This is a genomic window from Acinetobacter sp. KB005 (assembly GCF_049949095.1).
GTDB lineage: Bacteria > Pseudomonadota > Gammaproteobacteria > Pseudomonadales > Moraxellaceae > Acinetobacter > Acinetobacter calcoaceticus.
This window is the reverse complement of sequence record NZ_CP188191.1, coordinates 2,479,088-2,536,144: the sequence shown is the minus strand read 5'-3', so window position 1 is coordinate 2,536,144 and position 57,057 is coordinate 2,479,088. Positions and strand designations below refer to the sequence as shown.

At 36.8% G+C, this 57,057-nt stretch carries 58 protein-coding genes and 1 tRNA gene (2 of these 59 only partly in view); 38 read left to right on the top strand and 21 right to left on the bottom strand.

Going from position 1 to position 57,057, the window contains the following annotated elements:
- On the bottom strand, positions 1-26 hold the beginning of the coding sequence (locus ACPF64_RS12195) for an FxsA family protein (protein ID WP_151744081.1). The gene continues 538 nt to the left of window position 1, outside the view; the window shows 26 of its 564 coding nt (coding positions 1-26); its start codon is at positions 24-26; its stop codon lies off the left edge, out of view.
- Positions 27-526: 500 nt separating this feature from the next.
- Here ACPF64_RS12195 and blaOXA point away from each other — a divergent pair, with 500 nt between their 5' ends.
- The gene (gene blaOXA / locus ACPF64_RS12190) at positions 527-1,348 is read left to right on the top strand and encodes an OXA-213 family carbapenem-hydrolyzing class D beta-lactamase (protein WP_426453528.1); all 822 of its coding nucleotides are present in this window, start codon (positions 527-529) and stop codon (positions 1,346-1,348) included.
- Positions 1,349-1,414: 66 nt separating this feature from the next.
- On the opposite strand, the gene ACPF64_RS12185 is transcribed toward blaOXA, so the two are convergent.
- Complete coding sequence (locus ACPF64_RS12185) at positions 1,415-1,960, bottom strand: N-acetyltransferase family protein (RefSeq protein ID WP_426453526.1); 546 nt, start codon at positions 1,958-1,960, stop codon at positions 1,415-1,417.
- Entirely contained in the window at positions 1,957-2,550 is a 594-nt protein-coding gene (locus tag ACPF64_RS12180; protein ID WP_426453524.1) for a helix-turn-helix domain-containing protein, read from the bottom strand. The genes ACPF64_RS12185 and ACPF64_RS12180 overlap by 4 nt, the downstream gene beginning before the upstream one ends.
- Positions 2,551-2,788: 238 nt before the next feature.
- Here ACPF64_RS12180 and ruvC point away from each other — a divergent pair, with 238 nt between their 5' ends.
- A complete protein-coding gene (gene ruvC, locus ACPF64_RS12175) occupies positions 2,789-3,334 on the top strand; it encodes a crossover junction endodeoxyribonuclease RuvC (protein WP_003651385.1) in 546 nt (181 codons plus the stop codon).
- Between the two features lie 7 nt (positions 3,335-3,341).
- Here ruvC and ACPF64_RS12170 read toward each other — a convergent pair whose 3' ends face one another.
- Positions 3,342-4,799 carry an NAD(P)H-hydrate dehydratase gene (locus tag ACPF64_RS12170; protein WP_426453521.1) on the bottom strand — a complete coding sequence of 486 codons (1,458 nt, stop codon included), beginning with the start codon at positions 4,797-4,799 and terminating at the stop codon, positions 3,342-3,344.
- Positions 4,800-4,825: 26 nt separating this feature from the next.
- Between ACPF64_RS12170 and queG the strand changes: the two genes are divergently transcribed.
- Complete coding sequence (queG, locus tag ACPF64_RS12165) at positions 4,826-5,920, top strand: tRNA epoxyqueuosine(34) reductase QueG (protein WP_426456144.1); 1,095 nt, start codon at positions 4,826-4,828, stop codon at positions 5,918-5,920.
- A 93-nt stretch (positions 5,921-6,013) separates the two neighbouring features.
- On the top strand, positions 6,014-7,003 hold the full coding sequence (gene bioB / locus ACPF64_RS12160) for a biotin synthase BioB (RefSeq protein WP_004642579.1): 990 nt from the start codon (positions 6,014-6,016) through the stop codon (positions 7,001-7,003).
- 48 nt (positions 7,004-7,051) lie between these two features.
- Here bioB and ACPF64_RS12155 read toward each other — a convergent pair whose 3' ends face one another.
- Together ACPF64_RS12155 and ACPF64_RS12150 are read right to left on the bottom strand one after the other, a co-directional pair.
- Positions 7,052-7,264, bottom strand: coding sequence for a hypothetical protein (locus ACPF64_RS12155; RefSeq protein WP_426453519.1), 213 nt, complete (start codon positions 7,262-7,264; stop codon positions 7,052-7,054).
- 63 nt (positions 7,265-7,327) lie between these two features.
- Positions 7,328-7,678, bottom strand: a complete 351-nt coding sequence (locus ACPF64_RS12150) for a hypothetical protein (RefSeq protein WP_133746198.1) — start codon at positions 7,676-7,678, stop codon at positions 7,328-7,330.
- 445 nt (positions 7,679-8,123) lie between these two features.
- On the opposite strand from ACPF64_RS12150, the gene ACPF64_RS12145 reads away from it, so the two are divergent.
- From ACPF64_RS12145 to ACPF64_RS12115, 7 genes are all read left to right on the top strand, one after another.
- Positions 8,124-8,660 carry a fimbrial protein gene (locus ACPF64_RS12145; RefSeq protein WP_426453516.1) on the top strand — a complete coding sequence of 179 codons (537 nt, stop codon included), beginning with the start codon at positions 8,124-8,126 and terminating at the stop codon, positions 8,658-8,660.
- Positions 8,661-8,733: 73 nt separating this feature from the next.
- Positions 8,734-9,477: a fimbrial biogenesis chaperone gene (locus tag ACPF64_RS12140; RefSeq protein WP_017390529.1), complete on the top strand. Its 744-nt coding sequence runs from the start codon at positions 8,734-8,736 to the stop codon at positions 9,475-9,477.
- 140 nt (positions 9,478-9,617) lie between these two features.
- Complete coding sequence (locus ACPF64_RS12135) at positions 9,618-12,074, top strand: fimbria/pilus outer membrane usher protein (protein ID WP_426456142.1); 2,457 nt, start codon at positions 9,618-9,620, stop codon at positions 12,072-12,074.
- The gene (locus tag ACPF64_RS12130; protein ID WP_348949513.1) at positions 12,071-13,090 is read left to right on the top strand and encodes a fimbrial protein; all 1,020 of its coding nucleotides are present in this window, start codon (positions 12,071-12,073) and stop codon (positions 13,088-13,090) included. The genes ACPF64_RS12135 and ACPF64_RS12130 overlap by 4 nt, the downstream gene beginning before the upstream one ends.
- Positions 13,091-13,649: 559 nt before the next feature.
- Positions 13,650-13,829, top strand: coding sequence for a hypothetical protein (locus tag ACPF64_RS12125; RefSeq protein ID WP_003651366.1), 180 nt, complete (start codon positions 13,650-13,652; stop codon positions 13,827-13,829).
- Positions 13,830-13,913: 84 nt separating this feature from the next.
- Complete coding sequence (locus ACPF64_RS12120) at positions 13,914-14,918, top strand: AraC family transcriptional regulator (RefSeq protein ID WP_426453513.1); 1,005 nt, start codon at positions 13,914-13,916, stop codon at positions 14,916-14,918.
- Between the two features lie 95 nt (positions 14,919-15,013).
- Positions 15,014-15,640: a hypothetical protein gene (locus ACPF64_RS12115; protein WP_426453511.1), complete on the top strand. Its 627-nt coding sequence runs from the start codon at positions 15,014-15,016 to the stop codon at positions 15,638-15,640.
- A 91-nt stretch (positions 15,641-15,731) separates the two neighbouring features.
- Here the strand turns inward: ACPF64_RS12115 and ACPF64_RS12110 are convergent, their stop codons facing one another.
- Positions 15,732-16,583 (bottom strand): LysR family transcriptional regulator, encoded by an 852-nt coding sequence (locus ACPF64_RS12110; protein ID WP_426453508.1) that lies wholly within the window; start codon positions 16,581-16,583, stop codon positions 15,732-15,734.
- 94 nt (positions 16,584-16,677) lie between these two features.
- Here ACPF64_RS12110 and ACPF64_RS12105 point away from each other — a divergent pair, with 94 nt between their 5' ends.
- The 3 genes from ACPF64_RS12105 (at position 16,678) to ACPF64_RS12095 (ending at position 19,987) form a co-directional block, all read left to right on the top strand.
- Positions 16,678-17,607, top strand: coding sequence for a DMT family transporter (locus tag ACPF64_RS12105; protein WP_426453506.1), 930 nt, complete (start codon positions 16,678-16,680; stop codon positions 17,605-17,607).
- A gap of 254 nt (positions 17,608-17,861) precedes the next feature.
- Entirely contained in the window at positions 17,862-18,326 is a 465-nt protein-coding gene (locus tag ACPF64_RS12100) for a hypothetical protein (RefSeq protein WP_003651360.1), read from the top strand.
- A 245-nt stretch (positions 18,327-18,571) separates the two neighbouring features.
- Positions 18,572-19,987, top strand: coding sequence for a purine-cytosine permease family protein (locus tag ACPF64_RS12095; protein WP_416657663.1), 1,416 nt, complete (start codon positions 18,572-18,574; stop codon positions 19,985-19,987).
- A 58-nt stretch (positions 19,988-20,045) separates the two neighbouring features.
- Here the strand turns inward: ACPF64_RS12095 and ACPF64_RS12090 are convergent, their stop codons facing one another.
- Positions 20,046-20,483 (bottom strand): PACE efflux transporter, encoded by a 438-nt coding sequence (locus ACPF64_RS12090; protein ID WP_426453504.1) that lies wholly within the window; start codon positions 20,481-20,483, stop codon positions 20,046-20,048.
- An 89-nt stretch (positions 20,484-20,572) separates the two neighbouring features.
- Between ACPF64_RS12090 and ACPF64_RS12085 the strand changes: the two genes are divergently transcribed.
- Both ACPF64_RS12085 and ACPF64_RS12080 read left to right on the top strand, forming a co-directional pair.
- On the top strand, positions 20,573-21,457 hold the full coding sequence (locus ACPF64_RS12085; protein WP_416657661.1) for a LysR family transcriptional regulator: 885 nt from the start codon (positions 20,573-20,575) through the stop codon (positions 21,455-21,457).
- Positions 21,458-22,746: 1,289 nt separating this feature from the next.
- Positions 22,747-22,823, top strand: a tRNA-Ile gene (locus tag ACPF64_RS12080).
- Positions 22,824-23,010: 187 nt separating this feature from the next.
- Here the strand turns inward: ACPF64_RS12080 and ACPF64_RS12075 are convergent.
- Positions 23,011-23,874, bottom strand: a complete 864-nt coding sequence (locus ACPF64_RS12075) for a hypothetical protein (RefSeq protein ID WP_426453501.1) — start codon at positions 23,872-23,874, stop codon at positions 23,011-23,013.
- 279 nt (positions 23,875-24,153) lie between these two features.
- On the opposite strand from ACPF64_RS12075, the gene ACPF64_RS12070 reads away from it, so the two are divergent.
- The 3 genes from ACPF64_RS12070 (at position 24,154) to ACPF64_RS12060 (ending at position 26,357) form a co-directional block, all read left to right on the top strand.
- Positions 24,154-24,726 (top strand): TetR/AcrR family transcriptional regulator, encoded by a 573-nt coding sequence (locus ACPF64_RS12070; RefSeq protein WP_426453499.1) that lies wholly within the window; start codon positions 24,154-24,156, stop codon positions 24,724-24,726.
- 175 nt (positions 24,727-24,901) lie between these two features.
- The gene (locus ACPF64_RS12065; protein ID WP_005047522.1) at positions 24,902-25,447 is read left to right on the top strand and encodes a 1-acyl-sn-glycerol-3-phosphate acyltransferase; all 546 of its coding nucleotides are present in this window, start codon (positions 24,902-24,904) and stop codon (positions 25,445-25,447) included.
- Positions 25,448-25,607: 160 nt separating this feature from the next.
- The gene (locus ACPF64_RS12060; RefSeq protein ID WP_426453497.1) at positions 25,608-26,357 is read left to right on the top strand and encodes a YebC/PmpR family DNA-binding transcriptional regulator; all 750 of its coding nucleotides are present in this window, start codon (positions 25,608-25,610) and stop codon (positions 26,355-26,357) included.
- A 43-nt stretch (positions 26,358-26,400) separates the two neighbouring features.
- On the opposite strand, the gene ACPF64_RS12055 is transcribed toward ACPF64_RS12060, so the two are convergent.
- Positions 26,401-26,871: an Lrp/AsnC family transcriptional regulator gene (locus tag ACPF64_RS12055; protein WP_004642558.1), complete on the bottom strand. Its 471-nt coding sequence runs from the start codon at positions 26,869-26,871 to the stop codon at positions 26,401-26,403.
- Positions 26,872-27,215: 344 nt separating this feature from the next.
- Between ACPF64_RS12055 and ACPF64_RS12050 the strand changes: the two genes are divergently transcribed.
- Positions 27,216-28,529 carry a DcaP family trimeric outer membrane transporter gene (locus tag ACPF64_RS12050; RefSeq protein ID WP_426453494.1) on the top strand — a complete coding sequence of 438 codons (1,314 nt, stop codon included), beginning with the start codon at positions 27,216-27,218 and terminating at the stop codon, positions 28,527-28,529.
- A gap of 53 nt (positions 28,530-28,582) precedes the next feature.
- Here the strand turns inward: ACPF64_RS12050 and ACPF64_RS12045 are convergent, their stop codons facing one another.
- From ACPF64_RS12045 to ACPF64_RS12025, 5 genes are all read right to left on the bottom strand, one after another.
- Positions 28,583-29,326 carry an amino acid ABC transporter ATP-binding protein gene (locus ACPF64_RS12045; RefSeq protein ID WP_426453492.1) on the bottom strand — a complete coding sequence of 248 codons (744 nt, stop codon included), beginning with the start codon at positions 29,324-29,326 and terminating at the stop codon, positions 28,583-28,585.
- Positions 29,327-29,339: 13 nt separating this feature from the next.
- Positions 29,340-30,017 (bottom strand): amino acid ABC transporter permease, encoded by a 678-nt coding sequence (locus ACPF64_RS12040; protein ID WP_004642556.1) that lies wholly within the window; start codon positions 30,015-30,017, stop codon positions 29,340-29,342.
- A 2-nt stretch (positions 30,018-30,019) separates the two neighbouring features.
- Positions 30,020-30,862: an amino acid ABC transporter permease gene (locus ACPF64_RS12035; protein WP_004642555.1), complete on the bottom strand. Its 843-nt coding sequence runs from the start codon at positions 30,860-30,862 to the stop codon at positions 30,020-30,022.
- A gap of 93 nt (positions 30,863-30,955) precedes the next feature.
- Complete coding sequence (locus tag ACPF64_RS12030; RefSeq protein WP_004642554.1) at positions 30,956-31,849, bottom strand: amino acid ABC transporter substrate-binding protein; 894 nt, start codon at positions 31,847-31,849, stop codon at positions 30,956-30,958.
- 536 nt (positions 31,850-32,385) lie between these two features.
- Complete coding sequence (locus ACPF64_RS12025) at positions 32,386-33,150, bottom strand: glutathione S-transferase family protein (RefSeq protein ID WP_426453489.1); 765 nt, start codon at positions 33,148-33,150, stop codon at positions 32,386-32,388.
- A 344-nt stretch (positions 33,151-33,494) separates the two neighbouring features.
- Between ACPF64_RS12025 and ACPF64_RS12020 the strand changes: the two genes are divergently transcribed.
- The 8 genes from ACPF64_RS12020 (at position 33,495) to ychF (ending at position 41,977) form a co-directional block, all read left to right on the top strand.
- Entirely contained in the window at positions 33,495-34,730 is a 1,236-nt protein-coding gene (locus tag ACPF64_RS12020; RefSeq protein WP_419296936.1) for an SfnB family sulfur acquisition oxidoreductase, read from the top strand.
- A gap of 12 nt (positions 34,731-34,742) precedes the next feature.
- Complete coding sequence (locus ACPF64_RS12015; RefSeq protein WP_426453486.1) at positions 34,743-35,966, top strand: SfnB family sulfur acquisition oxidoreductase; 1,224 nt, start codon at positions 34,743-34,745, stop codon at positions 35,964-35,966.
- On the top strand, positions 35,966-37,378 hold the full coding sequence (locus tag ACPF64_RS12010; RefSeq protein WP_426453484.1) for an LLM class flavin-dependent oxidoreductase: 1,413 nt from the start codon (positions 35,966-35,968) through the stop codon (positions 37,376-37,378). The genes ACPF64_RS12015 and ACPF64_RS12010 overlap by 1 nt, the downstream gene beginning before the upstream one ends.
- A 14-nt stretch (positions 37,379-37,392) precedes the next feature.
- Complete coding sequence (locus tag ACPF64_RS12005) at positions 37,393-38,223, top strand: MetQ/NlpA family ABC transporter substrate-binding protein (RefSeq protein ID WP_005041242.1); 831 nt, start codon at positions 37,393-37,395, stop codon at positions 38,221-38,223.
- A gap of 13 nt (positions 38,224-38,236) precedes the next feature.
- Positions 38,237-39,070 carry a MetQ/NlpA family ABC transporter substrate-binding protein gene (locus ACPF64_RS12000; RefSeq protein ID WP_426453481.1) on the top strand — a complete coding sequence of 278 codons (834 nt, stop codon included), beginning with the start codon at positions 38,237-38,239 and terminating at the stop codon, positions 39,068-39,070.
- Between the two features lie 5 nt (positions 39,071-39,075).
- Entirely contained in the window at positions 39,076-40,152 is a 1,077-nt protein-coding gene (locus ACPF64_RS11995) for a methionine ABC transporter ATP-binding protein (RefSeq protein ID WP_426453479.1), read from the top strand.
- The gene (locus tag ACPF64_RS11990) at positions 40,133-40,792 is read left to right on the top strand and encodes a methionine ABC transporter permease (protein WP_426453476.1); all 660 of its coding nucleotides are present in this window, start codon (positions 40,133-40,135) and stop codon (positions 40,790-40,792) included. Before ACPF64_RS11995 ends, ACPF64_RS11990 begins: the two co-directional genes overlap by 20 nt.
- Positions 40,793-40,885: 93 nt before the next feature.
- Positions 40,886-41,977 (top strand): redox-regulated ATPase YchF, encoded by a 1,092-nt coding sequence (ychF, locus tag ACPF64_RS11985; RefSeq protein WP_004642544.1) that lies wholly within the window; start codon positions 40,886-40,888, stop codon positions 41,975-41,977.
- Positions 41,978-42,022: 45 nt separating this feature from the next.
- On the opposite strand, the gene ACPF64_RS11980 is transcribed toward ychF, so the two are convergent.
- Positions 42,023-42,550, bottom strand: a complete 528-nt coding sequence (locus tag ACPF64_RS11980; protein ID WP_132070199.1) for a DUF962 domain-containing protein — start codon at positions 42,548-42,550, stop codon at positions 42,023-42,025.
- A 92-nt stretch (positions 42,551-42,642) separates the two neighbouring features.
- Between ACPF64_RS11980 and ACPF64_RS11975 the strand changes: the two genes are divergently transcribed.
- Positions 42,643-43,350, top strand: coding sequence for a Crp/Fnr family transcriptional regulator (locus tag ACPF64_RS11975; protein WP_426453473.1), 708 nt, complete (start codon positions 42,643-42,645; stop codon positions 43,348-43,350).
- Positions 43,351-43,521: 171 nt separating this feature from the next.
- Complete coding sequence (locus tag ACPF64_RS11970) at positions 43,522-43,818, top strand: hypothetical protein (protein ID WP_003651320.1); 297 nt, start codon at positions 43,522-43,524, stop codon at positions 43,816-43,818.
- A gap of 72 nt (positions 43,819-43,890) precedes the next feature.
- On the opposite strand, the gene ACPF64_RS11965 is transcribed toward ACPF64_RS11970, so the two are convergent.
- A complete protein-coding gene (locus ACPF64_RS11965) occupies positions 43,891-44,361 on the bottom strand; it encodes a hypothetical protein (RefSeq protein ID WP_199987316.1) in 471 nt (156 codons plus the stop codon).
- 121 nt (positions 44,362-44,482) lie between these two features.
- On the opposite strand from ACPF64_RS11965, the gene ACPF64_RS11960 reads away from it, so the two are divergent.
- The 6 genes from ACPF64_RS11960 to dapC all read left to right on the top strand — a co-directional run bounded on the left by ACPF64_RS11960 (position 44,483) and on the right by dapC (position 51,277).
- On the top strand, positions 44,483-45,205 hold the full coding sequence (locus ACPF64_RS11960) for an AzlC family ABC transporter permease (RefSeq protein ID WP_426456141.1): 723 nt from the start codon (positions 44,483-44,485) through the stop codon (positions 45,203-45,205).
- Position 45,206: 1 nt separating this feature from the next.
- Positions 45,207-45,548 carry an L-valine transporter subunit YgaH gene (gene ygaH, locus ACPF64_RS11955; protein WP_042896596.1) on the top strand — a complete coding sequence of 114 codons (342 nt, stop codon included), beginning with the start codon at positions 45,207-45,209 and terminating at the stop codon, positions 45,546-45,548.
- Positions 45,549-45,680: 132 nt separating this feature from the next.
- The gene (locus ACPF64_RS11950; protein ID WP_005041253.1) at positions 45,681-46,070 is read left to right on the top strand and encodes a tautomerase family protein; all 390 of its coding nucleotides are present in this window, start codon (positions 45,681-45,683) and stop codon (positions 46,068-46,070) included.
- A gap of 103 nt (positions 46,071-46,173) precedes the next feature.
- Positions 46,174-47,391 (top strand): formate-dependent phosphoribosylglycinamide formyltransferase, encoded by a 1,218-nt coding sequence (gene purT / locus ACPF64_RS11945; RefSeq protein ID WP_426453470.1) that lies wholly within the window; start codon positions 46,174-46,176, stop codon positions 47,389-47,391.
- Positions 47,392-47,418: 27 nt separating this feature from the next.
- A complete protein-coding gene (gene glnD, locus ACPF64_RS11940) occupies positions 47,419-50,082 on the top strand; it encodes a [protein-PII] uridylyltransferase (RefSeq protein WP_003651309.1) in 2,664 nt (887 codons plus the stop codon).
- A gap of 25 nt (positions 50,083-50,107) precedes the next feature.
- Positions 50,108-51,277 (top strand): succinyldiaminopimelate transaminase, encoded by a 1,170-nt coding sequence (gene dapC / locus ACPF64_RS11935; RefSeq protein ID WP_426456140.1) that lies wholly within the window; start codon positions 50,108-50,110, stop codon positions 51,275-51,277.
- 50 nt (positions 51,278-51,327) lie between these two features.
- On the opposite strand, the gene ACPF64_RS11930 is transcribed toward dapC, so the two are convergent.
- The 4 genes from ACPF64_RS11930 to msrB all read right to left on the bottom strand — a co-directional run bounded on the left by ACPF64_RS11930 (position 51,328) and on the right by msrB (position 53,771).
- Positions 51,328-51,960 (bottom strand): LysE family translocator, encoded by a 633-nt coding sequence (locus ACPF64_RS11930; protein ID WP_426453467.1) that lies wholly within the window; start codon positions 51,958-51,960, stop codon positions 51,328-51,330.
- 64 nt (positions 51,961-52,024) lie between these two features.
- The gene (locus tag ACPF64_RS11925; protein WP_426453465.1) at positions 52,025-52,870 is read right to left on the bottom strand and encodes an AraC family transcriptional regulator; all 846 of its coding nucleotides are present in this window, start codon (positions 52,868-52,870) and stop codon (positions 52,025-52,027) included.
- The gene (locus ACPF64_RS11920) at positions 52,870-53,355 is read right to left on the bottom strand and encodes a glutathione peroxidase (RefSeq protein ID WP_003651303.1); all 486 of its coding nucleotides are present in this window, start codon (positions 53,353-53,355) and stop codon (positions 52,870-52,872) included. The genes ACPF64_RS11925 and ACPF64_RS11920 overlap by 1 nt, the downstream gene beginning before the upstream one ends.
- Entirely contained in the window at positions 53,352-53,771 is a 420-nt protein-coding gene (gene msrB / locus ACPF64_RS11915; RefSeq protein ID WP_003651302.1) for a peptide-methionine (R)-S-oxide reductase MsrB, read from the bottom strand. The genes ACPF64_RS11920 and msrB overlap by 4 nt, the downstream gene beginning before the upstream one ends.
- A gap of 239 nt (positions 53,772-54,010) precedes the next feature.
- Between msrB and ACPF64_RS11910 the strand changes: the two genes are divergently transcribed.
- The gene (locus tag ACPF64_RS11910) at positions 54,011-55,441 is read left to right on the top strand and encodes a pyridoxal phosphate-dependent aminotransferase (protein WP_004642531.1); all 1,431 of its coding nucleotides are present in this window, start codon (positions 54,011-54,013) and stop codon (positions 55,439-55,441) included.
- Positions 55,442-55,915: 474 nt separating this feature from the next.
- Positions 55,916-57,057 carry the 5' portion of a dicarboxylate/amino acid:cation symporter gene (locus tag ACPF64_RS11905; protein ID WP_017390497.1) on the top strand. Its footprint extends 166 nt past the window's final position, so the window shows 1,142 of its 1,308 coding nt (coding positions 1-1,142); it begins with the start codon at positions 55,916-55,918; the stop codon falls past the right edge of the window.

Genomic DNA, 57,057 nt, shown 5'->3' with positions numbered 1-57,057 from the left:
AGAACTACAATAAGAAGTAAATTCATGTAAAACTTTATCTATCTCAAAAAGAAAATTCATTGCAGTTTTATTTGACCTAACCTTATCTAAGTTGCAAATAAGGATTAAGCATTCCTCTTAGCTCTGATTGTTCTGCCTAATTTCTAAAAATTAACAAAAACTATCGCATCAGCAAGAGTCTGCAATACTGGAGTACATTTGATTTTAACTCGATAAAAACAAACATGCTTTATTATTAATGAGTGCTGTATCAACTTTATCAAGTGTCACTTCAATCAGATTTTAATTTTTTACTCTATTTAACTGAGAATTCGTTCAAAAAAGAACTTTTTTAGTCAAATAAAGTCTTATTTGCTTAGCAAATTTAGGAGCATTCCTTTGTTTATGCTTTCCTTTTAGAAGTAGAGGACTTTAAAAGCAATACCTACAATAAACCTTCCTAGATAGCTTACATTTTAGCTATCTAAAGACAGTTCTATTCAAGTTAAATTAATTAGCAATACTTCAAATTAAACTTAGTCAGATTATGTATAAAAAAGCCCTTATCGTTGCAACAGCTACTCTATTTTTATCCGCCTGTTCTTCTAATTCAGTAAAACAACATCAAATATATTCTATTTCTGCCAATAAAAATTCAGAAGAAATTAAATCACTGTTTGATCAAGCACAGACCACGGGTGTTTTGGTGATTAAGCGAGGGCAAACAGAAGAAATTTATGGAAATGATCTTAAAAGAGCATCAACCAACTATGTTCCCGCCTCTACCTTTAAAATGTTAAATGCTTTAATTGGACTTGAACATCATAAGGCAACTACAACTGAAGTATTTAAATGGAATGGACAAAAACGCTTATTTCCTGACTGGGAAAAGGACATGACACTGGGCGATGCTATGAAAGCTTCTGCAATTCCAGTTTACCAAGAATTAGCTCGACGAATTGGACTTGACCTTATGTCCAAAGAGGTAAAACGAGTTGGTTTTGGTAATGCTAACATTGGTTCAAAAGTAGATAATTTTTGGCTCGTTGGCCCTCTAAAAATTACACCTCAACAAGAAACCCAATTTGTTTATCAATTAGCCCATAAAACGCTTCCATTTAGCCAAGATGTGCAAGAACAAGTTCAATCAATGGTGTTCATAGAAGAAAAAAATGGAACTAAAATTTATGCCAAAAGTGGTTGGGGATGGGATGTTGAACCACAAGTTGGTTGGTTAACAGGCTGGGTCGTTCAACCACAAGGAGAAATTGTGGCATTCTCACTTAATTTAGAAATGAAAAAAGGAACTCCTAGCTCTATTCGCAAAGAAATTGCTTATAAAGGCTTAGAACAACTGGGTATCTTATAAGTTGAACTTTATAGCCCAAGCATAGACTGGGCTATTATTCTGTTTTTTAGAATGTGATGTTTTTATTTATCCATCGATTGGATGAAATGGTGTGCTCAAATTTAACTGATAAAAAGCAGCATCAAGCCATTCACCAAACTTAAAACCGACTTGTTTAAAAGTGCCTGCGTGAGTAAAGCCCATTTTTTCATGTAAACCTATGCTTGCCTGATTGGTCGCATCAATACAACCAATCAATACATGTAACTCGGCCTCTTGAGCTCGTTGAATCAACTCTTGCATTAAAATTTTGCTTAGTCCGCTACCACGATGTTCATGATGAATATAAATACTATGTTCAACGGTATATTTATAGGCGGGAAAAGCCCTAAAGGTTCCCCAGCTCGCAAAACCCAATAACTTGTCAGTCTCATCAACAATACCAATTACGGGAAAACCATTTTGTCTTTTAACCGAGAACCAATTTTTCATCGACTCTTCAGAGCGCGGTAAATAGTCATATAGAGCGGTAGAATTGATAATTGCTTCATTCAAAATCTCTAAAATAGCCACTGAATGTTCTGCTTCATTACAATCAATTAAACTAAAATTGGAATTGAGGGAAAAAGTCATAAAGATTCCTTAATGGCAGAGACGAGTTGACTAGAGACGACTAAAATATAGCGAGCGACTTGAGATGAATTATTACTGTATATAACGGGCTGGTTTAGTTGCATTGCCAAACAATCCCCTGTGCTTAAAGCATAAGAAGATTCACCTAATTGAATATCAATTTTCCCTTCAACTACCCAAAGTTGCTGTTGTACCACCTTAGAGGTTTCACTAATTTCATAAGTAATTCGTGAGTGAGGGGGAAATTCAATTTCAACAATTTGAAATGAAGACTTCCAATTTGGAGGTGAAATTTGACGGCGAAGATAGCCAGTTTCCGGGTCTTTCCATTCTGATTGTTGACTACGCCGAACAATAGGCTGAGGTGATTGATTAACTTGTTGATTAGCGAAGAGTTGAGTCAAAGGTACATCTAAACCATTTGCTAGCTTTTCAAGGACAACCGCAGTTGGGCTGGCCTCACCTCTTTCAATTAATGAAATAGCAGAACGGCTCACCTGACATCGTGTAGCAAGAACATCCAGGGTATATCCACGAGCTAAACGCAGTTCACGTACTTGCTGTGCAATGCGAATATTAATATCTTCCATACACCCACAAACTTCGCTTCCAAAATTATAGATAAATATTCCACTAAACTAGAATATTGTCAATTATCAAAGAATTTTATCTTTTTAGAAATTTTGAAAAATCTTCTTTGTAGTAACCAAAATAGAATCTATTAAAAAAACGAAAAATAACCATTCATAAGTGACTTGCTTAAATAACTCATGCAGATCATATTTTGGTATGTAACAATAGCTTTAAATTATTTATGTAAGCCTTCGCATGTCTTTGATTATTGGGATTGACCCTGGTTCACGCTTAACAGGTTATGGAATCATAGAAAAAGATGGTAGCAAACTACGTTTCATCGATGCAGGTACTATTCGAACAGAAACTAAGGAAATGCCCGAACGCTTAAAACGTATCTTTGCTGGTATTGAACGTATTGTTAAATTTCATGGCCCAACTGAAGCTGCCGTTGAGCAAGTGTTTATGGCCCAAAACCCCGATTCGGCTCTAAAACTTGGACAAGCACGTGGTGCAGCAATAGCCGCTTTGGTCAATTTAGATTTACAAGTTGCAGAATATACTGCGCGCCAAATTAAACAATCTGTTGTAGGTTATGGTGCCGCGGATAAAGAACAAGTACAAATGATGGTCATGCGATTACTTAACCTCACCATCAAACCTCAAGCAGATGCCGCAGATGCACTAGCAGCAGCAATTTGCCATGCTCATGCATCTGGAAGTATGAGTAAACTGTCGGTCCTTAATGCCTTAGGTGGTATGGCACGTGGACGAAGCCGCTCTAGCAGTCGCAGACGTTAAAGCTTTATTAGTTCACGACTTGTGTAATTGCCTGATTCATCTCAAAAGCCTGTAAACCACGCATACCTTGTTTTGCAAGTTGGTCACCAGCCTGAGCATGAAGGGTAACAATTTCATGTAATGCAATTGCCTTATGGAATTGTGCTTTTAGACTTGCAATCATTCCTGCTAGTACATCGCCCATCCCTCCAGTTCCCATACCAGCATTCCCTTGGGTACAAATATAAAGAGTATCTTCCAAAATCAGACTACCCGCTCCTTTAAGCACCCACTGCCCTGCATATTTTTGTTGTAAGGCATAAATTGCAGAGATTCGATCATTCTCAATCTGAGTAGTAGAACACTCAAGCAATGTTGCAGCTTCTCCAGAGTGAGGTGTTAAATAAATATGTGCATTCAATTTTTGAGGTTGCTTTGCTAGAAACCATAAAGCATCTGCATCTAAAACAATTTCCAGATGTTCACTTTGATTTAATAAATTAAACCATTGTAGGTAGATCTGCTTTGCCCAATCATCACGCCCCAACCCCATTCCAAAACACACTGCATCAACCTGAGATAAAATGTCTTTAATAGAATTTTCATTTAAGGCATTAATATCACGGAGCATAATATTTGGTGAACGTGACAGAATAGCCTGATGATGGTTTTGATGACAAACCACCGTGACTTTACCTGCTCCTGCATGAAAAGCAGCCTCGGCAGCCATAATTACAGCACCGCCCATTTGTTCATGCCCGCCAACGACTAAAACATGCCCATAACTCCCTTTATGACCAAATGCTAATCGCTTAGGAAGTTTAATATTTGTTGATGTTAAATAAGCTAACGGTTTCAGCTCTTGGTCTATAGGAATTAAATCAATTAAATGAAGCTCGCCTACGTATTCTTTGCCTTGACCTGTAAATAATCCGGCTTTAAGTCCTAAAACTGTAAATGTATGATCAGCCCTTATTGCACAAGGTAAAGTACATCCTGTATTTGCCTGCAAACCGCTGGGTATATCAACAGAAATTTTTAGGCCAGTTTGTTCATTAAATTGTTGAATAGCCTGTTGCCAATTAGTGTTTAATTCTCGATTTAAACCAATACCAAATAAAGCATCAATATGACAATCAAAATGCTTTGCAAGTTCAAAACCTTGATGAATTTCCACCAGTTGATCTTTTGCAAATTGCACAGCTTGATGTAAATCTGCTGAAGCCCCTACTTCTGATGCAAAGATTTCAACACTCCAGCCTGCTTGCTTTAAATAAGCTGCTATAAAATAACCATCACCAGCATTGTTGCCTTGCCCACACCAAACAGCAATATTTTTAACAGACTGCTCGTTAAAAAGTTCAATTAGCTGTTGAGCAATTGACCAAGCCGCTTGTTGCATTAAACCTAATGATGAGTTTTGCGCAGCAAACCAGCGTTGCTCCCATGCTTGAATATCATCGCTATGGTAAACTACCGTCTGCATATTATTATCCTCTTCTGTTTTGGTTTATGACATCTTCCGATACATCACGCATTGCGTTGCAACAACTTGATCTTCATGAATTAAAAGCATGGATCAAGGCTCAAGCTTTAGACTTGGGTTTTGCTGATTGTGTCATTGCAAAACCAGATGCTCAAGAGCAAATGCCACGTTTTTTAGAGTATCTTGAACGTGGCTATCATGCAGATATGACCTATTTAGAAGAAAATCTAGAAAAGCGGGCTGATCCAACATTATTAGTTCCTGACACAAAAAGTATTATCTGCGTTCGCATGAACTATCTGGTTGAGTCACCAAAACCTCGATATGTACCTTACGAACCAAATTCTGCGATTATCGCCCGTTATGCACGTGGTCGAGACTACCATAAGGTCATGCGTGGTAGATTGAAAACTTTAGCCACACGAATTCGTGAAAAAGTTGGTGATTTTGAATCACGTCCTTTCGCTGATTCAGCCCCTATTTTTGAAAAATCATTGGCTGAAAGTGCTGGAATGGGTTGGACGGGTAAACATACTTTGCTCATTCACAAAAAGTCAGGTTCTTTTTTTGTATTGGGTGAACTATTTACATCACTCGATTTACCTTTTGATGGTCCAACGACCTCTCACTGTGGTTCGTGTAGTGCTTGTATTGATATTTGTCCGACGCAAGCGATTGTTGAACCTTATATGCTCGATGCAAGGCGTTGTATCGCATATTTAACTATCGAATATAAAGGAATTATTGCTGAAGAATTACGTGCCGGTATTGGTAACCGAGTTTTTGGTTGTGATGACTGTCAATTAATTTGCCCTTGGAACAGTTTTGCCAAAACTGCGTCCATTAGTGATTTCAATCCTAGAAATGGTTTAGACAGCATCAGCCTACTCGATATCTGGCAATGGGATGAAGCTACGTTTTTGGCTAATACAGAAGGCAGCCCAATCCGCCGGACAGGTTATCAATCTTTTAAACGTAATATTGCTATCGGTTTAGGAAATGCTCCTTATTCAAAGGAAATTGTAGCTCAACTACAAAATGGCAAGATTTTGCATGATGATATTGTCAACGTGCATATTGATTGGGCAATTGAACAACAACTTAATCAACTTCAGTCATGAAATTAAAAAAATGATGTTTTTTGCCCTATAGCTTTAATACGAATTCTGTATGATTATGTATAGTGAATTAATGCCATCATCATGGATATGACAATGACTCTACGTAATGATTGGAATCGTGAAGAAATCCAAGCTTTATATGAACAACCCTTTTTGGATTTAGTTTTCAAGGCTCAGCAAGTACATCGCGAGCACTTCACTGCCAATGCGATTCAGGTCAGCACCCTTTTATCGATTAAAACTGGTAAATGCCCCGAAGATTGCAAGTACTGCTCACAATCAGCACATTACGAATCAAAACTAGAAGCAGAAAAACGTATTGCTGTAGAAAAAGTGATTAGCGAAGCAAAAGCTGCAAAAGATTCAGGTTCTTCTCGTTTTTGTATGGGTGCAGCTTGGCGTAACCCACATGAACGCGATATGCCTTATGTTTTAGAAATGGTACGTGAAGTAAAAGCTTTAGGTTTAGAAACCTGTATGACTTTAGGCATGCTTAACCAATCTCAAGCAGAGCGCCTACAAGTTGCTGGTTTAGATTATTATAATCACAATCTAGATACATCTCGTGAGTACTACTCACACATCATTAGCACTCGTACTTTTGATGATCGTTTAAATACATTAGATTATGTTCGCCAAGCTGGAATGAAAGTTTGTAGTGGCGGCATTGTAGGTTTAGGCGAAAGCCGTGATGACCGTGTTGGTTTATTACATGAATTAGCTACTCTACCAATTCATCCTGAATCTGTGCCAATTAACATGCTTGTTCCAATTGAAGGAACGCCGTTAGCTGATGTTGAAAAGCTTGATGTAATTGAATGGATCCGCACTATTGCTGTTGCGCGCATTATTATGCCGCATAGCTATATTCGTTTATCCGCTGGTCGTGAGTCATTAAGTGATTCAGATCAAGCATTAGCATTTATGGCAGGCGCAAACTCCCTATTCTCTGGTGATAAGTTACTCACCACACCAAATGCAGGTGAAGGTAAAGACCAAGCGTTGTTTAACAAACTCGGCTTAACCGCAGAAAAACCAAAACCAACAGTTGCTGACTTATCAGTAAATGCTATGAGCGCATAACTCAAGGCAGTAAAATAAAAAAGCCCTGATTCTTCAGGGCTTTTTTATTTAAACAGAAGTAACTAAAATTCCATAAGTGGCATTAAGAAATGTCCCGACTCGAACAATGTCTTTTCCTGCTGCATGCGTTACAGACAGCTCTTGGCTCAACACATCAAAATTAAAAGCATCAAAAACATCTTGATGGTGTAAGAGCCAAGTCACTGTATCTGCTATATTATCATCTACAATATAAGTTAAGGCCTTAAAGTCTTTACTCATAAATAACTCTTAAAAATAAATTTTATGAATTTTATATGAGTTAACTCTACCTTAAAAGAGAATCTAAGCTGCTTTAGGGTTCACTAAAGAACGACCCGACAATAAGCTTGTCAAAGCTTGTGGTGAAAACTCCAATGAAAGCACATGATTCTTGAGATTAACAGAGTGCTTGCTGATCAATGGAAGTAAACCTTCTTCTGTTTCAAAGACGTATTCATCTGCAATATTTAAGATACCCTCAAGATTAGTTGTACTCGAAGCAAGATCATGACTAAAGATGTCATAAATCGTTTGCAAGTTAAACGTTGTCTGCTGCTCCGTTGGGTGCTTAATGAGATAATCCTTTAAAAACAAAACTAGCTTATGAGCAAAGAAAAAGTAATTAGGTTTATAGCTATACTTCATACTATTCATGGAACGGAACTCCAGATTATCTTTTATTAAATTACAACTAAAACAGTAGGAATTGAATCTTAAAAAATTCTTAAAAAATAAATATATTCACAAGATAAATTAAAAAATAATTTTATTATTAAAAAACAATAATTTACATCATATATATGGGCAATTTTTATCTTAAATGTCTTAAAGTTAGATTAATTTAATAAAATACAATTACTTAAATATTACGAATTTTTTTATTTTATTTTAAATAATGAATCACACATTATTTTACCAAATGATAAAAAATATATTCCCAAATTTTTTATTAATAAAACAACTGATCAAAATACATATAAATATAATGTTTTTCTTGTTTTTTGGTTGAAAAGTGATATATTTCCTTCGCCTTACTTAAGCAGAATAAACTTGCTAAAAAGTAATGGATTTTATTTTAAAAGGCTATTCTGGGGATTTTATGAAAAGATTTATTTTTATGGCGGCGGTTTCTCTCTTAAATATAACAAATGCACAAGCTGCAGATGGCACAATTACTATTAATGGTCTTGTCACGGATAATACTTGTACGATTGATACTGGAGATAAAAATCTAACAATTAACCTACCTACAGTTTCATCTCAAACCTTAAAAAATGCAGGTGATGTAGCTGGTCGCACCCCATTTCAAATTAATTTAACGAACTGTGCTTCGGCTGGTAAAGTAGCCACCTATTTTGAGCCGGGTGCTACCGTTGATTTTAATACTGGTCGGTTATTAAACCAAGCAACTTCAGGCGGCGCAACAAATGTGAATATCCAGTTGCTAGGCAGTAATAATGCTGTAATTCCTGTACTCGCTACAGGCACGAATGCGACTCAGACCAACTCACAATGGGTGAATGTTTCGGCAGGTGGTGATGCTGACCTTAACTATTATGCTGAATACTATGCTACAGGTGCTTCAACTGCGGGTACGGTAACATCGCAAGTAAAATACACCATTATTTATCAATAAAATTAAAATTGAAGCTTCTATTTAAAGATAGAAGCTATCTCCTATCTATTATTCATTATTGAGAATATGACTCATGCTTTTTCGTGGTCGTAAGTTTTTCTGGGGATTAGTTTGTCTACAGGTAGCACTGACTACCACAGGCCATACTGAAATTGTTTTACATGGAACTCGTGTCATTTATCCTTCAAATGCACGTGAGATCACTTTGCAACTGAGTAATAACGGTACAGCTCCCTCTCTTGTTCAAGCTTGGATCGATGATGGAAATGCAAAGTCGACTCCCGATGAAGCAAATGTGCCCTTCATTATTACTCCCCCGATTTCACGAGTAGAAGCGACTAAAGGCCAGACCTTAAGAATTACAGCTCTACCTAATACGTCTCAATTAAATCAGCAACAAGAATCTATTTTTTGGCTTAATGTTTTAGATATACCTCCTAAACCGGAAGGAAAAACTCAACAAGACCAAAACACCTCTATTTCTAATAATTTTTTACAGCTTGCTGTTCGTTCGCGCATTAAATTTTTTTATCGCCCTATAAATCTAAACGAAAATATTGAGCAACTAAGTGAGAAAGTTCAATGGAAAATGAATGATCAATATCTAATAGTGAAGAACCCGACACCCTTTTTCCTGACTATTAGCTCCATTTTTCAAGGAAGTGAAGGCCATAAAACAGACTTATTACAGCAAGGATTAATGGTTGCCCCTTTTTCCGAAGATAAAATAAAACTAAAAACTAAAAATTTAGCAGACATGAGCTTTGTATATATCAATGATTATGGTGGAAGAGTTGAGCACCCAATAAAGTTCTAACCTTACTGTATTACTTAAGAAAACCTAAATACCTATCATGAATAGGCTCTAAAACTATGTCTAAATGGTTTATACCTTATATATGTTTAAAAAGCTCTTTTACTTGTTATGTGGCCTCAAGTATTGCGGTATTTATGCCTTTGGCTGCATATGCCGAAAATAGTACCGATGTTTCAGGTTTCTCAAAAGCAGAGTTTGATAGTAATTTTTTAGTAGGTAATGCGCAAAAAATTGATATTGGTCGTTTCAAATATGGAAACCCCATCTTAGCTGGTGAATATAGCTTAGATGTCTATATTAATGGTCAATGGCTGGGTAAACGACGTATGCGCTTTAACGCACACACTCCCAATGCAAATGCCGAAACCTGTTTCACAGAAGCCATGTTACTAGAATATGGCGTAAAAGCTGAGGTGCTTAGCCAACATTCTCATACATCATCTCTTTCTTGTGACACACTTGGGACTTGGATAGATAATGCTTTTTATTTATTTGACAGCTCTCGTTTAAGAATTGATATTTCTATCCCCCAAGCCACATTAGAAAAAAATGCACAAGGCTATATCGACCCACATTTTTGGGATCGAGGTATTAATGCAGCTTTTTTGACATATAACGCAACTGCTTATCGGATAGTTAACGAACAACATGAAAGTACATATGCTTTTATGGGGACTAATCTTGGAGCAAATTTAGCGAGTTGGCAATTTCGCCATAATGGACAATGGAAATGGCAAGACCATACTGATTTTCAAACTGATAATTCTTCTTATACTTCAACGAATACATATATACAAAAAGCGTTTCCGAAAATTCATGGCGTTGTGACTTTAGGCGATTATTTTACTAATAGTGATTTTATCGACTCTTTACCGTATCGGGGCGTAAATATTTCAAGTGATGACCGAATGCTTCCAAACAGTATGCTCGGTTACGCTCCCAGAGTGAGAGGTTATGCAAAAACCAATGCGAAAGTCGAGGTTAGGCAACAAGGCAATTTAATTTATCAGACAACGGTACCACCCGGAAACTTTGAAATTAATGATCTTTACCCAACGGGGTTTGGAGGTGAGCTACAAGTTTCGGTAATTGAATCTAATGGAATAGTTCAAAAATTCTCTATTCCCTATGCTTCTGTCGTCGAAATGCTACGCCCTCAAATGAGTCGATACTCTTTTACTTTAGGGCAGTTTCGAGATTCAAACCTTAGCCTAACTCCATGGCTGATACAGGGTAAGTATCAACGGGGAATTAATAATTACCTCACAACTTACAGTGCGGTTCAAGCGACCCAGCAATATCTCTCGTTATTACTAGGTACAGCTTTTTCAACACCAATTGGAGCTGTCTCTTTTGATGCCACTCAATCAAAAGCTGAGTTTGATCATCAATCTAAAATGACAGGGCAAAGTTATCGTTTAAGTTACAGTAGACTATTTTCTCCAACAAATACTAATTTAACATTAGCTACTTATCGCTATTCAACAGAGAACTACCTCAAATTGCGTGATGCAATTTTAATTCAAGATTTACAACAACAAAATATTGATAGCTTTTCCGTAGGAAAACAAAAAAGTGAATTCCAGATTACTTTAAATCAAGTTCTTCCAAAGCAATGGGGAAATTTTTATTTAGTGGGTTCATGGACAAACTATTGGAATCAACCCACGACCAATAAACAGTTCCAATTAGGTTATAGCAATCAATTTAAAGATTTAACTTATAGTTTATCCGCAATTAGCAGCGAGATTAATGAAGGCAGCAATCGTACAGGTCAAGATACGCAGTACCTTGCTTCTTTATCTTTTCCATTAGATTTTAAGAAAAATTCTCTGACTTTTAATAGTGTTATTGGTGAGGACAGCCAGACTTTAAGTTTCAGTGGCTTTACAGGAAGTCGCTTAAACTACGGCGCATCAATTTCTAATCAGGATCATGGTCAAACCAACCTGAATATTAATGGTACCTATAAAACAAACTATACAACACTTGGTGCTTCATTAAGTCACGCAGATTCATACCAACAAGAAATGCTTAACTTCAGTGGCAATGTTGTTGCACATTCCCAAGGAATTCTGTTTGGGCCAGATCAGGCTCAAACCATGGTGCTGGTGTATGCACCGGATGCTACGGGAGCACAAGTCGGTAATACACCAGGGCTCAGTATTAACAAAAATGGATATGCCGTTATTCCGTATGTTACGCCTTACCGTATGAATGACATCAGTCTTGATCCACAAGATATGTCCACACAAGTTGAACTTGGTGAGAGCAGTTTACGGATTGCCCCTTATGCAGGTTCGATCACTAAAGTTCAATTCTCAACAAAAAAAGGTTATGCACTTTTTATTAGTACAACAACATTAGATGGCTCACATCTACCTTTTGCCGCACAAGTGTACAACCAGAATAACGAAGTAATAGGTATTGTCGCGCAAGGCAGTCGCATTTATTTACGAACCCCCTTAACCCATGACCGTTTATATGTGAAATGGGGAAATACGAGTACTGAAAAATGTGAAATTGAATACGATATAGCGGATCAAATAAAGCATAACAACCAACCAATTATTATGACAAAGGCAGTCTGTAAATGAATAATATTTTAAAAAAAATTGGATTTTTGGCAGTGAGTATATTTGCTTATAGCCATACAAATGCAAATTGTAATTTAAGTAAAGGATTTACTACCGTCGATATTCCGATGAATATAGGTAAAATCGTAGTAAAACCAAATGATCCTATAGGAACGATCTTACAAAAGAATACTTTTACAGTATCTCCTAATAATTCGACTGCAACTTGTAATCGAGCGAGTGATCAAATTATTGCAGCTCTCCCCTTAAATTATCCAATTAGTCCTATAGGGAATAATGTTTATGCTACCAATATTCCAGGTATTGGTATTCGACTTTATCGCGAAGCTGCCGATGCTTCAGATTTTTCAGGATATTATCCCTATAGACGTACATTAACACCCAATCAAACATATACACTTTCCCCTGGGTATTTTGTTATGGAAGTTATTAAAACTGCCATGACAACAGGCTCCGGAGCACTAGTCGCAGGCCGTTACAGTACCTATTACGTATCAGGACAACAGAACCGCCCATTTTTAACTACTACCGTATTAAGTAATACCCCTATTCTTATTGCGTCTTCATCTTGTGAAATTCAAAATGGTGTAGATTCACCCGTTCAACTTCCAACCGTGATGAAATCAGGCTTTAGAGCGATCGGGTCAACCCAAGGGGAACAGAATTTTAATTTATCGATCTTATGTAATGGTGGCGAAAACAACTCTGGTATCGCTACGAGCAATACGATCAGCTTAAGTTTTGATTATAATTCTGATACCTCCAATAATCAGGTGATTAACAACAGTGCCGCGAATTCAATCAAAGCCAACGGTGTGGGTGTCGAACTGTTATGGAATATGAATGGAGCAAATCAGCCGATTCAAAAAGCAAGCAAACTAAATATAGGTATGGTGAGTTCCAACCAAACTGTTGAATATGATATACCTTTAACTGCTCGTTACTATCAGACTGCCACCAATGTAACCGCAGGTGAGGTTAAAGCCACAGCGACGGTGACGATTCAATATGATTAACTATTCTCTATAAAATTACTAAAAACAAATAAGCTCAATGCTACCAAGAGAACTCAAAAAACTAATTTTTCAAACTTTGTAGTTCTATTAAAAAATCACATAAAAAAATGCTCATAAGCAAAAATAGCAAATGAGCATTAGTGATAACCACTTAACCTGAAATACAAATTGTGGGAAATAGATCACAATTTGCATGGGTATAATTTCAAAATTCGGCTTAAAGATCAAGTCTTTTTTTTAACAAAAATTTAAAAAATCATCATAACATATTGTTTTAAATAAATTAAAAAATAAATTTAATTTATAATCGCTATTTTATAGTGTTTCTAAAGAATTATCATTCTATTAATTAATAAAAACTTAATTTTAAGAATAATTAAAAAGACACCCGTCAAGTCGAATAAATTAAAAATCAATTTAATTTCATGTAGTTATATTAAAATCATCAAAAAATTAAATTTTACAGAATTACATAATTTATAATAAAAAAAACATAAATAAATTTAGAAATCTCCTTCAATTGCCAATAATATCTTTAGACTTTTTATCAGAACGTAACATGCTCATTTTTTGGAAAATATTATGTATCTTATTACTAAGTCTAGGCGCTACGAGTATAGGTTTTGCGATTAGTAACATCGATCTTTTTCTTTTTTTTATAGGTTTGCTTTTATTAACCTCTTTTATCTTAGCTTTAAAACAAGCACGTGAAGATGCGGGTTTCTTTCCTGATCATTAAACTAATATAAGTTTCTGAGATATAGAATCAGCAATAAAATCATGATTGAATATGCGCTATAGTTTATAGGGTTGTCATCAAATTATGTCTAAAAATTCTTCAGACGCTGGAATTTTTTTATGGATGACTTACGAGACTATGCAAAAGATGGGCTTAGATGCAGCATCTATTTTTGCAAGTGTAAATTTGCCTAATCAACCACCCGATAAAAATATTCGTAGAGATAATTCTACCCAACATCGTTTTTGGACAGCTGCTGAAGAAATCAGCCAAGATCCTGATATTGGCTTACACGTAGGTAAGCAAATGCTGCCTTTCCGGGGTTTGGTCATTGAATATCTATTTTTGAGCAGCTCTACATTTGGTGAAGGATTGCAGCGCGCTATAAGATATCAAGCCCTACTTACAGATGTATTTAGCCTTTCCTTAACCATTAATGAAGATCAAGCAATATTATCGGGTTTTGAGCATCCCGTAAGACATTATCTAGAATGTGGGATTGGTATTTTCCTTAATTTTTTTAAATATATTACTAATAATGAGTTCAGACCTAGTCATATTACTCTACCTTACCAACAAGGTGCCTCGGCTGAAACTTATCAAGAGATGTGGGAATGCCCTGTCATTTTAGGCCAAATAAAAGGTGCTATAGTTTTTCCTAGTGTACTATTAAATAAAACCTCGCCAGCTGCTGAGCCAGAATTATTAAAAATCCATGAAACTCTTGCGGAACAACAGCTATTAACATTAGAAAAGCATCAACTCATTCATGCAATTGAACGTTTGCTTAGTAATGGATTATTTGAATCTGGGCAATTTGATCAAAAATTGATTGCAGAACAATTAAACCGCAACCCTCGTACTCTTCGCGCTGATTTGCAAGCTATTAATACAAATTATGAAAAGATTCTAAATCAACATCGAGAAAAACTTGCCAGACGTTTGCTTGCTAATACACAAGAAACTATTGATCAAATTGTTTATTTAACCGGTTTTTCAGAGCCCTCTGCGTTCACACGTGCATTCAAACGGTGGACCAATGAAACTCCCAGTGCTTATCGACAACGCAAACAAAAACAATCAAATTGATTTTAAAGGCAATTGGTCTACTGCCTATTAGGTCAAAGGGATAAAACATTCTTCTTTTAAAATGGCTTTAAATTGTAAAAGAAGAAGTGACCAATATGCTTGGATTCCCTATAGGTGTTTTTGTAGCCAATGGCTTGGAATGGTACTTTCATAAAATTTGGCTGCATGAGTTTCCAAGCCAGTATCGTAATAGTCCATTTTTCACCCATATCGCACATCATAAACGTGCCCGTTTAAATGGCTTCCATGATGAAGGCTATGCCGAGTCTATGCTTAAAAATGCTGAAATTTATAATGAAAAAACAGCCTTAATTGGATTAGCAGGTGCTGCTACCATTTTTTTACCTGTAGCTCCTTCTTTTACAGCTGGACTCTATTATGGTTTATGGAATTATTGGCGTGTACATGCTAAATCTCATTTAGATCCAGAATATGCAAAAAAACGTATTCCTTGGCATTATGATCACCATATGACAAGTAATCAGAATGCTAATTGGTGCGTTACCAGACCTTGGTTTGACTATATTATGGGAACAAGAGTAACCACCGAAGTATCTAAAACCGAAACTAATCCTTTAGGGATAAAATTACCTAAATGGGTAGAAAAACCTATTAATTCAGCTGCTAGACGTTTACTTGCTAAGTCTTTTGCCAAAATTGATTTAAACTCTCGTCAAGATCAATCTAATTTACGTGAAGGCATAGAAGTTAGTCTAACCTAGCGTATTGATCTAACCAAACTCAAAAGAAGCTGCGGAAAAATGGCAGCTTCTTTAAACAGACGTCTAAAAGTTAGTATTTAACTAACTAAGTTTAAGTTCTAAAAGACTCGAAACAACTCACCAGAAAATCCATTACTACACGTATTGCAGGACTATGTCGTAGATCTTCATGGGTTACCAACCAGATTTCAGCACTCATAGGATGATCATCTTGCAATCTTACCAAATTACTCAATGTGCCTAAAAAATCAGGTAACACAGCTAACCCAGCTTCTCCACATGCGGCTCTCCACTGAAGCTCAGGATGATTTGTAACCATTATAGGTTCTTTATTCCCTAATCTTTCTTTTAACTTCTGCTGTTTTTGACCATGTACACCTCCGACTTCTACGCTGATCCATTCATAACTTTCAGAATCAGTTGAAGCTAAATAATTTGGAGCAGCGTATATCCCAAAAGGAATTTCGCCGACTTTACGAGCAACTAAGTTTTCATCTTTAGGACGTCCAAATCGTACAGCAATATCAGCCTCACTATGCTGTAAAGAAACATAATGAACATCACCGAGTACACGTAATTTTAATTGGGGATAATGTCGATAAAATCTCCCCAGATGAGGCATGATGAGATGCGCAGCCGTTAAAGGAGGCATACTAATAGAAACACTACCCATCACTTCTTGCTGACCAGCTTGAGTTAAACGTTCAATAGAAAACGTTTCTTCCATCATACGAGCAACTGCTTGTGCAAGACGTTCCCCATCTGGGGTAAGTATGTATGTGCGTGGTCTACGATCAACTAATTTGAGTTTTAAATTTTGTTCTAGTTGAGCAATTCTTCTGGATACAGTTGCATGGTCTACCCCCAACTTTCTTGCGGCAGCTGACAGTGACTTCTCTTCGGTAAAAACTGAAAAGTAATGTAAATTTTCCCAATCAATCATTGTGCAAATTTTCACATTAGAAGTGTATTAATACGGAATTGTACACCTTTATATAATTGCCCAGAATAAAACCTTTCTTAGTGGGAGCCTGTCGATGAACAGAACGGTGGCTTATGCCTATGCTGGTGTTGTATTAACGATGTTTTTTTGGGGATCAGCATTTAATGCAATGTCTTATATTATTCAACATATGTCTCCGCTATCTGCCGCATCTGAACGGTTTTCAATTGCAAGCCTAGGCTTACTTCTGATCTTTTCAATAACAGGCAAACTAAGATGGGCAGCCTTAAGTCAAAATTTATTTATCTATCTTATTATTGGGGTTGTCGGCATTGCAGGATTCAACATAGGTTGTTTTTATGGCTTACAGACTACATCTGCCGTGAATGGTGCTTTAATTATGGCAACCACACCGTTGATGACCTTATTAATGACAATTATTTTGGACGGTGAAAAACTTACCCCTAGTAAATTTTTAGGTGTTTTATTCGGCTTAAGTGGTGTGTTACTCGTCATTAGTCAGGGGCATATAACAACTTTACTTCACCTGAAAATAGACATTGGAGATCTATTTATATTATTAGGGGCTTTTGGATTTTGCTTAGCAAACGTTCTATCTCGCCGCTATGTAAAAAATGCCACGCCTTTAGAAACAACGACTTTTTCTATGATGTTCGGGGCAATAACACTTGGCGTGTTAAGTATGATATTTGAAGATCCTCTTACAGCCATCACTTCTGCGCCTGTGAATGCACATCTGGCCATGGGTTATGTCATTATCTGCTCTACAATGATTGCTTATTTATTCTGGTTTAATGGAATACAAAAGTTAGGAGCCGGGCGTGCTTCCGTCTTTTTTAACTTTGTACCAGTATTTAGTATGCTCATCGCCCTACTTACAGGGCAGTCTCTCAATATCTGGCAATTGATAGGAACAGCTTTAGTGATGTTTGGTGTAATGAGTAGCGGAGGTTTTTTTAAAATTAAAGGCACGCCACTTATAGTAAAACATTGTACAAAATAGGAAATATGCTGCTACATTAAAAATCATATGTTTATCATGTAGCAGCATTTTCAAATAAAAAATAGAAAAAATATTTACTTAATAAACTCTTTAATTTTATAAGTTTTATTTTTAAAAATATATTTTTACATTTTCAATTATTTATCACAAAAGCTCATCTTAATTATTGCGTTGTAACAAATAATATATGTTTCTTTAAAACTTAATAAAAGATTGCCATATATAGTTTTAAAACAACCTAAGGAGATATTAAAATGAAGCTGGATTTCACCACCATTGAAAAGCAAGCCCAATTGCTGCAAGAAGAGCAAGAAAAAATTGGACAACAAGATCATGATTTTCAGATTGCTTTAGATAAGCATAGAGAATCTTTAAAGAATTTATTTAAAGAGCTTTTTCATGATCAAGAAATTAAAACAGAAAATGGAGGCCACTGTTGTGTAACATTCGGAAATTTTAAAATTTCTTTATTAATTGAAACTGCTAAATTTGAGAATGGTGTACCGGTAAAATTAAATTCAGTAAATCCTATTATTGTGAAATTTAAAAAAGATAAACCAGTTGCAAAAGCACAATTTACCGATGCAACTCAATATCTAGATAATCATTCAGAAGCTCCAAACTATCAGTATTATTATAAACAAGAAGATAAAACTCAACTCGTCCAATTTTCTGAACTTCCAACTTTTTTTCAAGCTATCTTAGACACTAATGTATAAAGTCAGGCCCTCAATAGAGGGCTTTTTTATATATTATTTTTCTATCATTTAAATCTATTAAAAATAATATCAGTCTAATTATTTTTCTATTTATCTATGAAATATTTAAGCCACTTTTAGGTTCTACACCCTTAAAAAGTATTTGATTCTTTTTAAAATTGCTTGTATATACATGTTTGTATTTGTTTATACAAATGCAGACTTAATAAAAATAGAGTGGACTCTTAAAGGACAAGGAGAGTGTAATGGACTCATCGGCTGAGACACCAAATAACAGTTTTATTGAAAACCGAAGCATTGATTTTATTCCAGAGAATGAAAGACATGGCGGAGTATTTGCTCAATTCACCCTCTGGTTTGGTGCCAATTTACAAATCACGGCCATTGTGACGGGTGCTCTAGCAGTTGTATTAGGTGGTGATGTTTTTTGGTCTATTATTGGTTTATTCGTGGGACAATGTTTTGGTGCTGCCGTTATGGCACTACATGCTGCCCAAGGTCCAAAACTTGGGCTTCCCCAAATGATTTCAAGTCGTGTCCAATTTGGGGTATATGGTGCATGTATTCCAATCATACTCGTTTGTCTGATGTATCTGGGGTTTACTGCAACTGGTGAGGTACTCGCAGGTAAAGCAATTGCACATCTAGCACATGTCAGCAATACAACTGGCATCTTAATTTATGCTTGCTTTATTATCTTATTTGCAACAATTGGATATCGCTTAATTCATGTGGTAGGCAAAGTAGCCAGTATTATTGGCTTGATTGCTTTTGTTATTATTCTGACTCAAATTTTAGCTCTTTCTGATTTTTCTGAACTCTTAGCAGTGCGTCATTTTAGTTGGTCTTCATTTTTGTTAGCAGTTTCACTTTCTGCTTCTTGGCAAATCTCTTTTGGACCTTATGTTGCAGACTACTCTCGTTATCTTCCAACTAAAACGTCTTCATCTCGCGTTTTCTGGGCCGTTGGCTTAGGTTCTTTAGTGGGTTCACAAATTTCCATGAGCTTAGGTGTTTTGATTGCTCAGGTTGCAAACGGGAATTTTGTTGGAAATGAGGTTCAATATGTAGTTGGAATGAACCCCATCGCCTTAGTTGTTACCTTCTTATATTTTAGTATTGCTTTTGGCAAAGTTACTCTGACGACCTTAAATGCTTACGGTAGTTTTATGTGTGTTGCTACGGTTTGGAACAGTTTCAAATCGACAAATCAAATCTCAAAAATAACAAGATTGCTCATTGTCCTTGCTATGGTCGTGATCTCGACCTTTATAGCAATTATTGGCGAGCACACTTTCTTAAGTGCTTTTAAAGCATTTATTTTGTTTTTACTTACTTTTTTTATTCCATGGAGCGCAATTAATCTGGTTGATTACTACTTTATCTCTAAAGAAGAATGTGATGTAGATGCGCTATATGACCCAAATGGCAAGTATGGCCGCTGGAATCGAATCGGTATTACTTGCTACTTTTTAGGTATTTTAATTCAACTACCATTCATTGATAGTAAATTCTATACAGGTCAAATCGCGGCAATGTTGGGAGGCATAGATCTATCATGGCTAGTGGGACTTATCTCTACAGCTTTGATCTACTATTTTTTTGCTAAAAGGGCTCAACTAAAGTTTGTAAAACAGTTACCTCTCGAACAAGTTAAGTAAAGCCCAAACATAAGATATCAAAGTATGACTTTGATATCTTATTGAGATTGATAAAAAGCTATTCTTGTAATGCTTTACCCTGTGCTGAAATAGGTAGCCCAAATAATTTATCAAAGCCCCAATTAAAGATAAAAGTGTAGATGGGAATAATGATAATAAAAGCTACATCTAACCAAAAAGCAGCAATCAGAGAAATATCCATCCACCATGAAATAAGCGGTATTAAAAATAGGACTAAGGTAAGCTGGAAACCAATAGCATGTCCAACTCTACGCTTAATTGTACGAACATTACTACTTTGCCTAGCTTCCCACTTCTCATATAAAACATTGTAAATAAAATTCCAAGTTACAGCGATGGTCGTAATCATGACAGATAGAGGCCCAGTATGTTCCACACTATCACCGACCAAGATAGCTAATCCTACTGATGAAATAATCATTCCGATCACTTCATAAGAAGAAACATATACGATTCGACGCTTTACACCTTGCATAATCAATAAACTCTGCTTAATTCTTTATATTTTAATTTCAGTTAAAATCATATATAAAGTTAATAGCTTTCAGTTTGACTGATATCAAAATGAATTTTAACAGTGAAAATATTGAACTCTTCATCACCGTACTAGATACGGGATCTTTCTCTGCGGCCGCTCGTAAACTAAATCGGGTCCCCTCAGCAGTCAGCATGGCCATTGCTAATTTGGAAGCAGAATTGGGTTATATCTTATTTGAACGAACCCATCGAAAGGTCATTCCAACCTCTATAGCATTGGCCTTAGAACCACAGGCTCGCATTATTTCTGAACAGCTTAGGCTATTTAGTACTCATGCCCATGAACTTTCTTTAGGCCTTGAAAGTAAATTACGTATTGGTGTTGTCTCTGATGTAAATACCAAATTATTATTCTATTCAATAAAAAAATTAGCCGATAAATTCCCATTACTTAATATAGAAGTTATTACTGCCCCTCAAGATGACATCGTCAATTTACTTTATACGGAAGAAATTAGTCTTTGCTTAGCAGGGTCAGACCTAAATATAAAAATGCGTGAAAATCTGCAATTGGTAATGACTGAAACAGTAGTTGCCACTATTTCGTCTAGTCATAGTCTTCTACAAGAAAAAACAAAGCCGTTTTCTATTGAAGAGTTAATCAATATTAGGCAAATTGTAGTAGCGAGTAGTGACCATGAAATGACAGATTCTCGTTCAATTATTGGTGCAATGTACTGGAAAACGAATAGTCTACAAACAGCAATTAATATGGTTGAAGCAGGACTCGGCTGGGGAAATTTCCCTTTATCATTAGTACAAGAAAAAATCGATCAAGGTCATTTAGTTCTTTTAGATTTTAAAAATACCAAAAATCATTTACCTCTATCCATTTATTTAATTTGGCTTCAAGACCGCCCATTATCTAAAGCGGCTCGAGAACTCATCCAAATTATTCAAGAAAATTTATAATTTCTTATACTTTAGTTCTGAGTACATCTGATTTCTTTTTATAGTTTTACTTCAAATTAAATATGCTTGCTTTAAAGATTTACCTTATTGTTCAGGCCCTGTTTCCGTCAATGTTATACAAAACAAGAAGCCTACTTAAAAAGCAGGCTTCTTACTGTATTTCAGGACTAAGCAATAGTTTTTTATTTTGGAAAAATACATTTTTACTTTATTAAAACCTAGCATTTTAGTCAAGAATAAAATTAATAAAATACAATCATTTGTATTCCATGTGAAAACAATCACACTTTAAGTTTTATATAGAAAACACATTAGAAAAAGAAAGAAATTTCAATGATAAAAATTTCCAACTTTTACACTTAAAAGTTCTATTTTTTTTAATAAAATGAGATAAATTGCTTAATTTTAAAAATAAGCTCGAATTTATTCATCTCTTTTCTCTTTTCTCTTTTCTCTTTTCGCTTTTTATCTTTAAAGCTATATCCATCTTATATTAGCTTATTTATTTTGAAATACTTTGACTCTCAATATTTTATAAGTAATGTTTCGATTATATCCAGACTTACAAAAATCAAAGGACAAGTCCTTTACAAGTTCTAAAAAATTAATCCTATAACTATTATCATTTTTTATTCTTAACTTTTTGAATATTAATTATGTATCCTGACTTAGATTACTTAGAAGAAAATTTACTCATCATCAATATATTTATGACAGTTTTTCATCAAATTCCAAAGAATAAATCCTATTAGGGAGATATAGACTTGACTTTGATAAGAAGTAATTGACTCTATAAATATAATTTTATGAATTAGTTTTATTCAAAACACTCTCATAGCTATTATTAAAATAATTTTCGATCGAAAATTTATAAATTGCACGCGATACATATATGCACAAATCAGCTTATGCTCTACTATTTTTCGGTAAACTTATCTAACTTATTCTTGTCAGTATTATTCAAATAACCTCCCACAACTTGGTTGAATTTTAAACAATATATATTTTGAAAGAATTAATAATTCGAATCGAAAAGACAATTAAGCCTCTACCACTATAAGTTGCTGGCTGGAATAAGTTCTAATTGATCGATAAATAACTTAGTTCGCTTTACTCGCGAAGTACTCATACGCTAGAATCACTATCGCTTGTAATATTTAACCAAAACAACACAATATTTTTTGGGCTACTATACGCCAACTTTAGAAAATGACTTGTGTTTAATTAAAAAATTGATTAGTATTGCACGCACTGAAAAGCCTTGAGTTTAAAAGCTTTTCTTGCTTATAGGGCCTATAGCTCAGTTGGTTAGAGCAGCGGACTCATAATCCGTTGGTCCACAGTTCAAGTCTGTGTGGGCCCACCAAATACCAAACCTCATAAATTAAAAGTTTATGGGGTTTTTTAATATGTATTCAAATAGAATTTGGTTCGCCGTTATAAACAATACTTAAAATTTAATTATCAAATTTTAAAATTTATTTTTATTCCCAAACTTTTCAGCTTTTTTAAAATAATTTTTCTTTGTGCACTGAATATTTCTACTTCATCTATTAAGCTAAGATTTGTTTCCGCATAGGTTCGGAATGTTCTAATTGAACATCCCAGAACTTTTCCCATAAATCACAATACTCTAAGCATATCTTTTCAATATAGTTATAATCTTCTTCTGTACAAGCTTGCATCAAGACATACCATAAATCTTCTTCATGATCATCATCCGCAGCTTCGGCACTCTCATCCTCAGAAATACCATGTACATGATAATAACCACCGCCCTCCACCTCCAAACCTACGGCTTTAGTTGCTTTACGTAAAGGTGGACTGTAAAGGATAACCTCTTCTTCAGCGACTGCTAATAAAGCTGAAACAGCTTTATAGTCATGATAAGCATTTTCTAAAAATACTCTAACTTGATCTGCAATGTCACTTGGTTGATAAGTCAGACGATCTTCTCCCGTAATACCAAAATCATTTAATACATCTTCAAATAAAGGATAGTGAGCATATTCTGGGTTTCCCTGATAATAACCATCTTTGTCTAAACCGGGTCGAAATCCAAACTCATCAAAAATATTTAGGCTTAAAAGAAAACGTGGAAACATTTTTGCGCCAGCATGCAATCTTGGCTCTAATTGTTTAGTTTGAAATTGGGCCATAAGCAGTGCATCAGTAAAAGTTTGCACAATTGCATGACGATATTCTAAGTGAATTTTTTTTAAATTTTCTTTATTAATTTTTCCGTTATTTAAAATATCAATTGCTGGATGATTTGACACGGCATGGTTAGCGATTTTTGCTCTTAAACGGGACAAAAAGTCTGAATTTTTTTCCCATAGTTCAGCTGAAATGCTTTGCTTCATCCCTGCGAGTGCTTTCTTTCTAGGATTATTAAAATTCTCAAATTTCTTAGGCATATCCACTCTCATTAAACTTATTGAAGCCTGATCGATTTTTACATATTTTATTATAAAAACAATGACTTAAATTAATATTTAAATATGTTCCTTTATCAATCAATATTAGAATTAAAATCGTACGAAATCAAATAGAAATTTTCAAAGAAAACTCAGATAATGATAATCATTATCACAATATAAACTTGTATCTAATCCCTTTTTTTATTATGATAATTCATATTAAAATTTTAATTTTTTAGATTAAGTTATAATTAGTTCTAACTATATGGAATAGTAATGTCAAAAAAAGAAGATATTATAAATACTGCTTTAAATTTATTTAATCAGATTGGATACAATGCTACTGGTGTTGACCGTATTATTGCTGAATCTAATGTTGCAAAGATGACATTTTATAAATATTTTCCTTCGAAAGAAAATTTAATTATGGAATGTTTGCAACATCGAAATTTAAATATTCAAAATTCAATTAATGAACAACTAAGTTTACGTCAAGATGCTACCCCGCTTGAGAAAATTCATATTATTTTTAATTGGTATATTGAATGGATCAATAGTGAAACATTTAATGGATGTTTATTTAAAAAAGCATTTATTGAAGTATCTAAACAATATACTTCAATTCGTGAACCATTTTACGAATATACGAAGTGGTTGACTCATTTATTACAAGAACAGCTCACTCAATTAGGGATAGAAAACCCTACTCCACTTACTCACATCATTATTTCTATTATTGATGGGATGATTATTGATGGAACAACAGATAAAGCGCTTATTAACTCTGAAAAAATTTGGCAATATATTGAATATTTAATTAATGAAGAGATACCTCAGCAGGTCTCTTAATTTTAAAATTATCTAAGTTTATTATGTTTAAAAGAAAAATAAAAAGAACTTTTTAAATCTTCTACAGCTTAGATAATCTTCATTTTTGATGCTCTACTTTAGCTTTCATAATTTTTCTATGCTTTTTTACAAACTCATATTAGAATCCTGAAAATTTATCACCTTGCACTGATCTATGAAAAAATTTCTAGGTAACTCTATCTTTAAAGCTGCTGGTTGGACCTATAATGTAGATCCCGAAATTCTTGAGAAAAAACAAGTTATTATTGGCTTTGAACATACATCAAATCTAGATGCAGTGCTATCTATTGCTCTCTTCCAAATTTTAGACATTAAGATTCATACTTTAATAAAGAAAGAACTTTTTAAGGGTCCTCTTAAGCCAATTCTAGAAAAACTTGGTGGCATTCCCGTTGACCGCAAAGCGAGTAAAGATATTGTTTCTCAAATGGTTGAACAATTTCAAAATCATGAAACTTTTAACTTGGTGATTGCTCCTGAAGCTACTCGTGCCAAAGATGGCTCTGAACGTAAACCTATCCGTACAGGTTTTTGGCATATTGCCAAAGCAGCTAATGTTCCCATTGTACTCATGTATGCTAACGCGCGAAGTAAACAAGGCGGAATTCTAGGAAAAATTTACCCAACAGACTTACAAAAAGATTTGGAAACAATTAAAGAGCTATATGCGAAATTTGATATAGACGTCAAAATTAACTAACTCAAATTGGACTTGATTCGGCCTAATCTTACTCATTAGGTCTTAAGTTTATTATTCTTATTCAATTGGCTAACAAAACGCAGGGCAACAGTTTTCAACAAAACCAAGCCTATGCTAATATTCCAGCACTTTTGCATTTTCTTTTTTGGAGTTCACGTCCATGGCGGGTCATTCTAAATGGGCCAATATTAAGCATCGTAAAGCGAAACAAGATGCAAGTCGCGGTAAAGTTTTTACTAAATATATTCGTGAAATTGTGACTGCTGCCAGACTTGGTGGTGGAGATGCTGCTAGCAACCCTCGTCTGCGTGCAGTAGTTGAAAAAGCTCTTTCAGTTAATATGACACGTGACACCATCAACCGTGCAATCCAACGTGGTGCCGGTGGTGAAGATAATGATGATTTAAAAGAAGTAACTTACGAAGGTTATGGTGTTGGCGGTGTTGCTGTTCTTGTTGAAACAATGACAGATAACTTGAACCGTACAGTACCAGATGTACGTCACTGTTTTAGTAAAACAAATGGTAACCTAGGAACTGCGGGTTCTGTAGCTTATCTATTTACTAAACGTGGTGAAATTACTTTTGAAGATATTTCTTTAGAAGACAAAATCATGGAAGTTGCTTTAGAAGCTGGCGCTGAAGATATTGAAGTTTCAGAAGATGAAATTTTGGTAATCACGTCACCAGAAACTTTTGGTGAAGTTCAAGATGCTCTGACTGCTGCTGGTTTAAAATCTGACAATGCAGAAGTGGTTATGAGTCCATCAACCAAAGCTGAAATTACTGATGTCGACCAAGCAAAACAAATTCTTAAAATGATTGATATGTTTGAAGATCTCGATGATGTACAAAACGTTTATACCAACGTTGAGTTCTCAGATGAGGTTTTGGCTCAACTTGATGCCTAAATCAAACATTTGAATTAAAAAACGCACCATTAGGTGCGTTTTTTTATAGTTTATTTAATAGGTTATAGCAGTTAAAAACATTATATTTTTTAATAACAAAGCTGGAATGCAAAGCAACCACATTGTCAATTTTTCCAATACGTCTTAATAAAATTTCACTGTAGTCATCCATGTTGCGTGCTACAAGTTCCAAAATAAAATCGGCACTTTGCCCTGTCACTAGAAATGCATTGGTCACTTCTGGAATTGCTTCTATTTCGGAAAGAAATTTGTCAAACGTTTCAGTGTCATGCTTACTCAATGAAACTTGCAATAAGATGTGCAAGGTAAAGCCGAGTTTACTAAAATTAATTTCCCTTTTGAGCTGCCCCATAACGTTGGCTTCAATCAAGTGTTTAATCCGGCGATGCACAGAACTGACTGACAGATTGATCCGTTCTGAAAGTTCATTCAAATTTAAGTCTTCATGAGACAAAATTTCTAGAATTTGTTTATCAAAACGATCTAACTCCATTCCTATCTCCAGCCAGAATTTACAATGAGGACAGTATACCCTATACAACTCCCACGCATTGAAAAATACAAAGGTTTAAAAATAGCTAAAACATTTATTTCTTTTACATATTTTATTGCAGTTATGCATTTTAACCGTGCAAATAGTGGAGCATATGACTCATTTTAGAGAGTCAATTTCATGCTCTCATTTATTTTTTTCAATGAAAGGTCTTATTTACACTTCTATTTTGACATAAGCCAATGATAAAAATAGAAATTTTACTATTTTTCTAAATTGTTAAAGTTGGCATTATTATTGTTATGTATTTGCAGGAAAATTTTTATCCATGTCGGGGAATTCCTGTGAATAAGATCAAAACACTAGTGCTAGCAATGAGTTCTTTAGGTGTAATTAGCGTGACGATGCCTGTGCATGCAGCTACAGATGCTGAAGTTAATGCGTTACGTGATGAGGTAAAGGAATTAAAACAACTTGTTCAGAAACTATCTGATCAACAAAAAACAGCTTTATCAGTCAGTGCTCCACCAGCACCTCCCGCAACACCTGCGGTTTCTACCTCTCCTGTATCAAAACCAGGTTGGATGGCAATGGCAGATGGACAAACCCAAGTCAAGCTTTATGGTAGTGTCCGCGCAGATGCAACCTATGACTTTAAAGGTTCAAATGGTAGCATTTCAAATGGCGCTAACTACCCTTTAAATAAAGATGATCCAAGACAAGATTCTTTAAATGTATCTGCTGCAACCTCAAGAATTGGTCTAGACATTACTCGGCCTACCCAATACGGAGATTTAAACGGCAAAATTGAAGCCGATTTCATGGGTGGAAATGGCGATAATGGCAATGGGACCTTCCGTGTTCGTCATGCTTATATGTCTTTAGGTAAATGGTTAGCTGGTCAAACTACTTCACCTTTTGTAAACACCGATACATCGCCAGAAACAGTAGATTTTAATGGCGCTATTGGTACAGGTACTACACGTACAGTACAGGTTAGATACACTCAGTCAATTAATGCCCAACAAAAAATATTAGTTGCCTTAGAAGGCGGTGATGTTGAAAAAGCTGGTAATGCTGCCGGTGGGAGCCGTTTTCCTGCTTTAACAGCACGATATGATTTCAAAACTGCAGATAATAAAGGCCTATTACAGTTACATGGTCTTGCCCATGAAAACCGTGTAGCTCCAAAAGATAGCGCTTCTGAAGAAAAATTTGGTTGGGGTGTTGGGGTTGGTGGTAAATATGATTTAACTCCTCAAGATAGCTTGGTTGCTAATTACTATCACGTTAAAGGAGATGGCCGCTATTTACTTTATAGCAATTCTGCTTATGCCTATGACACAACAACACAAGATATTAATTTAGGTGAATTCGATAGTGCCGTTATTGGCTATCAACGGAAATGGAGCCCTATCCTCCGCTCTACTTTTGCAATAGGCGGTATTCAATATAAAGATGATAACATTTACGCAAATAGCAATTTAACCAGTACCAGCTATAACAAAGAAATTTATAATGCCTTGGTCAATTTAATCTGGAATCCAGTTAAAAGTATTGATTTAGGTGCAGAATATACTTACGGCCAGCGAGAAACTTTCGCAGGAGATAAGGGTGATTACTCTCGTATTAATTTATTAGCAAAATATAGTTTCTAAAAAATTGGATGTAAAAAAGAGCCTTTCAAAAGGCTCTTTTTTTATTAATGGTATTAATGCATGGCTTGAATTTTTTCTAAGAAAAGCTTCGCACGTTCGTGGCGAGCATCTAAATTATCAAAGAATTCATGCGTTGGGCAGTCTTCCAAAATCTTACCTTCATCCATAAAAATTAAACGGTTAGATACTCTTTTAGCAAAGCCCATTTCATGTGTAACACACATCATGGTCATACCTTCATGTGCAAGTTGCACCATCACTTCAAGTACTTCTCCGACCATTTCAGGGTCAAGTGCAGAAGTTGGTTCATCAAACAACATACAGATTGGGTCCATGGACAAGCCACGCGCAATCGCTACACGCTGCTGCTGTCCACCAGACAATTGACCCGGAAACTTATCTTTATGAGCAAGTAAACCTACACGCTCTAAATATTTCAGACCTTTTGAACGAGCATCAGCAACTGAACGCTTTAACACTTTGACTTGAGCAATTGTTAAATTTTCCAAGACAGTCATGTGTGGGAAAAGTTCAAAGTGCTGAAAGACCATTCCCACTCGTGAACGGAATTTCGCAAGATCCGTTTTTGGATCTTTCAGAGAAACGCCATCAACAATAATATCGCCTTGTTGAAATGGTTCTAACGCATTTACTGTTTTAATGAGTGTTGATTTTCCTGAACCAGATGGTCCGCAAACAACAACGACATCACCTTTTTCAATACTCGTCGTGCAATCTGTTAAAACCTGAAAATCACCATACCATTTAGAGATATGTTGGATGTCTATCATTGGCATTTAAAATCTCCAATTAGCGAATGATGGCAATTTTTTGCTGTAAGCGTTTGACTAATTGCGACAGCACAAACGAACTACAGAAGTACACTACAGCGACGATTAAATAGAATGTTGCTTTCGTTTCAGGACCATAAGTATTAGCCAATGTATCTGCACGACCTAAAAAGTCTGGTGCACTAATCACATACACTAATGAGATATCCTGAAATAAAATAATTGTTTGAGTTAACAATACTGGGAGCATGTTACGAAAGGCTTGAGGTAAAACCACGTAGCGCATTGATTGACCATAGGTAAAACCTAGCGCGTAACCTGCATTTACCTGACCTCTTGAAATAGACTGAATTCCGGAACGTACAATTTCCGAGAAAAATGCAGCCTCAAAAATAGCAAAAGTCACAACACTCGAAAACAACGGTCCCCAATATGTATCAGATTGAAACTCAAATATTTTTGGCAACAAAAAGTAGAAAATAAAGATTACCTGAATCAATGGAATACCACGAAACAGATCGACATAAAATTTTGCGAAATTACTTGCGATGGCATTGCTTGATAAACGCATCATTGCCAATGGGGTTCCGATCAGGATACCACCCAGCATCGCCAATACAGTCACGGTAAGGGTAAAAACAAAACCTTCTTTGAGTGCCGCGATCACGTCAGGATTGTGTAATAAAGAAAAATCCATAATTACTTCCCTCCTGAACCTAAGCCAGGTACAGCCATTCGTTTCTCAATCCATGCCATTACAAATTTAATGCTATAAGTAATGATCAAATAAACAGGTGTAGAGAGAATAAGAATGATGATGTCCTGAGAAGTTTCTTCCCGCATGGTTTTTGTATAAGCGAAGAAGTTCAAAACGCTCAAAGCATATAAAACAGCTGAGTTTTTGAAAACGTTCATTGCTTCAGAAGTAATCGTGGGCCACACTGTACGATATGCAACAGGTAAAATGACATAACGATAGCTTTGTGCAGTGGTAAAACCTACTGCGGAAGCAGCAAATTTTTGTCCTGTTGAAACAGTATTAATACCAGCACGTATGTGCTCAGATACACGCGCAGCTGTGTAGAGACCTAATGCAAAAACACCAATAACCGCAGGTTGCTGATTTAAAAGATTTTTCCACCATCCACCAGCGACAACATCTCCACTGCCTGCACTTATGCTATCCGGCAAAAATTCCGGAAAAACAAATGCCCAGAAGAATAGCTGCACAATAAGTGGAATATTACGGAAAATTTCAACGTAACAATTGCCAATAAATGCGAGAGGTTTGTTAGGTAATGTACGAATTACCCCTAGGAGAGAACCTAATAAAAATGCGATAAGAAAGGCTATAACAGCTGTCCAAACCATAGTAAAGACGCCTGAACCTAACATTTGTAACCATGTGGGCGCTTCAGCATGAGCATTGTAGCTTGAGCTACCAATTACTCTACAGACTGATTCTGCCCATGCGGCTTTATCGACACCATATTCATTAGACTCCGCACAGAATATAGTCCAGTTTAGCGAGCCGACTGACATGTTTGCCCCTTAAATGAATATCTTTAGGAAAATAGACCGCTTAAGCAAGTGAGGTTTCACTTGCTTAAGTAAATTTAGGACAAAAAGATCTTGTTAGATCCCTGCATCTGTTGGGTGAGCTTTTAATTTTTTATAAGATGAACTTTGTGGCATGTTCAAATTTGTATTTTTTGGTGGAATTGGCGATAAGAACCACTTCTTATATAAAGCGTCCATTTGACCAGTTTTCCATAGATTATTTACAGTACGATCAGCAATCGCTTTAAATTTTGTATCACCTTTAGCAAGCATAATGCCATAAGGCTCTGATGAAAGTACTGGACCAACAATTGCGAAAGCTTTAGGTGTAGAAGACTTGGCAACTAAGCCAGCTAAAATATTATCATCCATGACAAATGCAGCAGCACGGCCTGATGCCATCATTGCAAAAGAGTCAGAGTGATCTTTACCATAGATGTTTTGGATATTAAGCGCTTGGCCTTTTTCATTCATTTTGATGTATTTATCAGATGTTGTACCTTGAGTTGTTACAACAGCCTTGCCATTTAAATCTGCCAAGCTCTTAATGCCAGAGTTCGCTTTAACTGCCATACGTACTTCAGTCGCATAGTAGTTTGTTGAGAAACCAACTTGCTCTTGGCGTTGCTTAGAGTTTGTGGTCGTACCACATTCCATATCGATATTGCCTGCTAAAAGTTCAGGAATACGAGTTGATGAAGTTACTGCCTTGTACTCAACTTTTAGCCCAGGCATTTTCAATTCTTTTTTAATGTCATTTGCAAACTGGTTACAGATATCGACTGCATAACCTACTGGTTTACCTGCAACAACATATGAAATTGGGTCAGAAGATTCTCGGTGGCCAATGACGATTTTTCCGCTGCTTTTAATTTTAGCTAATGTATCTGCTGCCTGAATTTGAGAAGTAGCACCAACCGTACAAAGCATAAATGTTGAAATAATGAGAGAGGTTGCAGAACGTTTCATAAGAACTCCTTGATGATCATTCTCTCTATTTATCTATAGAATCATTCATATAGAGAAATAGAGTGATTTATTATTAAATTGCAATTATCGAGCCAACTTTTCCAAGTAGGACACATCCATTTGCTTCACTTATTTTATTCAATCTGTTTTGCAGAATTAATACCTTTAAAACTGCTCACATGTTTCTACTTTAATCTATATTTTAATCTTCTGTCTATTATTAAGCTCACCTAATTACACTTAAATGTGGCAATTATTGATTACATTGTAAACACATGCACAATAAAGAGGCTTAACTTCTTCTAAAAACTGTTTTTAGAAAAATTATATTTTCTGCAAAATTATAAAAATTAAACTTATTAGAGATTTAGCTAAACATTAAATTCACATTGTAAAAAGCAACTTAAGCATCAAAATAATATATGCAAATGGTTTAATAAAAATCATTTAGAAAATTGATAGTAATATTTAGATAAATGAGTGACCTTAGAAATATTACAAAAATGCCCTGAGAAAATCAGGGCATTTTATAAAGTTTAAATTCCTCGCCAATCTACACGCGCGTTTCTTTCGGTTTGATATATTCTTAAAACATATTGGCCTAGAGGCAAATCAAGTAAATATTTTTGATAGTTGCTCCATTCTGCAGAAACTTCTTCAGCCTCTTCACGCTCCCACGGCGTACCTTTTACCTCTAATAGTGGTGCAAGCATCGAACAGACAGAAATATCGGCAAGACTTAATCGGTCGCCCACCATATAGCGCGCTTGATTTTCTATTAAATACTGGTTTAGTTCATTTATGAGTTCGTCCATTTTCTCTTTGGACTGGCCCACTAACTCCTCTTCAAGCTTATAGTTCTTTTTTACGAGTGTTTTGAGAAAAGGTTTTGATATTTTTTCAAACTGACGTAAATAACCTTGTTCACCCATCATAATTTCTAGAGCATGATCCCCTTGGGCTAAATTATGTGCTAAAGCCCAACGACGCACATGTATCCCAAGATCATCAGCCAAACTATCAATTTTCAGTGTTTGTTGTCTAAGTTGCTCATCACGACGTAAAAGCACATGTTCTGGGTAGGTATCATCCAGATAAAGTGCAATTTTGGTTGATTCAGCAATCCATTGATGATCATCTTTCAAAATTGGCAGCAAATTTTGCCCTGTTTTGAGTTGTGCGAAAGCACGATGAAACCCTGGAATCAAGTTATGAGCCACATAATCAAGTTCTTTATGGTCTAACAACCAGCGAGCTTTTTCACAATAATGGGACAAAGGGAACTGATACAAAACCCGCATAAAATCTCCACGTTTATTTTTATTTGACTATTTGTACAAAAATGGTCGATGGTAAGTAGATACTTTAGAAGCTATTTTTAGTGAAAACAATGGATATTGTGCTCATTTTTGCTGACAGTTAAGTCTATTTTTTTTATATCTTTTTTTACCGTACTTATTGCTCTTTTTCATATTAAAACTAATTTTATTATTAATTTTTTGCATAAAAACAACAACCAATTGATTTTTAATAATTTTTAATATCTTTATTTTTCCATTAAAAATCAAAAAAAATGCTTTGCACTTTATTTCATAAGCTGAGCATAAGTCCTCGTTTAGTGGAAAAATATTTCTTTTGTAAGGTAATGACAGCAATACAAGGTGTCATTATGTCTAATTCTCTATCTAAAACGACGGCATACGTCCAAGTCATTCAAAATGATCAACAAGCCATTAATGCCGCTTATCAAGTGGCGGATTATGCTTTAGAGGGTCGTAATACACGTGATCAACAACGCTTATTACCTCATGAGCAAATCGAAAGCTTTAGCCAAAAAGGCTTAGGCGGAATCCGAATTGCAAAAAAATATGGCGGAGCTTTTGTGTCCAATAAAACCTTGGCACAAGTTTTCCGTATTTTAAGTAAAGGCGATGCGAATGTTGGTCAGATTCCACAAAATCAGATTAGCCTTTTAAACCTGATCGAAATCTTGGGTACAGAACAACAAAAACAATTTATCTTTTCAGAAATATTAGCAGGAAAACGTCTTGCCAACGGTGGCCCAGAACGTAATACACATGACTCAAAAACACTAAAAACTACGCTCACCATTGAAAATGGTAAATATATTTTAAACGGTGAGAAATTTTATTCGACTGGAACAAGTTTTGCTCACTGGCTTGCAATTAAGGCTGTTCATCCTGAAGGCCATGTCGTTTTAGTGATTGTTAACCGAGATACTCAAGGCATTGAAGTCATTAATGACTGGAATGGCTTTGGTCAACGTACAACTGCGAGCGGTACAGTTAAATTAAATGATGTTGAAGTTAATCCTGAACTTATTTTTGATGAACGTTTATTAACACAAGTCCCAACTTATCGCGGTGCTTATTCGCAGTTATTACAAGTTGCAATTGATGTTGGAATTGCAGAAGCCGCTTTTGAAGATACCTTATCGACCATTCATAAAGCACGACCGATTATTGATGCAAATGTTGAAAAAGCCAGCTTTGAGCATTACACCCTGCAAGAGGTTGGTAAGTTAAATATTGTGCTCGACGCTGCAATTTTATTGCTTGATGAAGCGGCTGAATATTTAGATGAACTTGACCAACTTGAAAATGTGACTGATGAACAAGTAGCGAAAGCTTCAATTTTGGTTGCTGAAGCGAAAGTCTATGCCAATGATGCCGCTCTACAAATCTCTGAAAAACTGCTGGAACTTGGTGGAAGTCGCTCAAGTTTAAGCCAGCATAATTTAGATCAACATTGGCGAAATGCCCGTGTACATACGTTACACGACCCTGTTCGTTGGAAATTACATGCCATTGGCAATTATTACCTTAATGGTCATTTCCCTGCCCGCCATGCCTGGATTTAAGGAGAAATTGTCATGACTTCATATCAATCGGTTCAAACTAAACAAACATCGGCATCAAACCAAGCACACATTATTCAAAATGATGCTGAAGCTTTAGAAATTGCTAAAGAATTTGCTGAGCAATTTAAAAAAACCGCAGTAGAACGCGATACCAAGCGAATTTTACCGTATACCGAAATTGATGCCTTAAGCCAGTCTGGGCTTTGGGCAATTACAGTACCAAAGCAATATGGAGGTGCCGAAGTTTCAAGCCATACGGTAGCTAAAGTAATTGCCCTTTTAAGTGGCGCAGATGGTTCAATTGGTCAAATTCCACAAAACCATTTCTATGCATTAGAAGTCTTACGCAATACGGGAACAGAAGCTCAAAAACAACGCTTATATGGCGAAGTGTTAAATGGCACGCGCTTTGGTAATGCACTTGCTGAATTTAAAACAAAAACTTCGACTCACAAACAAACCAATATCCGTCCTCACGAAAATGGATATTTGATTCAGGGTGAAAAGTTTTACTGCACAGGAAGTTTATTTGCTCACCGTATTCCAACCTTAGTTTTAGATGATGCAGGCCGAGAATATCTGGCGTTTGTAAAAAGTGGTTCGCAAGGATTAAAACTTGTGGACGACTGGTCTGGCTTCGGACAGAAAACCACAGGTAGCGGCACAGTCAAATTCGATCAGGTTTTTGTCGATGCAGACGATGTCATTCCTTTTGATACTGCATTTTTACAACCAACTTTAGTGGGCCCTTTTGCCCAAATTATGCATGCATCGATTGAGGTAGGCATTGCACGAGCAGCCTTTGAAGAAAGCTTGCAAAGAGTACATCAAGCTCGCCCATGGATTGATTCGCAAGTTGCAACGGCAAACCAAGATCCTTTAACAATTTATGAATTAGGACGCATTGCAGTAGATGTACGAGCAAGTGAAGTTTTATTAAAACAAGCAGCTCAATCAATTGATGCCGCAAAAATTGAAACTACACCTGAAAGGATTGCTAAAGCTTCAATTGATGTTGCGAAAGTACGTGCTCATAGTAGCGATATCGCATTAAAAGCGTCATCGAAACTGATTGAACTTGCTGGTAGCCGTGGTAGTCAAGCACAAGATGGCTTAGACCGTTTCTGGCGCAATGCACGCGTGCATACGTTGCATGATGCTGCACGTTGGAAATATTACTTTATCGGCAACTATGTTCTGAATGGTGTTTTACCACCTCGTCGGGGGACATTGTAATGACTGATTTTAAAACAAAAGAAATTTTACTAAACGCCTTTGACATGAACTGTGTGGGGCATATCAATCATGGCTTATGGACACATCCACGTGATGAATCACACCGCTTTAATGAACTAAGCTATTGGACAGAACAAGCCAAAACCTTAGAAAGTGGTCTCTTTGATGGTTTGTTTATTGCAGACATTACTGGTGTGTATGACGTCTATCAAAATGGTATTGATCTGACTTTAAAAGAGTCCATTCAGCTTCCGAGCCATGACCCATCTACACTCATTTCAGCTATGGCAGCAGTCACTCAAAACTTAAGTTTTGGGGTCACTGTGAACTTAAGCTATGAACATCCGTATCAGTTTGCCCGTCGTTTTGCGAGTCTTGACCATTTAACTCAAGGTCGTATTGGCTGGAATATCGTGACAGGTTATTTAGATAGCGCCGAACGCTTAATTGGTCAAAAAGGTTTAAAAGACCACGATGCGCGTTATGAACAGGCCGAGGAGTTTTTAGAGCTTTGCTATAAATATTGGGAAGGTTCATGGGAAAACGACGCAGTCAAAAAAGATAAAGTAAATCGTGTTTTTACAGACCCATCTAAAGTTCACACCATCCACCATCACGGTAAATATTACCAAAGTGAAGGCGTATTTCAGGTGTCTCCTTCCGTGCAACGCACCCCAACATTACTTCAAGCTGGTGCTTCACCGAAAGGTATGCAGTTTGCGACTCGTCATGCCGAATGTGTATTTATTGGCGGTGACAAACCCGAAAAAATTCGTGAACAAGTGAAAAAGATTCGTGCTCTTGCCGAACAACAAGGACGTTCAGCGGATGACATTAAAGTCTTTGTTGGCATAACCGTTGTTGTTGCTGAAACACATGATTTGGCTGTACAAAAACTTAATGAATACCGCCAGTACGCAAGCCCTGAAGCAGGCTTAGCTCATTATGCGAGTTCAACAGGTATTGACTTAAGTAAGTTTGCTGATGATGAAGCAATTCCTTATCAGAAAAGTAACAGCATTGTTTCGATTACCGAAAAATTTAAAGAACAGCAAATCACTAAAAATGATTTAAAAGATCAACATGTTTTGGGTGGTCGTTATCCACTCATTGTCGGTAGTGGCGAAGAAGTTGCTGAATATTTAATTCATCTTTTAGATGAAACCGATATTGATGGCTTTAATTTAACGCGTACTGTTGCACCTGAGTCTCACCACGACTTTATTCGCTTGGTCATTCCTGAGCTGCAACAACGTGGTCGCTATAAAACTGCATATAAAACGGGTTCACTACGGAACAAAATCTTTAATCGGGGTGATCAATTACCGAAACAGCACCCTGTTCAAGCGTTCCGATGTAGTCCCTATAACAACAGCAAAAACTTAACAAAAATTGAAGAAATAACTGCTTAAATTTGGAGATAGACATGGCTCAAACAGCCTCTAAAAAATGGCTAGGCGTAGGCTTAGTCGTTGTAGTCCTTTTTGTTGCTTTATTCTTTTGGAATAAACACCGTCAAAGTGGCTCAAATGAACTTGTAATTGGCATTAGTCCACCGTTTGCAAAAACTTTACAAGCTGCTGCCGATGAAGCAAAGCTACAGGGTTTAAATGTGAAGCTGGTTGAATTTTCTGACTGGAATACACCAAACATTACTTTAAATCATGGGGATATTGATGCGAACTTTTTCCAGCATCAACCGTTCTTAGACAATGCAATTAAAGAAACTGGCTTTAAATTAAAAGCATTTGCAGTGGGTGCAGCATCACATGTGGGACTTTATTCAAAGAAATATAAAAGCCTTGATGAATTGCCACAAAATGCACGTGTAGTCATTCCAAATGATCCAGTGAATCAAGGTCGTGCCCTACTACTGTTACAGCAAGCTAAATTAATTACGCTTAAAGATTCAAACAATCATTTATCTGCACTTAAAGATGTTGTTTCAAACCCTAAAAACTTGCAATTCATCGAGGTTGAAGGACCACAGACTGCTCGTGCAATTGACGATGTTGACTTGGCTTTTGGCTACCCACATTACTTACGCTTAGCAAAAACAGCTGACCCTGAGAGTGCACTTTTACTTGATGACAATACCAATAAACGTTATGCCATTTTATTTGTAGTGCGGGATGACTACCAAGATAAGGGCGACAAATTAAAGAAATTTGTTGAGATTTATCAAAACTCGCCAAAAGTTAAAGCTGTCTTAGATGCTGAGATTGGGCCAACGCTTTGGTTCCCGGGCTGGAAGTAATAACGGAAAGATTATGGCTATTCAGTTCAAACAATATAAGCCTTGGTTACTCGGAATTACGATTTTAATCGTGATTCTGGGTCTCATCGGCTATCGCTATATTAAAAATAAGCAAACCGATGATGTTTTAACGATTGGCATTAGCCCGCCTTATGCTGAGCTATTACAAAGCGTTGCCAATGAAGTTGAAAAGCAAGGTGTTCACGTCAAGCTTGTTGAATTTTCTGACTGGCGAGCACCGAATGTTGCCGTACAAAACGGTGATATTGATGCAAACTTTTTCCAGCAAAGCGTATTTCTACGTAATGCTGTCAAAGAAACTGGTTATGACTTACATGCATTTGCCGTGGGTTCAGGAAGTCACGTAGGTTTATATTCAAAAAAATATAAAACACTTGATGATTTACCTTCACAGGCACGCGTTGCTATTCCAAACGACCCAGTCAATTTAGCTCGTGCCTTAATTTTGCTACATCGCGCTGGCTTAATTCAGCTTAAAGATAGCAACAACGAACTTTCGACCACCCAAGACATTATTGTTAATCCTAAACAGCTGAGCTTTGTTGAAGTTGAAGGCCCGCAGACAGCGCATGCATATAACGATGTCGATTTAATTTTCGGCTTCCCTCACTACTTAAAAATGGCAAAGGTAACCGACCCGCATAGCGCATTATTTTTAGATCCAATTGATAAAAAATATGCAATTTTGTTTGTAACCCGTCGTGATTACCAAGATAAAAATCAAAAACTGGTAACCTTCGTCAAAGCATTCCAGAACTCAAAACAAGCGCAGGATATTCTGGATAAAGACTTTGGCCAAGGTATGTGGTTTCAAGGCTGGAAATAAGGAGAATGACGATGGTGAGTTTTGGATCACAAGTTGATTTTTCTCTACCCCATATCAAAATTCGTGGTTTAAATAAGTTTTACCAATCACAAGGTCAAAAACTGCATGCTTTAAAAGAAATTAACCTTGATATTCCTCAAGGTAAAATCTTAGGCATTATTGGTAAAAGCGGTGCAGGCAAATCTTCCTTGCTCCGTACTTTAAATGGCTTGGAACAAGTGAATACTGGCAGTATTCATATTCATCAACAAAACATTGCTGAATTGAGTCATGCCGAACTCATTCAAACCCGTCAACGGATTGGAATGATTTTCCAACATTTCAATTTAATGTCTGCAAAAACAGTTTGGGAAAATGTGGCATTGCCATTAAAAGTTTCCAATTACAACAAAGCAGATATCGACCAACGTGTAAATGAAGTTTTGGCACTGGTGGGATTGGCAGATAAGTCTAGCTATTATCCGTCACAACTTTCTGGTGGGCAAAAGCAACGTGTCGGTATTGCACGTGCACTTGTTCACCACCCTGAAATTTTACTGTGCGATGAAGCGACCTCAGCACTTGATCCAGAAAGTACAGCCACTATTTTGGCTTTACTTAAGAAGATTAATCAGGAGCTTGGCTTAACTATTGTATTAATCACTCACGAAATGCAGGTCATTCGAGAAATTTGCGATCAAGTCGTAGTGATTGATCAAGGTGAGATTGTAGAGGCTGGACAAGTTTGGTCTGTGTTCTCACGACCAGAGCAACAAATTACTCAAGAATTGCTAAATCTTGAACAGATCAGTTTACCTTTCAAAATTAGCCCTCTACCCGATGAAAATTCAACTCATATTATTGTAAAACTTAAATATGAGGCTGAAGCTCATCAGGTTCCTGATATTCAAGAACTACTTGCTAGGTTTAAAGCACCCGTCAATTTATATCAAAGTCAGGTCGATACCATTCAAGGGCACATTATTGGTTCACTTTTAGTGGGTATCCCTAATGTAGAAATTGATATTTCATCCATACGACAAGACGCATTAACAGCAATTGCACAATTTGAGGTACTTGGCTATGCCCGACCAGCTCATTGATCTATTAATTACTGGAACTGTAGATACCTTACTTATGGTGGGTGCATCTGCATTGATTGCTTTTTTAATTGGCTTACCGATTGCTGTTGTTCTAGTGAGTACTTCTGAGCATGGCATTCACCCATCACAAAAGATTAATCAGGCTTTGGGCTGGGTAATCAACATTACTCGCTCTGTACCTTTTCTTATTTTAATGGTTGCACTTATTCCGCTTACTCGCTGGATTGTGGGTACAAGTTACGGTGTATGGGCAGCCGTTGTTCCATTAACGATTGCTGCAATTCCTTTCTTTGCGCGTATTGCAGAAGTGAGCTTACGTGAAGTCGATCAAGGCTTAATTGAAGCAGCACAAGCGATGGGCTGTAACCGCAAACAAATTATTTGGCATGTGCTTTTACCAGAGGCTTTGCCAGGTATAATTGCGGGCTTTACCGTGACTATTGTTACCATGATTAACTCCTCGGCTATTGCCGGTGCTATTGGTGCGGGTGGCCTAGGAGACATTGCTTATCGTTATGGCTATCAACGTTTTGATATGCAGATTATGGTCGCTGTAATTTTAGTGTTGATTGTTTTAGTCATGTTAGTACAAGCGACTGGTGATGCATTAGCCCAGCAACTCGATAAACGTAAAGTTTAAACGCAAGAGAACCCTGCTCTAGCCATGACTTTGTCATGGCTTTCATGTAAAATCAGCCACAATTTTTAATTTACACATTTGTGAGTGGTTTTCATGGGTTTTAATTGCGGTATTGTTGGTCTGCCAAACGTAGGGAAATCTACCCTTTTCAATGCATTAACGAAAGCAGCAATTGCAGCGGAAAACTTCCCTTTCTGTACCATTGAACCAAACACAGGTATTGTTCCTGTACCAGATCCACGTTTAGACAAACTTGCTGCGATTGTGAAACCGCAACGTATTTTGCCAACTACAATGGAATTTGTAGATATTGCAGGTCTTGTTGCTGGTGCATCAAAAGGTGAAGGCTTGGGTAACCAATTCCTTGCTAACATTCGTGAAACTGATGCAATTGCTCACGTGGTACGTTGTTTCGAAGATGAAAACGTGATTCACGTAAATGGTAAAATTGATCCATTAGATGACATCGCAACCATCAATACTGAACTTGCACTTGCAGACCTTGAAACTGTTGCTAAAGCAATTTTACGCTTAACTAAAGTTGCTAAAGGCGGTGACAAAGAAGCTGTTGCAACTAAAGCAGTTTTAGAAAAAATCCAACCATTACTAGACGAAGGTAAACCAGCACGCGCAGCTGATTTGTCTGATGACGAACGTAAATTAGTTCGTGGTTTTGGTTTAATGACTTTAAAACCAACCATGTATATTGCAAACGTTGCAGAAGATGGTTTTGAAAATAACCCGCATTTAGATGCAGTAAAAAAACTTGCTGCTGAAGAAAACGCAATTGTTGTTCCTCTTTGCAACCAAATCGAAGCTGAAATTTCATTATTAGAAGATGAAGATCGTGCTGAGTTCCTAGAAGCAATGGGCATGGAAGAACCAGGCTTAAATGTGGTTATTCGTGCAGGTTATGCGCTTTTAGGTTTACAGACTTATTTCACTGCTGGTGTACAAGAAGTACGTGCATGGACTGTAAAAGTTGGTGCTACCGCTCCTCAAGCAGCTGGTGTTATTCACACTGACTTCGAAAAAGGCTTTATCCGTGCTGAAGTTGTTGCATATGATGACTTCGTACAATACAACGGTGAAAACGGCGCTAAAGAAGCTGGTAAATGGCGTTTAGAAGGTAAAACTTACGTTGTTCAAGATGGTGATGTAATGCACTTCCGTTTTAACGTTTAAGTTAAAGCTAAAAAAAGCCCCAACATATTGGGGCTTTTTTTATATTTATAAGGAATGATTCAGATCCATCATCTCTCGTTTACTACGTGCTTCTTTCAAAATTCGCTCATGCAATGGCTTTCTAAAACCCAACATAAATATAAATTCTGCCAATACAAATAACGGCCCAATCGCAAGTCCTATTACATCATCAACAAAAGCTGGTTTTTTCTTTTCGAAATAATGCCCAACAAACTGAAAGACCCACCCCACCACAAAGAAGCCAATACTTGCTGCTAACCATTCTCCCCAAGATAATTGAGCAATTTGGCTCGCAAGTGGATAGACAACAACTAAAAGAATCAGCATGAGTAAACCAAATACTTTATCTAAAATAAAATAATAAATCGTACTAGCTGCAATCAACACCATGGCTAAAGTAAGTTTAAAACTATCAATATCTATCCCAGCTCTTGCTGTTAAACATAAAATTGAAAACACGATGAGTGGAATACCAATAAAATGCGTCAAAATATTTTTATGATTTAAGTGGTAAGCCGCATATTTGCTAAGCTGTTGCTCCAGATTTGACATGAGTTATTCCCTATTCATCAACATATAGTCATACTGTACAAATAAGGAAAACTTAAAGTTGTCAGCTATTTGACAAATTAATGATTTTTTTCATGGATGGCCCAATATTGGACATTATTTATATTAACCGACTAAAAGAAAACACATGGTTTAGTGTGCTTCCAGAAGCATTCCAAAACTTTATTCTAGAACATGGTAAGCAAAGAACCTTTGAAAAAAATAGTTATGTTTTCCGTGCCCAAGATGTGTTTGATGGCATTTATACCGTGCTTGAAGGCTCAATTAGCTTAGGTTATGTCGATGTAAATGGTAATGAAGCACTTTCTGCTATTGCTGAGCCAATCATGTGGTTTGGTGAAATATCCCTCATTGACCATGAACCGCGCTCGCACGATGCGATTGCTTTGAAAAAAAGTACGGTTCTGCATATTCCTGCAATGCCCTTAAATGAACTACTCAAAGAAAATCCCTATTACTGGTACTATTTTGCTCGTTTAACGAGCCAAAAACTCAGGTATGTCTTCTTAGAACAGATTGCTATACAAACACGCAGTATTTCTCAAAGGCTTGCTCAGCGTCTTCTATTTATTTTAGAAGGTTATGGTAATCATATTCTCATTCAAGATCATCACATCCATATTTCTCAAGAACAATTGGCAAATATGCTGACCACCTCCAGACAGACCATCAACCATGAGCTAAGCCTGCTCGAAAAACAGAAAATCATCAAAATTGCTTTTCGAAAAATTGAGATTCTAGATATTGAGAAATTGAAAGTAGTTGCTCAAGCACAATCCTAATTTTTTAAAAGCGGCTAAATAATAAAAACTTAAAATTAAATTAAAAAATTAGATAACACTGCAAATCAAAACATTGTTCAAACTCTATTTCCACAAAATAAATGTTTTAAAGCAGATATTTTCATTTTACACTCAGGCTGAGCAATAATACTCAACAAGGCGCTGATTAACATGAAAAAATTATCAACAATTCTTACAGCAGGCGTATTGGCTATGCTAAGTGTTTCGGCATTTGCATGTCCAAAAGGAACTCAATTACAAGGCGGTACAGGACCAAATCATAAAGGCGGAAAATGTGTTGCTGCACACGGCAAAGCAACTGCTAAAAAAGAAGTAGCAAAAGCAAAACAAGATGTTAAAAAAGATATGACTGAACAAAAGCATGAAGCCATGACGAAATCTATGCATGCTCAGCATGATGCAAATCAAATGAAACATGACGCGATGAAACCAGCAACAAAACCTTAATTAACATTCACTCATTATCGTTTAAAAGCAAAAAAGCGAGATTGATCATCTCGCTTTTTATATTTGTCTGCTTTATTTTGGAGAAGTATTTCCAAGACTTGGCTTCTCAATTGCATCCTTACATTGAGCTTTATCTCGCTCATAATCTGCCTGCTTCTTAGCAACCGAATCATTATTTTCAAGCGTTTCACGTGCCCACACATCTAGACTAGTAAGAGCTTTACGACAAAGCGCGTATTTCCCTTCTGTCACTGAGTCAGTCATTTTCACATTAATACGCCAGTCCGTACTCAATTGACGTAAAGGTTTACGAACTTTGTCATCGATTTGACTCAGTTGCTTTTCATAAACCAAATGCTCAACCGTATTAATTAATGTCCATGCTTTTTGAGCATAAACAGTTGCATCATTGGTTAGTTTCGGTGCTGGTTTAATTTCTACTTTTTTTTCTGCACCCTGATTACCATTGTCACAGCCCTGCAATGTAAAAATACTTGCACTCAACATGGCGATATAAACTAAACGAATCTTTGCGTTGAACATATCAAACTGCCGATTAAACATTTCGGCACTATGCTATTAAATTCGGCTACAATACTCAATCTTTCAAGTATTTTTATCATTTGGTTTATTGCCAAGGTGCATTGTGTCCAAACAACAATTGATGGCTGATCAAACGGCAACTTTTTGGCAAGGTGCCAAAGATAGTCAAGCTATCGTACTCACCTATTTACCCGTTTCTTTTGCCTTCGGTGTTTCTGCATCTCAGTTTGGTTTTACACCATGGGAAGCTTTTTTCCTATCTTGCTCAATGTATGCTGGAGCCAGTCAGTTCTTGGTTGTCGCACTTTTGGCTAGTGGTTCATCTATCTGGTTAACTGCATTAACAGTCATTGCACTTGATATTCGCCATGTGCTTTATGGACCAGCGCTATATAACCTTATTCCCAACAAGTTAAATCTTAAAAAAACGGCGGTTTGGGCATGGGGATTAACCGATGAAGTTTTTGCAAGTGGCATGATCCAACTTTCACAACGTCGTCAGCAATGGTCTGAGTCTTGGATGTTAGGACTTAGCCTATTTAGTTGGATGGCTTGGGCAAGTGGCTCTTTACTGGGCGGATTATTTGCAGATCAGGTCACTCATCTTCCAAAATTTTTACAAGCAGCATTAGACTTTTTACTTCCAGCTTTATTTTTGAGTTTCTTGTTAGCGGCTTTTGAGCGAAAGCATAGCCTTGTAGTCGCTGTATCTTTAGTCGTTTCAGCTTTAGCCTGCTATTGGATTAACTTATCTGCTGCCATTTTTATTGGTATTCTTTCAGGCATTTTAGCAGGCCTGTTTAAACATTATGTTTTAAGACAACAAGATGAGGTCGAAGTTTAAAATGAACCTAGAGATTATTCTGGTCGGCATAATTGTGGGTATTGCTAATTTCGCCTCACGTTTTGGACCATTCTTTGTTATACAAAAGCTGCAAGGTACACAGCAAAGACGCGGTTCAGTCTGGTTAAAAATTGCTTTGGGCTGTATTGGTATATCTGCAATTAGCGCCATGCTTGTGGTTGCGACCCTTCCACCACTTCTTGAAAATCCAGATAAAAGCCTAGCTATGCTTATCGGCTTTTTGGTTTTAGCGGGACTTTATTTTAAATTTAAGAAAATTGTTCCAGCAACTTTAACTGCCGCAATTGTTTATGGCCTGATCTATACTTATTTACCTTTATAAATAGATAAACTCATCTTCCTTATATAAACTACAACCTAGCCAGAAGCGTTTAAGATGGAAACTTCTGGTATGAAAAATCTAATTTTTTGAATTGATTAAAAAGATAACTTCATCTACCCATTAGAGATAAAAATGTCACAAGTTAAAATTTACGCAAATGAACAAACGATTATGCAATATCGAGAATTACTTTCTCATGCCATACATCAAGCACTCATTGAAGAATTGAAATATCCGGTTGAGAAAAGATTTCAACGTTTTATTAGCCTTAAACCGGGAAACTTTATTTATCCTTCTGACCGTAGCCAACACTACATCATCATTGAGCTTTCAATGTTTATAGGTCGTAGTACAGAAACGAAAAAGAGACTTATCCAAACATTATTTCGCAATATTGAAGAACAATGCAAAATAGCGCCTCAAGATATCGAAATTACAATTTTTGAAACACCTAAAGAAAATTGGGGTATTCGTGGTAAAAATGCAGATGAGCTACTTTTAAACTATCAAGTTAATGTCTAAATAAAGTACATTCTTAATTGTCCGACAAAATTCATTTTTTATGCGTTATAAGGCTTAACTCCACCATAAGTTCTGCTATGCTTAAAAAAATAATTTTGTCAGGATGATTCGCATGAGCGTGACACTCGGTACCCCCCTTCAATCTTCTGCATTTAAAGTTTTATTGTTAGGTTCAGGAGAGCTTGGCAAAGAAGTTGTAATTTCCTTACAACGCCTTGGTGTAGAAGTACATGCAGCCGACCGTTATGATCATGCGCCAGCCATGCAAGTTGCACATTTTTCTTATGTGTTAAATATGGCCGATCCTACTCAATTAAAACAGCTCATCGAAAAAATTAAACCGAATTTAATTGTTCCAGAAATTGAGGCCATCGCTACAGAAGTTCTTGTTGAAATTGAAACGAGCCAAACTGCAACCGTTATTCCTTCTGCTAAAGCTGTAAACCTGACAATGAACCGTGAAGGTATTCGTCGTCTTGCTGCTGAAGAACTTGGTTTACCTACCTCTGCTTACCGCTTTGCCGACTCACTAGAAAGCTTCCGCGCCGCTTCTGATGATATTGGTTATCCAAATTTTGTAAAACCAGTGATGTCATCTTCAGGTAAAGGCCAATCTCGTGTAAAAAGCTTCGATGAAGTCGATGCTGCTTGGGAATATGCGATGCAAGGTGGTCGTGTTAACCAAGGTACGGTCATCATTGAATCTCAAATTGATTTTGATTTTGAAATTACATTACTTACCGTTCGCGCTAAAAACCCTGAAACTGGTGAAATCGAAACTCACTACTGCGACCCAATTGGTCACCGTCAAGATGCAGGTGATTATGTAGAAAGCTGGCAGCCTCAACCAATGACACCTGCTGCACTTGAAGAAGCAAAACGTATTGCAAATAAAGTGACAACAGCACTGGGTGGCTGTGGTATTTTCGGTGTAGAACTGTTTATTAAAGGCGATAAAGTCTGGTTCAGTGAAGTATCACCTCGCCCACATGATACAGGTCTAGTGACTCTAGCATCGCAATTTCAAAGCGAATTTGAACTGCATGCTCGTGCAATTTTAGGATTACCAGTGAGCACAGCTCGCCATAGTGTTGCTGCGAGTGCAGTTATTTATGCAGGAGTGGATGCCAACAACTTAAGCTACAGCGGCTTAAATACGGCGTTAGCCAATCCAAATACTGACCTACGCCTGTTTGGTAAACCAGAAGGTTTCAAACGACGTCGTATGGGTGTAGCAACTGCTCGTGCAGAAAATACTGATCTTGCTCGTACTTTAGCGAAAGAAACCGCTGATCAAGTAAGCGTAAAAACCAACTCTTAATATTTACTTATTGGTAGACCCATTTTCATGATCAATACATCGCCATTGCTGAACTACGTTACAAGCCATCATGATATTAAAGCCATTAATCAATGGCGAACGGATGTAGAAAAGCAATTGCAGGATTCATATGAAAATGGGCAATCGATTCGAGAAGTCATTAAAGCGCGCTCAGACCTCGTTGATGAAGCACTGATCTTTTTATGGAAACATGCCGAACTCGACCAGACAGGATTAGGTCTTTTTGCTGTGGGTGGTTATGGGCGCCGTGAAATGTTGCCCTATTCCGACGTTGATATCATGATTTTGTCAGAACATGAAATTAACGAAGAAAACGAAAAGCGTATTTCTACATTTATTTCCTCTTTATGGGATGTTGGTAATTTTAAACCCGGAATTAGCGTTCGTACCATCCAAAGCTGTGTTGAACAAGCTGCTACCGATTTAACTGTTGCAACTACACTCATCGAAGCTCGTTTAATTACGGGGAATAGTCAACTTGCAAAATGGCCGCGTCGTATTGTTTCGCAAACGTGGACAGACAAAACCTTTTTTGATGCAAAAATGGCTGAACAAGCCAAGCGTTACCACCAACACAACAATACTGAAAGCAATTTAGAACCAGATATTAAAAATGCACCTGGTGGCATTCGTGACATTAACCAGATTGGCTGGATTGCCAAGCGTCATTTCCGCGTAAACCGCATTTATGACTTAGTACATTTAGGTTTTATTTCAGAGTTTGAATTAACAGTTTTAGAAGAGGCTGAAAGTTTTCTTTGGGAAATTCGCCACCATTTACATCGTTTAGCGAAACGTGATGAAAACCGTCTTCTGTTCGATCATCAAAGAGAAATTGCGGCTCAATTTGGTTATGTCCGTCAAGAAGGCCAACCTGTAAATTATGGTGTTGAGCAGTTCATGAAACGCTACTACCGTACCGCACAACAGGTTTCTACCCTCAATGAAATGTTATTGGCCTATTTTAGCGAATCGGTCATTACTCCGCGCTTACCAAATTACGAACGTAAAATTGAAGAAGTTAATAATCATTTTAAAATCGTTGATAACAAGCTTGCAGTACAGCACCACAAAATATTCGCAGAACACCCAAGTGCTATTTTAGAATTGTTCTATATTTTGGCTAATCGACCGGATATTGAAGGGATCCGCGCTCGTACTTTACGCTTACTTATTCTTGCTGCAAAACGCATTAATCAAAATTATCGAGATAATCCTGAACATCAAGCGCTGTTTATGTCGATTATTCGCTCACCCTATCGCCTATACGATACTTTAGTTGCGATGAAGCGCTATGGTGTTTTAGGAAACTATATTCCAGCATTTGGCCAAATTATGGGTCTTATGCAATATGACTTATTCCACATCTATACAGTCGATGCTCACACATTATTATTACTACGCAACTTAAACCGTTTTAAAGAACCTGAGTTTGCTAAAGAGTTCCCTGTTGTAAGCTCTGTTTTCCAACGTCTCGCACGTCAAGATATTGTATTTATTGCTGCATTATTTCATGACATTGCTAAAGGCCGTGGTGGAGACCATAGTGAACTCGGTGCAGAAGATGCAATCGAATTTGGACGTGCGCACGGCTTTACAGAGCGTGAATGCAAATTAATTGCATGGCTCATCCACAACCATTTACTCATGTCACTGACTGCTCAGAAAAAGGATATTTCCGATCCAGATGTTGTTAAAGATTTTGCTGAAAAACTTGGCGATATGGAACATCTCGATTATCTATATACCTTAACGGTTGCCGATATTAATGCGACGAATCCAAAACTGTGGAACACATGGCGTGCTTCACTTATGCGTCAACTTTATACGCATGCCCGTGATGTAATTCGTACAGGTTTAAGTCGCCCTGTTGACTATCAAATGCTGATTGAAGACACCAAATTTGCAGCAAGTGAATTACTGGTGAATAACTTCTCATTAGCAGACGTCGAAAAAGTATGGCAAGAGCTGGGTGATGAATACTTCATTAAAGAATCAGCAGATGAAATTGCATGGCACACTCAAGCAATTTTGAAACACGGTGATAATCCAGAGCCATTAGTACTGTTGCGTGCTCACCGTAAAGCTGCCCAAGATGCAGTGCAAATCTTTATATATACGCGTGACCAACCCAACCTTTTTGCCACCACTGTTGCAGTTTTGGACAAAATGAATTTAGACGTTCAAGATGCAAAGATTATCACGGCAAGTACGGCATTTAGCTTAGACACCTATGTTGTGCTTGATCGTTTCGGGACATTGCTGACCGACCCTGAACGCGAAGAAACCGTTAAAACTGCATTAGTAAAAGCGCTTAGTCAGCCAGATCAATATCCAGGACTCATGCAACGTCGAATTCCACGTCAACTACGTCATTTTGATATTGAAAATACAGTTGACGTTACATTGAATGAAGCGTTACAGCAAAACATGGTCGAAATTTCAACACTTGATCACCCTGGCCTACTTGCACGCGTAGGTGGCTTATTTATGATGCAAGGTTTAGACATCCATTCAGCTAGAATTGCAACTTTAGGTGAACGTGCAGAAGATATTTTCTTTGTCACGAAAAAAGATGGAAAACCATTAAATAACGAAGAGGTCAAACTCTTCTCGGAAAAGCTTAAAGCTGCATTAGATGAAGCATCTAATCAAATTTGTCAGCATTGAAACTCAACTAATTGGTAACTGTTTAATGAACTCTAGCTTGTCGTTATTGCACCCGTATCCATTTGAAAAGTTAAACCAGCTTTTTAAGGATATCACTCCTGCTAATCTCCCATTGATTCCACTATCAATTGGTGAACCTAAGCACCCAGCACCAGAGTTTGTTAAACAGGCAATAATTGACAACTTTAACCATCTATCAACTTATCCGAATAGTAAGGGTTTGCCAGAGCTTCGCCAAAGTATTGCAGAGTGGTTAACTCAACGCTTCAACCTGAATAGCATCAGTGCAGAAAATCATATTTTACCCGTATCAGGTACTCGTGAAGGGATTTTCTCATTTGTTCAGGCGCTCATTAACCGTGAAGATGCACCGTATGTAGTAATGCCGAATCCGTTTTATCAAATTTATGAAGGTGCAGCTCTACTCGCTGGTGCAAAACCTTATTTCATCAATTGCACCGAAGAAAATGGCTATTTAGGTGATTTTGATGCTGTACCAGCAGAAGTATGGGAAAAAACCGCCCTTCTTTTTGTATGTACACCAGGTAACCCAACAGGTACTGTGCTTTCTAAAGAGCAATTCAAAAAGTTAATTGCCTTATCTGATCAATATAATTTTGTTATTGCTTCTGACGAATGCTATTCAGAACTTTGGTTCGATCAAGCACCTACAGGCTTATTAGAAGTTTGTGCAGAACTTGGTCGTGATGACTATAAAAACTGTGTCGTATTCCATTCACTTTCTAAACGCTCAAACTTGCCGGGTTTACGCTCAGGTTTTGTAGCTGGTGATGCAGAATTATTAAAACCATATTTGCAGTACCGTACTTATCATGGTGCAGCAATGCCTGTTCAACATCAGCTTGCATCAATTGCAGCTTGGAATGATGAAAGCCATGTTGAAGAAAACCGTAAGCAATATCGTGCAAAATTTGATTTATTCCAAACCGAACTAGGTCACTTATTACCTCTGCAAAAGCCAGATGCTGGTTTTTATTATTGGTTAAAAGTTGATAATGATGAAACTTTTGCCAAGATGCTAATGGAAAAAGCACATATTAAGGTTTTACCTGGTCGTTATTTGTCACGTGACACAGATCAAGGTAACCCCGGGGAAAATCATGTACGTATGGCTTTAGTTGCCGATTTAGCGCAATGCGAAGAAGTGGTTAAGCGTTTAAAAGCAATTCTCTAAGCATAAGCAAAGTGTACAGCCTTTAGTAATATTAAAGGCTGTACACTACATTAACTATAAATAACCAGCAGTACTGCGAAAAATATAAAAGCCAGACTAGAGCAATAATATAGGCCCTTAGCAGAACGTTTAAGCTGTTCTAGAACCCGATTTTGAAGCAATAAGCGAACCAATAATAAGTTCCAAGCAAGCACGACCCCAGTCATCCACGTACACATCAGCAATTTTTGAAACAGACTAAAGTCATGCTGAATGAGCAACATTAAGCTGCTATAAAACATGATATTTTTCGGATTAAGAAGGCTAGATTGTATTCCTAACATTAAGCTCTTAACTTTATCCTGCTGTTGATGCTCTTGATCCATCAAACCATTTTTTTCAATAGCAAAAGTTAAGGTGCCAGACCGAGCCGCACTAAAACAAAGGTAATTCAAATAAACCAAATACCCAGCCCCAAGCCATTTAAGTACTAAAAGAATGTTCGTACTCAAATTTCCAAGCAACATAAATCCAAACATACAGGCCATCAAAATCAAGGCATTACCAAAAGTAATTCCCACAATGACGCCATATGTATAGCGCGAACCCTTTTGCAAAAGACTGGTAAGAATCAGAAAGAAGTCAGGTCCCGGAGATAACAAAGCTAAAAAATGGGTAAAGGCAATAACTAAAAAAACTTCCATAACGGCTTCATCTGTAAAACAGTATGGAATAGCTTAAAAATAGAGAAAAATAATTTCTTGTAAATTATTGCGCGGCAACGAGTTGGAACTGACGAGGAGTGATTCCTGTATGGGCTTTGAAAGCTTTATGAAAATGGCTCTGATCACTAAAGCCTAAATTTACAGCGAGCTCTGCGAGTGGAATACCTTGTTTTAATTGTGCTCTGGCCTGATTAATCTTTAAATTAATTTGAAATGCATGAGGTGTTAAACCAACATTGGCTTTAAATAGGCGAATGATTGCATATCGACTAAGGCCAACCTGTTGAGCAAGCTCTTCTAAAGAAATAAATCGTTCGGATGATTTAATAATATGAACTAAGTCCAAAAAGCTTTCATACAAATATTGAGTTTTCTGTATTTCTTCTAATATAAAATGAGGTAATAACAACTGTGTAAGGCAATAGATCAGCGACTGTTCTTTTTCGAGAATTAATTTTTGAGAATCAAATAAAGTTTCATTCATATCAGAAAAAGCCTGATATAAATTTTCATCTTTAATAATGAGAGGTCTATGCTGGGGCAAATTTAAATCAAAGCCCTCTTTTTGAAACTCGGCATACCATTGATTAAGCCAAGATATATCCAGATGCAACATCTGGTAACTCCAAGCCTGATCAGGCAGCGGGTTACAAGAATGTTCAATGTGGGCAGGCACAATGACTAATGTGCCAGCAGAAATCTTTTGTGCTGTACCAAATGAGCTTTGAAAAACGCTATTCCCTTCGTCTATAGCTCCAATAGAAAATGTTGGATGACTATGAGACTTATAACATGTTCGGCTAAAACAAGACCTTCTGGTTTCAACATAAGGCATTCGCCCATCCTGCCAAAACTCAAAAGCTTGAGGAATAGCGTTCATTGAATTCATTAACTTGCTAATGCTTTTTCAATATCAGCTTCTAATGCCTCTGGTTTAGTCGTAGGAGCATAGCGATTTAACACAGCGCCATCTCTTCCCACCAAAAATTTGGTAAAGTTCCATTTAATCGTGCTACTACCTAAAATACCTTTAGCTTCACGTGTTAAATATCTAAAAATCACATGAGCTTCCGGTCCTTTTACATCAACTTTTGCAAACATCGGGAATTTCACCCCATAGTTGCGCTGACAGAACGTACCGATTTCTTTATTGTTACCTGGATCTTGCCCCCCAAACTGGTTGCAGGGAAAACCTAAAACTTCCAAACCTTGATCTTTATATTTCTCATAAAGTTTTTCAAGGCCAGCAAATTGTGGTGTAAAGCCACATTTACTTGCAGTATTTACAATTAGTAAAACTTTACCTTTGTAATCAGCTAATTGCTTAACTTCACCCTCTAACAGTTCAGCTTCAAACTGATAAATATTACTCATGGATAGGTTTCCTCATCATTTTTTTCTTGTGATTTCAGTTGTAATGATGCCGAGTTTACACAATAGCGCAAACCAGTCGGCTGTGGTCCATCTTCAAAAACATGCCCTAAATGAGCTTCGCAATCATGACAAACAATTTCAGTTCTGACCATACCATGCGATAAATCGTCATGTTCTTCAATTGCAGTTGGCTCAATCGGTTTAAAGAAGCTAGGCCAACCACAACCACTGTCATATTTGGTATCTGATGCGAACAATTCTGCACCGCAACAACGGCAGACATAGGTACCATGTTGCTTAGTATTCCAGTATTGCCCCGTAAATGCAGGTTCAGTGCCCTTTTGTCGTGTGATCCGATACTCTTCTGGTGATAACTCTCTTTGCCATTCCCGGTCTGTTTTATTGACTTTTCCCATGACATGCACCTTTATTCTGATGTAAACATTTCTGATGATTGAGTTTTTATATTTACGCCATTCATCACAAAAACACTAGTCTCTGAACGTAAAATTTGTTGGAATTTAATCATCTAAGCAATAGAAAGCAAAAAGTAAGCAAAATTCAAAATAAAAAGTAAGCAAATTTATGTTTTATTTTCTTCCAAGGAAGCAAAGATGGTGCTATTCTTGTTTGGCACGGTTGTACAGGACAAAACATGTCTCAGAAAAAAAGTGTGCTTTTCCAGCAACTATTACCAGTTATCAAACAGTATCAGCAATCGGGCTTTACCCATGAAAAAATTGTTGAATTGCTAAAAGATCAACACGATCTGAATTTGGTAACAGTTAAAACATTTAAAAGTTATTTATACCGATATGCAAAAGTGAATCCAGCTATGTCTAAAAATACTGCTACCCTCCAATCAATGCCAACTTCTCGAGAAATAAAGAAATCATCGAAGCTTGAGCATGTTTGTTATGACATTCGCGGACCAGTATTACGAGCCGCCAATGAAATGGAAGAGCAAGGACATAAAATCATCAAGCTAAATATCGGTAACCCTGCTCCATTTGGTTTTGAAGCACCACAAGAAATTATTAATGACGTTGCTTTAAACCTGCCAAATGCAATTGGTTATGTTGATTCAAAAGGTATCTTCCCTGCTCGTAAGGCAATTTGTCAGTATTACCAGCAAAAAGGGATCTTAAATATGCATGTCAATGACGTGTATATTGGCAACGGTGTATCTGAACTCATTGTCATGGCTATGCAAGGCCTATTAGATGATGGCGACGAAATGCTAATTCCAATGCCAGATTATCCACTTTGGACAGCAGCTGTTAATCTTTCAGGTGGTACGGCAATCCACTATAAATGTGATGAAGAAAATAGCTGGTATCCAGATATTGCTGATATTGAAAGTAAAATTACGCCGAACACACGCGGCATTGTCATTATTAACCCGAACAACCCGACTGGTTCAGTATATCCACGTCATGTGCTTGAACAAATTGTCGCAGTTGCAAAGAAACATGACTTAATTTTATTTGCTGACGAAATTTACGACAAAATTATTTATGACGGCATTGAACATGTTTCAGTGGCGTCATTAGCTGGTGACCAGCTATGCGTATCTTTTAATGGCTTATCAAAAGCTTATCGTATTGCAGGTTTCCGTTCAGGTTGGATGGCAATTACTGGTGACAAAAGCCGTGCTGCTGACTATATCGAAGGTTTAGATATGTTGGCATCGATGCGCCTATGTGCAAACGTTCAAGCTCAATATGCGATTCAAACCGCCCTCGGAGGATATCAATCAATTAATGACCTGATTCGTCCGGGTGGCCGTTTATACGAACAGCGTAATATTGCTTGGGAAATGCTAAATGAGATTCCTGGGGTAAGCTGCGTGAAACCAGAGGGAGCAATGTATTGTTTCCCTCGCCTCGATCCGAACATCTATCCAATTGAAGATGACGAAAAGTTAATGCTGGATTTGTTACGTGCAGAAAAAGTGTTATTGGTGCAAGGTACGGGCTTTAATTGGCCAACTCCAGATCATTTCCGTGTGGTTTTTTTACCTGCTGAAAATGAATTACGAGAAGCAATTACTCGTTTAGGTCGTTTTTTAGCCAACCGTCGTTAAAAAAATGCATATCAAAAAAGGCATCTTAAATTGGATGCCTTTTTTGATAATTCTATTTTATTATTTAAAAAAAAGAATAATCGCAAATACTTTCACCCTCCTACCCACTCAAAAACAACACTTTGAAGTTAAATACTTTTCATTAGAAATTTAATTCTTTTAACCTTTAAATTCAGCCTAAAAATTTATTTATATATTTTTTACCATACGTTTAATTTTGTATGTAATTTCGCATTTTCCTCTATCTTGATTATGCAAAAAATGCATGGATCAATATTTTTTTGCATTTCACACTGCATCAAAATCGAGCAACAATCCATCTCCATAACAACATCACCATATTCGATTCGGTTTAAACAGATACAGATCTAGGAAGATAAAATCGTTAAAACGACCGGACTGAACTAACAAGGAAAGCTTTCAATTATCCAAATCCCATCAAAGGATGATTGAATCAAATGGATAGAGGTTCATATGAAGCAAAAGAAATTGCTCAAGTATATTGTTGTTGCTATTTTACTTGGCATACTGACAGGTTGGATTTGTCACCACTTCTTTAATGAAGGTGAACAATTGAAGCAAATCGCTTCTTATTTCAGCATTATTTCAGACATCTTTTTACGCTTAATCAAAATGATTATTGCTCCATTGGTATTTGCCACAATTGTTGCAGGCATTGTATCAATGGGGAAATCTACATCAATTGGAAGTATTACACTTAAGTCAATGACTTGGTTTATTACTGCTTCGTTTGTATCGCTTGCAATCGGTATGGGATTAGCTAACTTTTTCCAACCTGGTGCAGCTTTAGATTTAGCATTACCAACAGCTCAACAACTTAGTGGCGCTTCTCTCCCAGCGACCACTGGCTTTACACTACAATCATTCTTAAGCCATGTTTTCCCACGCAGCATTGCAGAAGCAATGGCCAACAATGACATCCTACAAGTACTCGTTTTCTCAATCTTCTTTGGTTCAGCTCTTGCTTTTGTAAATCAAGGTAAAGAAAAAGACTCTGTCATTATCCGTTTGACTGAAGAACTTAGCAAAATCATGTTCCGTATTACCGATTACGTCATGATGTTTGCACCTTTTGCAGTATTTGCTGCAATCGCTTCAGCAATTACGGTACAAGGTTTAGGCTTGATTGTTGACTACGGTATTTTAATCGCAGAGTTCTATTTCGGTCTTCTGTTGCTTTGGATTATTTTGTTCTCTGTTGGTGCAATCGTACTTAAAAAAGATATTTTCCGCTTAGGCAAATTAATTCGCGAACCTGTAACACTTGCTTTTGCTACAGCTTCAAGTGAATCTGCCTACCCTAAAGTAATGGATGCACTAAATAAATTTGGTGTACCTAAAAAAGTGACTAGCTTTGTATTACCTTTGGGTTATTCATTCAACCTAGATGGTTCAATGATGTACACCACGTTTGCAGTACTGTTTATTGCTCAAGCTTACAACATCGATCTTAGCTTCACTCAACAAATCTTAATTCTGTTAACGCTTATGGTAACAAGTAAAGGTATTGCGGGTGTATCACGAGCTTCTATCGTGGTTATTTCAGCAACACTTACCATGTTCCATTTACCTGAAGCAGGCATTCTCTTATTGCT

Bases quoted from the DNA above. Each gene is read 5' to 3' on its own strand.
- ACPF64_RS12000 (WP_426453481.1), top strand. From the start codon at position 38,237: ATGGCTATTCAGTTCAAACAATATAAGCCTTGGTTACTCGGAATTACG.
- ACPF64_RS12040 (WP_004642556.1), bottom strand. From the start codon at position 30,017: ATGGATTTTTCTTTATTACACAATCCTGACGTGATCGCGGCACTCAAA.
- ACPF64_RS12005 (WP_005041242.1), top strand. From the start codon at position 37,393: ATGGCTCAAACAGCCTCTAAAAAATGGCTAGGCGTAGGCTTAGTCGTT.
- ychF (WP_004642544.1), top strand. From the start codon at position 40,886: ATGGGTTTTAATTGCGGTATTGTTGGTCTGCCAAACGTAGGGAAATCT.
- purT (WP_426453470.1), top strand. From the start codon at position 46,174: ATGATTCGCATGAGCGTGACACTCGGTACCCCCCTTCAATCTTCTGCA.
- ACPF64_RS11965 (WP_199987316.1), bottom strand. From the start codon at position 44,361: ATGTTCAACGCAAAGATTCGTTTAGTTTATATCGCCATGTTGAGTGCA.
- ACPF64_RS12055 (WP_004642558.1), bottom strand. From the start codon at position 26,871: ATGGAGTTAGATCGTTTTGATAAACAAATTCTAGAAATTTTGTCTCAT.
- ACPF64_RS11990 (WP_426453476.1), top strand. From the start codon at position 40,133: ATGCCCGACCAGCTCATTGATCTATTAATTACTGGAACTGTAGATACC.
- glnD (WP_003651309.1), top strand. From the start codon at position 47,419: ATGATCAATACATCGCCATTGCTGAACTACGTTACAAGCCATCATGAT.
- dapC (WP_426456140.1), top strand. From the start codon at position 50,108: ATGAACTCTAGCTTGTCGTTATTGCACCCGTATCCATTTGAAAAGTTA.
- ACPF64_RS12105 (WP_426453506.1), top strand. From the start codon at position 16,678: ATGAACAGAACGGTGGCTTATGCCTATGCTGGTGTTGTATTAACGATG.
- ACPF64_RS12170 (WP_426453521.1), bottom strand. From the start codon at position 4,799: ATGCAGACGGTAGTTTACCATAGCGATGATATTCAAGCATGGGAGCAA.
- ACPF64_RS12025 (WP_426453489.1), bottom strand. From the start codon at position 33,150: ATGCGGGTTTTGTATCAGTTCCCTTTGTCCCATTATTGTGAAAAAGCT.
- ACPF64_RS12010 (WP_426453484.1), top strand. From the start codon at position 35,966: ATGACTGATTTTAAAACAAAAGAAATTTTACTAAACGCCTTTGACATG.
- ACPF64_RS11925 (WP_426453465.1), bottom strand. From the start codon at position 52,870: ATGAATTCAATGAACGCTATTCCTCAAGCTTTTGAGTTTTGGCAGGAT.
- ACPF64_RS12115 (WP_426453511.1), top strand. From the start codon at position 15,014: ATGCTTGGATTCCCTATAGGTGTTTTTGTAGCCAATGGCTTGGAATGG.
- ACPF64_RS12140 (WP_017390529.1), top strand. From the start codon at position 8,734: ATGCTTTTTCGTGGTCGTAAGTTTTTCTGGGGATTAGTTTGTCTACAG.
- ACPF64_RS12150 (WP_133746198.1), bottom strand. From the start codon at position 7,678: ATGAATAGTATGAAGTATAGCTATAAACCTAATTACTTTTTCTTTGCT.
- queG (WP_426456144.1), top strand. From the start codon at position 4,826: ATGACATCTTCCGATACATCACGCATTGCGTTGCAACAACTTGATCTT.
- blaOXA (WP_426453528.1), top strand. From the start codon at position 527: ATGTATAAAAAAGCCCTTATCGTTGCAACAGCTACTCTATTTTTATCC.
- ACPF64_RS12035 (WP_004642555.1), bottom strand. From the start codon at position 30,862: ATGTCAGTCGGCTCGCTAAACTGGACTATATTCTGTGCGGAGTCTAAT.
- ACPF64_RS12155 (WP_426453519.1), bottom strand. From the start codon at position 7,264: ATGAGTAAAGACTTTAAGGCCTTAACTTATATTGTAGATGATAATATA.
- ACPF64_RS12130 (WP_348949513.1), top strand. From the start codon at position 12,071: ATGAATAATATTTTAAAAAAAATTGGATTTTTGGCAGTGAGTATATTT.
- ACPF64_RS12110 (WP_426453508.1), bottom strand. From the start codon at position 16,583: ATGATTGATTGGGAAAATTTACATTACTTTTCAGTTTTTACCGAAGAG.
- ACPF64_RS12095 (WP_416657663.1), top strand. From the start codon at position 18,572: ATGGACTCATCGGCTGAGACACCAAATAACAGTTTTATTGAAAACCGA.
- ACPF64_RS12075 (WP_426453501.1), bottom strand. From the start codon at position 23,874: ATGCCTAAGAAATTTGAGAATTTTAATAATCCTAGAAAGAAAGCACTC.
- ACPF64_RS12015 (WP_426453486.1), top strand. From the start codon at position 34,743: ATGACTTCATATCAATCGGTTCAAACTAAACAAACATCGGCATCAAAC.
- ACPF64_RS12125 (WP_003651366.1), top strand. From the start codon at position 13,650: ATGCTCATTTTTTGGAAAATATTATGTATCTTATTACTAAGTCTAGGC.
- ACPF64_RS12180 (WP_426453524.1), bottom strand. From the start codon at position 2,550: ATGGAAGATATTAATATTCGCATTGCACAGCAAGTACGTGAACTGCGT.
- ACPF64_RS11920 (WP_003651303.1), bottom strand. From the start codon at position 53,355: ATGAGTAATATTTATCAGTTTGAAGCTGAACTGTTAGAGGGTGAAGTT.
- ACPF64_RS12060 (WP_426453497.1), top strand. From the start codon at position 25,608: ATGGCGGGTCATTCTAAATGGGCCAATATTAAGCATCGTAAAGCGAAA.
- ACPF64_RS11975 (WP_426453473.1), top strand. From the start codon at position 42,643: ATGGATGGCCCAATATTGGACATTATTTATATTAACCGACTAAAAGAA.
- ruvC (WP_003651385.1), top strand. From the start codon at position 2,789: ATGTCTTTGATTATTGGGATTGACCCTGGTTCACGCTTAACAGGTTAT.
- ACPF64_RS12100 (WP_003651360.1), top strand. From the start codon at position 17,862: ATGAAGCTGGATTTCACCACCATTGAAAAGCAAGCCCAATTGCTGCAA.
- ACPF64_RS11950 (WP_005041253.1), top strand. From the start codon at position 45,681: ATGTCACAAGTTAAAATTTACGCAAATGAACAAACGATTATGCAATAT.
- ACPF64_RS11930 (WP_426453467.1), bottom strand. From the start codon at position 51,960: ATGGAAGTTTTTTTAGTTATTGCCTTTACCCATTTTTTAGCTTTGTTA.
- ACPF64_RS11995 (WP_426453479.1), top strand. From the start codon at position 39,076: ATGACGATGGTGAGTTTTGGATCACAAGTTGATTTTTCTCTACCCCAT.
- ACPF64_RS11960 (WP_426456141.1), top strand. From the start codon at position 44,483: ATGGCTGATCAAACGGCAACTTTTTGGCAAGGTGCCAAAGATAGTCAA.
- ACPF64_RS12070 (WP_426453499.1), top strand. From the start codon at position 24,154: ATGTCAAAAAAAGAAGATATTATAAATACTGCTTTAAATTTATTTAAT.
- ACPF64_RS12090 (WP_426453504.1), bottom strand. From the start codon at position 20,483: ATGCAAGGTGTAAAGCGTCGAATCGTATATGTTTCTTCTTATGAAGTG.
- ACPF64_RS12065 (WP_005047522.1), top strand. From the start codon at position 24,902: ATGAAAAAATTTCTAGGTAACTCTATCTTTAAAGCTGCTGGTTGGACC.
- ACPF64_RS12045 (WP_426453492.1), bottom strand. From the start codon at position 29,326: ATGCCAATGATAGACATCCAACATATCTCTAAATGGTATGGTGATTTT.
- ACPF64_RS12020 (WP_419296936.1), top strand. From the start codon at position 33,495: ATGACAGCAATACAAGGTGTCATTATGTCTAATTCTCTATCTAAAACG.
- ACPF64_RS12030 (WP_004642554.1), bottom strand. From the start codon at position 31,849: ATGAAACGTTCTGCAACCTCTCTCATTATTTCAACATTTATGCTTTGT.
- ACPF64_RS12120 (WP_426453513.1), top strand. From the start codon at position 13,914: ATGTCTAAAAATTCTTCAGACGCTGGAATTTTTTTATGGATGACTTAC.
- ACPF64_RS12185 (WP_426453526.1), bottom strand. From the start codon at position 1,960: ATGACTTTTTCCCTCAATTCCAATTTTAGTTTAATTGATTGTAATGAA.
- ACPF64_RS11970 (WP_003651320.1), top strand. From the start codon at position 43,522: ATGAAAAAATTATCAACAATTCTTACAGCAGGCGTATTGGCTATGCTA.
- msrB (WP_003651302.1), bottom strand. From the start codon at position 53,771: ATGGGAAAAGTCAATAAAACAGACCGGGAATGGCAAAGAGAGTTATCA.
- ygaH (WP_042896596.1), top strand. From the start codon at position 45,207: ATGAACCTAGAGATTATTCTGGTCGGCATAATTGTGGGTATTGCTAAT.
- ACPF64_RS11980 (WP_132070199.1), bottom strand. From the start codon at position 42,550: ATGTCAAATCTGGAGCAACAGCTTAGCAAATATGCGGCTTACCACTTA.
- ACPF64_RS12085 (WP_416657661.1), top strand. From the start codon at position 20,573: ATGAATTTTAACAGTGAAAATATTGAACTCTTCATCACCGTACTAGAT.
- ACPF64_RS11910 (WP_004642531.1), top strand. From the start codon at position 54,011: ATGTCTCAGAAAAAAAGTGTGCTTTTCCAGCAACTATTACCAGTTATC.
- ACPF64_RS12145 (WP_426453516.1), top strand. From the start codon at position 8,124: ATGAAAAGATTTATTTTTATGGCGGCGGTTTCTCTCTTAAATATAACA.
- bioB (WP_004642579.1), top strand. From the start codon at position 6,014: ATGACTCTACGTAATGATTGGAATCGTGAAGAAATCCAAGCTTTATAT.